This window comes from Nonomuraea sp. NPDC049684 (assembly GCF_044465345.1).
GTDB lineage: Bacteria > Actinomycetota > Actinomycetes > Streptosporangiales > Streptosporangiaceae > Nonomuraea.
In genome coordinates this window covers 1-57,058 of the sequence record NZ_JBITLO010000009.1, presented here as the reverse complement: position 1 = coordinate 57,058, position 57,058 = coordinate 1, and the positions used below count along the sequence as shown (strand labels likewise).

The 57,058-nt window shown below is 72.5% G+C and carries 48 protein-coding genes (1 of these 48 cut by a window edge); 22 read left to right on the top strand and 26 right to left on the bottom strand.

The window, feature by feature from the left end; genetic code table 11:
- The 5 genes from rpsT to ACIBST_RS26860 all read left to right on the top strand — a co-directional run.
- A protein-coding gene (gene rpsT / locus ACIBST_RS26880) for a 30S ribosomal protein S20 (RefSeq protein ID WP_106235424.1) crosses the window boundary here: on the top strand, window positions 1–215 show its 3' portion. 55 nt of this gene lie to the left of the window's left edge; 215 of the gene's 270 nt are visible here — the last part of the coding sequence; its start codon lies beyond the left edge, outside the window; its stop codon occupies window positions 213–215.
- A gap of 207 nt (window positions 216–422) precedes the next feature.
- Window positions 423–3,482: an ABC transporter permease gene (locus tag ACIBST_RS26875; RefSeq protein ID WP_397175546.1), complete on the top strand. Its 3,060-nt coding sequence runs from the start codon at window positions 423–425 to the stop codon at window positions 3,480–3,482.
- Entirely contained in the window at window positions 3,479–6,073 is a 2,595-nt protein-coding gene (locus ACIBST_RS26870; protein ID WP_397175544.1) for an FtsX-like permease family protein, read from the top strand. The genes ACIBST_RS26875 and ACIBST_RS26870 overlap by 4 nt, the downstream gene beginning before the upstream one ends.
- Window positions 6,070–6,999, top strand: a complete 930-nt coding sequence (locus ACIBST_RS26865) for an ABC transporter ATP-binding protein (protein WP_397175542.1) — start codon at window positions 6,070–6,072, stop codon at window positions 6,997–6,999. The genes ACIBST_RS26870 and ACIBST_RS26865 overlap by 4 nt, the downstream gene beginning before the upstream one ends.
- The gene (locus ACIBST_RS26860) at window positions 6,989–7,681 is read left to right on the top strand and encodes an ABC transporter ATP-binding protein (RefSeq protein WP_397175540.1); all 693 of its coding nucleotides are present in this window, start codon (window positions 6,989–6,991) and stop codon (window positions 7,679–7,681) included. Before ACIBST_RS26865 ends, ACIBST_RS26860 begins: the two co-directional genes overlap by 11 nt.
- Window positions 7,682–7,748: 67 nt before the next feature.
- Here the strand turns inward: ACIBST_RS26860 and ACIBST_RS26855 are convergent, their stop codons facing one another.
- Entirely contained in the window at window positions 7,749–9,125 is a 1,377-nt protein-coding gene (locus ACIBST_RS26855; protein WP_397175538.1) for an MFS transporter, read from the bottom strand.
- A 68-nt stretch (window positions 9,126–9,193) separates the two neighbouring features.
- On the opposite strand from ACIBST_RS26855, the gene ACIBST_RS26850 reads away from it, so the two are divergent.
- Entirely contained in the window at window positions 9,194–9,691 is a 498-nt protein-coding gene (locus ACIBST_RS26850) for a MarR family winged helix-turn-helix transcriptional regulator (RefSeq protein WP_397175536.1), read from the top strand.
- A 59-nt stretch (window positions 9,692–9,750) separates the two neighbouring features.
- Entirely contained in the window at window positions 9,751–10,890 is a 1,140-nt protein-coding gene (locus ACIBST_RS26845; RefSeq protein ID WP_397175535.1) for an epoxide hydrolase family protein, read from the top strand.
- Window positions 10,891–11,059: 169 nt separating this feature from the next.
- On the opposite strand, the gene holA is transcribed toward ACIBST_RS26845, so the two are convergent.
- Window positions 11,060–12,031 carry a DNA polymerase III subunit delta gene (holA, locus tag ACIBST_RS26840; protein ID WP_397175533.1) on the bottom strand — a complete coding sequence of 324 codons (972 nt, stop codon included), beginning with the start codon at window positions 12,029–12,031 and terminating at the stop codon, window positions 11,060–11,062.
- Between the two features lie 248 nt (window positions 12,032–12,279).
- Here holA and ACIBST_RS26835 point away from each other — a divergent pair, with 248 nt between their 5' ends.
- Both ACIBST_RS26835 and ACIBST_RS26830 read left to right on the top strand, forming a co-directional pair.
- The gene (locus tag ACIBST_RS26835) at window positions 12,280–13,236 is read left to right on the top strand and encodes an aldo/keto reductase (protein WP_397175531.1); all 957 of its coding nucleotides are present in this window, start codon (window positions 12,280–12,282) and stop codon (window positions 13,234–13,236) included.
- Window positions 13,237–13,278: 42 nt separating this feature from the next.
- A complete protein-coding gene (locus ACIBST_RS26830) occupies window positions 13,279–14,184 on the top strand; it encodes an LLM class flavin-dependent oxidoreductase (RefSeq protein WP_397175529.1) in 906 nt (301 codons plus the stop codon).
- Window positions 14,185–14,275: 91 nt separating this feature from the next.
- Here ACIBST_RS26830 and ACIBST_RS26825 read toward each other — a convergent pair whose 3' ends face one another.
- The 7 genes from ACIBST_RS26825 to ACIBST_RS26795 all read right to left on the bottom strand — a co-directional run bounded on the left by ACIBST_RS26825 (window position 14,276) and on the right by ACIBST_RS26795 (window position 24,995).
- Window positions 14,276–14,821 (bottom strand): isochorismatase family protein, encoded by a 546-nt coding sequence (locus ACIBST_RS26825; RefSeq protein WP_397175527.1) that lies wholly within the window; start codon window positions 14,819–14,821, stop codon window positions 14,276–14,278.
- 1,334 nt (window positions 14,822–16,155) lie between these two features.
- On the bottom strand, window positions 16,156–18,840 hold the full coding sequence (locus tag ACIBST_RS26820; protein ID WP_397175525.1) for a ComEC/Rec2 family competence protein: 2,685 nt from the start codon (window positions 18,838–18,840) through the stop codon (window positions 16,156–16,158).
- A gap of 241 nt (window positions 18,841–19,081) precedes the next feature.
- Window positions 19,082–19,723 (bottom strand): helix-hairpin-helix domain-containing protein, encoded by a 642-nt coding sequence (locus tag ACIBST_RS26815; protein WP_397175524.1) that lies wholly within the window; start codon window positions 19,721–19,723, stop codon window positions 19,082–19,084.
- A gap of 595 nt (window positions 19,724–20,318) precedes the next feature.
- Window positions 20,319–21,134, bottom strand: a complete 816-nt coding sequence (locus ACIBST_RS26810) for a DegV family protein (protein ID WP_397175522.1) — start codon at window positions 21,132–21,134, stop codon at window positions 20,319–20,321.
- A gap of 35 nt (window positions 21,135–21,169) precedes the next feature.
- Window positions 21,170–22,378 (bottom strand): imidazolonepropionase, encoded by a 1,209-nt coding sequence (gene hutI / locus ACIBST_RS26805; protein ID WP_125633626.1) that lies wholly within the window; start codon window positions 22,376–22,378, stop codon window positions 21,170–21,172.
- Window positions 22,379–22,805: 427 nt separating this feature from the next.
- Complete coding sequence (gene hflX / locus ACIBST_RS26800) at window positions 22,806–24,218, bottom strand: GTPase HflX (RefSeq protein ID WP_397176057.1); 1,413 nt, start codon at window positions 24,216–24,218, stop codon at window positions 22,806–22,808.
- A gap of 84 nt (window positions 24,219–24,302) precedes the next feature.
- The gene (locus tag ACIBST_RS26795; protein WP_397175521.1) at window positions 24,303–24,995 is read right to left on the bottom strand and encodes a DUF4097 family beta strand repeat-containing protein; all 693 of its coding nucleotides are present in this window, start codon (window positions 24,993–24,995) and stop codon (window positions 24,303–24,305) included.
- Between the two features lie 157 nt (window positions 24,996–25,152).
- Between ACIBST_RS26795 and aceB the strand changes: the two genes are divergently transcribed.
- The 7 genes from aceB (at window position 25,153) to ACIBST_RS26760 (ending at window position 32,453) form a co-directional block, all read left to right on the top strand.
- Window positions 25,153–26,730, top strand: a complete 1,578-nt coding sequence (gene aceB, locus ACIBST_RS26790) for a malate synthase A (protein WP_397175519.1) — start codon at window positions 25,153–25,155, stop codon at window positions 26,728–26,730.
- A gap of 143 nt (window positions 26,731–26,873) precedes the next feature.
- Window positions 26,874–28,313 carry an FAD-linked oxidase C-terminal domain-containing protein gene (locus ACIBST_RS26785; protein ID WP_397175517.1) on the top strand — a complete coding sequence of 480 codons (1,440 nt, stop codon included), beginning with the start codon at window positions 26,874–26,876 and terminating at the stop codon, window positions 28,311–28,313.
- Window positions 28,313–29,506 carry an FAD-binding oxidoreductase gene (locus ACIBST_RS26780; protein WP_397175516.1) on the top strand — a complete coding sequence of 398 codons (1,194 nt, stop codon included), beginning with the start codon at window positions 28,313–28,315 and terminating at the stop codon, window positions 29,504–29,506. The genes ACIBST_RS26785 and ACIBST_RS26780 overlap by 1 nt, the downstream gene beginning before the upstream one ends.
- A 2-nt stretch (window positions 29,507–29,508) precedes the next feature.
- Window positions 29,509–30,711, top strand: coding sequence for a (Fe-S)-binding protein (locus ACIBST_RS26775; RefSeq protein WP_397176055.1), 1,203 nt, complete (start codon window positions 29,509–29,511; stop codon window positions 30,709–30,711).
- A 2-nt stretch (window positions 30,712–30,713) separates the two neighbouring features.
- Window positions 30,714–31,457, top strand: a complete 744-nt coding sequence (locus tag ACIBST_RS26770) for an IclR family transcriptional regulator (protein ID WP_397176054.1) — start codon at window positions 30,714–30,716, stop codon at window positions 31,455–31,457.
- Window positions 31,458–31,495: 38 nt separating this feature from the next.
- Window positions 31,496–32,236 (top strand): IclR family transcriptional regulator, encoded by a 741-nt coding sequence (locus ACIBST_RS26765; RefSeq protein ID WP_397175515.1) that lies wholly within the window; start codon window positions 31,496–31,498, stop codon window positions 32,234–32,236.
- 4 nt (window positions 32,237–32,240) lie between these two features.
- Window positions 32,241–32,453, top strand: coding sequence for a DUF2277 domain-containing protein (locus ACIBST_RS26760; protein ID WP_352322770.1), 213 nt, complete (start codon window positions 32,241–32,243; stop codon window positions 32,451–32,453).
- A 22-nt stretch (window positions 32,454–32,475) separates the two neighbouring features.
- Here ACIBST_RS26760 and ACIBST_RS26755 read toward each other — a convergent pair whose 3' ends face one another.
- Entirely contained in the window at window positions 32,476–32,886 is a 411-nt protein-coding gene (locus ACIBST_RS26755; RefSeq protein ID WP_397175513.1) for a hypothetical protein, read from the bottom strand.
- A gap of 93 nt (window positions 32,887–32,979) precedes the next feature.
- Here ACIBST_RS26755 and ACIBST_RS26750 point away from each other — a divergent pair, with 93 nt between their 5' ends.
- Together ACIBST_RS26750 and ACIBST_RS26745 are read left to right on the top strand one after the other, a co-directional pair.
- The gene (locus ACIBST_RS26750) at window positions 32,980–33,657 is read left to right on the top strand and encodes a response regulator transcription factor (protein ID WP_352322768.1); all 678 of its coding nucleotides are present in this window, start codon (window positions 32,980–32,982) and stop codon (window positions 33,655–33,657) included.
- Complete coding sequence (locus tag ACIBST_RS26745; protein ID WP_397175511.1) at window positions 33,654–34,913, top strand: sensor histidine kinase; 1,260 nt, start codon at window positions 33,654–33,656, stop codon at window positions 34,911–34,913. Before ACIBST_RS26750 ends, ACIBST_RS26745 begins: the two co-directional genes overlap by 4 nt.
- Here ACIBST_RS26745 and ACIBST_RS26740 read toward each other — a convergent pair.
- The 12 genes from ACIBST_RS26740 to ACIBST_RS26685 form a co-directional block, all read right to left on the bottom strand.
- Window positions 34,900–35,568 (bottom strand): HNH endonuclease family protein, encoded by a 669-nt coding sequence (locus tag ACIBST_RS26740; protein ID WP_397175509.1) that lies wholly within the window; start codon window positions 35,566–35,568, stop codon window positions 34,900–34,902. The genes ACIBST_RS26745 and ACIBST_RS26740 overlap by 14 nt on opposite strands.
- Before the next feature lie 59 nt (window positions 35,569–35,627).
- Complete coding sequence (locus tag ACIBST_RS26735) at window positions 35,628–38,729, bottom strand: 2Fe-2S iron-sulfur cluster-binding protein (protein WP_397175508.1); 3,102 nt, start codon at window positions 38,727–38,729, stop codon at window positions 35,628–35,630.
- Entirely contained in the window at window positions 38,726–38,974 is a 249-nt protein-coding gene (locus ACIBST_RS26730) for a sarcosine oxidase subunit delta (protein ID WP_397175506.1), read from the bottom strand. The genes ACIBST_RS26735 and ACIBST_RS26730 overlap by 4 nt, the downstream gene beginning before the upstream one ends.
- Window positions 38,974–40,176, bottom strand: a complete 1,203-nt coding sequence (locus ACIBST_RS26725; protein WP_397175504.1) for a sarcosine oxidase subunit beta family protein — start codon at window positions 40,174–40,176, stop codon at window positions 38,974–38,976. Before ACIBST_RS26725 ends, ACIBST_RS26730 begins: the two co-directional genes overlap by 1 nt.
- Window positions 40,173–42,566: an FAD-dependent oxidoreductase gene (locus ACIBST_RS26720; RefSeq protein WP_397176052.1), complete on the bottom strand. Its 2,394-nt coding sequence runs from the start codon at window positions 42,564–42,566 to the stop codon at window positions 40,173–40,175. The genes ACIBST_RS26725 and ACIBST_RS26720 overlap by 4 nt, the downstream gene beginning before the upstream one ends.
- 82 nt (window positions 42,567–42,648) lie before the next feature.
- Window positions 42,649–43,272, bottom strand: coding sequence for a GNAT family N-acetyltransferase (locus tag ACIBST_RS26715; protein WP_397175502.1), 624 nt, complete (start codon window positions 43,270–43,272; stop codon window positions 42,649–42,651).
- A gap of 26 nt (window positions 43,273–43,298) precedes the next feature.
- Window positions 43,299–44,057 carry an SDR family NAD(P)-dependent oxidoreductase gene (locus ACIBST_RS26710; RefSeq protein WP_397175500.1) on the bottom strand — a complete coding sequence of 253 codons (759 nt, stop codon included), beginning with the start codon at window positions 44,055–44,057 and terminating at the stop codon, window positions 43,299–43,301.
- Window position 44,058: 1 nt separating this feature from the next.
- On the bottom strand, window positions 44,059–46,338 hold the full coding sequence (locus ACIBST_RS26705) for a tetratricopeptide repeat protein (protein WP_397175498.1): 2,280 nt from the start codon (window positions 46,336–46,338) through the stop codon (window positions 44,059–44,061).
- 19 nt (window positions 46,339–46,357) lie between these two features.
- Entirely contained in the window at window positions 46,358–47,113 is a 756-nt protein-coding gene (locus ACIBST_RS26700; RefSeq protein WP_397175497.1) for a hypothetical protein, read from the bottom strand.
- A 52-nt stretch (window positions 47,114–47,165) separates the two neighbouring features.
- Window positions 47,166–47,978, bottom strand: coding sequence for a diaminopimelate epimerase (gene dapF, locus ACIBST_RS26695; RefSeq protein ID WP_397175495.1), 813 nt, complete (start codon window positions 47,976–47,978; stop codon window positions 47,166–47,168).
- Between the two features lie 9 nt (window positions 47,979–47,987).
- Window positions 47,988–48,893, bottom strand: coding sequence for a tRNA (adenosine(37)-N6)-dimethylallyltransferase MiaA (gene miaA, locus ACIBST_RS26690; protein ID WP_397175494.1), 906 nt, complete (start codon window positions 48,891–48,893; stop codon window positions 47,988–47,990).
- A gap of 40 nt (window positions 48,894–48,933) precedes the next feature.
- Entirely contained in the window at window positions 48,934–49,464 is a 531-nt protein-coding gene (locus ACIBST_RS26685; protein WP_397175492.1) for a methylated-DNA--[protein]-cysteine S-methyltransferase, read from the bottom strand.
- On the opposite strand from ACIBST_RS26685, the gene ACIBST_RS26680 reads away from it, so the two are divergent.
- Entirely contained in the window at window positions 49,463–50,371 is a 909-nt protein-coding gene (locus tag ACIBST_RS26680) for a ribonuclease Z (protein ID WP_397175490.1), read from the top strand. The two genes, ACIBST_RS26685 and ACIBST_RS26680, sit on opposite strands and share 2 nt — an antisense overlap.
- Window positions 50,372–50,393: 22 nt before the next feature.
- On the opposite strand, the gene ACIBST_RS26675 is transcribed toward ACIBST_RS26680, so the two are convergent.
- The 3 genes from ACIBST_RS26675 to ACIBST_RS26665 all read right to left on the bottom strand — a co-directional run bounded on the left by ACIBST_RS26675 (window position 50,394) and on the right by ACIBST_RS26665 (window position 52,783).
- Window positions 50,394–51,071, bottom strand: a complete 678-nt coding sequence (locus ACIBST_RS26675; RefSeq protein ID WP_397175489.1) for a hypothetical protein — start codon at window positions 51,069–51,071, stop codon at window positions 50,394–50,396.
- 351 nt (window positions 51,072–51,422) lie between these two features.
- The gene (locus ACIBST_RS26670) at window positions 51,423–52,169 is read right to left on the bottom strand and encodes an isocitrate lyase/phosphoenolpyruvate mutase family protein (protein ID WP_397175487.1); all 747 of its coding nucleotides are present in this window, start codon (window positions 52,167–52,169) and stop codon (window positions 51,423–51,425) included.
- An 80-nt stretch (window positions 52,170–52,249) separates the two neighbouring features.
- Window positions 52,250–52,783: a hypothetical protein gene (locus ACIBST_RS26665; RefSeq protein ID WP_397175485.1), complete on the bottom strand. Its 534-nt coding sequence runs from the start codon at window positions 52,781–52,783 to the stop codon at window positions 52,250–52,252.
- 430 nt (window positions 52,784–53,213) lie between these two features.
- Between ACIBST_RS26665 and ACIBST_RS26660 the strand changes: the two genes are divergently transcribed.
- Window positions 53,214–53,606 carry a hypothetical protein gene (locus tag ACIBST_RS26660; RefSeq protein WP_397175483.1) on the top strand — a complete coding sequence of 131 codons (393 nt, stop codon included), beginning with the start codon at window positions 53,214–53,216 and terminating at the stop codon, window positions 53,604–53,606.
- Between the two features lie 67 nt (window positions 53,607–53,673).
- Here ACIBST_RS26660 and miaB read toward each other — a convergent pair whose 3' ends face one another.
- Window positions 53,674–55,167, bottom strand: a complete 1,494-nt coding sequence (gene miaB, locus ACIBST_RS26655) for a tRNA (N6-isopentenyl adenosine(37)-C2)-methylthiotransferase MiaB (RefSeq protein ID WP_397175481.1) — start codon at window positions 55,165–55,167, stop codon at window positions 53,674–53,676.
- A 137-nt stretch (window positions 55,168–55,304) separates the two neighbouring features.
- Between miaB and ACIBST_RS26650 the strand changes: the two genes are divergently transcribed.
- Together ACIBST_RS26650 and ACIBST_RS26645 are read left to right on the top strand one after the other, a co-directional pair.
- Entirely contained in the window at window positions 55,305–56,060 is a 756-nt protein-coding gene (locus ACIBST_RS26650; RefSeq protein ID WP_397175479.1) for an amino acid ABC transporter ATP-binding protein, read from the top strand.
- A 61-nt stretch (window positions 56,061–56,121) separates the two neighbouring features.
- On the top strand, window positions 56,122–56,937 hold the full coding sequence (locus ACIBST_RS26645; protein ID WP_397175477.1) for a glutamate ABC transporter substrate-binding protein: 816 nt from the start codon (window positions 56,122–56,124) through the stop codon (window positions 56,935–56,937).
- Window positions 56,938–57,058: the final 121 nt, after the last annotated feature.

Below are 57,058 nucleotides of genomic sequence, written 5' to 3'. Positions count from 1 at the left end.
TGCGCAACAAGGCGGTCAAGTCCTCTCTGAAGACGGCCGTCCGCAAGTTCCGCGAGGCCGCCGAGCAGGGCGACGTCGAGCAGGCCGCGGCGCTGCAGCGCGTCGCCGCCCGCCAGCTCGACAAGGCCGTCAGCAAGGGCGTCATCCACAAGAACCAGGCCGCCAACCGCAAGTCGGCGATCGCCAAGCAGGCTGCCGCTCTGGCCGCCAAGTAAGCTCCCGCCGTCCGGCGAAGTCCGGGCGCGCGCTGACGCCGCACTCCTTCATGGGGTGCGGCGTTCTTGGTTTTGTGCACTTTTTGTCACAGTTTTGATATCACATCGGCATCGCCGCCGGGTATCGGCTGAGCATCCCTTAACAAGATCACTTGCTTCCCGTCCGCCCTCTCCGTGAGGGTTCACTAAACGGACGAAGGGGGACACATGCGGGGGCCGTTGGTCGTCAAACGGGCGTTCAGCGAGCCGTTGCTCCTTCTGGCCGCGTTCGGCTCGATCCTGCTGGCCACCACCACGCTGGTGGCGCTGACCATGTACGCCTCCTCCATCGCCGACGCCGGCGTGCGCAGGACGATGGAGACCGCCTCCCTGCGCCAGACGTCCGCGACGATCAGCGCGCCGGTCACGGACAAGACGTTCCCCGTCTACGACCGGGCGGTCCGCGCCGAACTGACCAAGGCGTACACCAAGGCGCCGGCGCTCACCACGAGCTTCCGCTCCGACTCCTACGCCATGCCCGGCCAGGAGAAGCGCGAGCGGCCCGAACTGCTCAGGTTCGGCAGCTACGACGGCCTCGACCAGCACGCCAAGCTCGTCTCCGGCGCCTGGCCCAAGCCCGCCGACGGCCGGGTGGAGGCGGCGGTCTCGCTGTCGGCGGCCTCGGCGGCCGGGTTCAAGGTCGGCCAGGAGCTGACCACCGTGGGACGGCTGTCGCCGGAGCCCGTCCAGGTGCGCATCACCGGCGTGTTCCAGCTCGACGACCCCTTCGGCGAGCGCTGGACCGGGGAGCAACTGCTCAGCAGAGGCGTCGAACGCGGCGACTTCACCACGTACGGGCCGCTGATGGTCTCCCGCGAGACGTTCATCGGCCGCTTCGCCACCAATGTGAACGCCACCTGGACCGCCGAGCCCGACCTGCGCTCCCTGACGCCGGCCCAGCTGCGCCCGCTGGCCGCGGCGGTCGGCGAGGTGGGCGCGCACCTGAAGGCCGGCGAGTGCCCGAGCTGCGTGACCACCAGCCGCCTGCCCGAGATGCTCACCCAGCTCGACACCGCCTCGCTGGTGGCCCGCTCCACCATGCTGATCCCAGTGCTGCAGTTGCTGCTGCTGGCGGCGTACGCGCTGATGCTCACCGCGCGCCTGCTGGCCGACCACCGGCGCATGGAGGTGGCGCTGCTGCGCTCGCGCGGCGCGGGCACGCTGCGGCTGGCCGCGCTGGCCGGGGGCGAGGCGATGCTGGTCGCGGTGCCGTGCGCGATCGTCGCGCCGTTGCTCGGGCCGCCGCTGCTCGGGCTGGTGAGCCGGCTGCCCTGGATCAAGGCGTCGGGCGTGCGGCTCGACCCCTCGGCCGGCCTGGGCACGTTCCTGGTGTCGGTGGCCGTGGCCGTGGCCTCCGCGGTGCTGCTGGTGCTGCCCGCGCTGGCGGGCGCGCGGCGCACGTACGTGGAGGAGCAGTCGGCGCGCGGGCGCGGCGGCGGGCGCGGGCTGATCCAGCGCGCCGGCGCCGACGTCGCGCTGCTGGTCGTGGCCGGCCTCGCGATCTGGCAGCTCCAGCACTACGGCGCGCCGGTCACCACGACCGCGGGCGGCGGGCTCGGCATCGACCCGCTGATCATCTCCGGTCCCGCGCTGGCCCTGCTCACCGGCGGCATGCTCGGCCTGCGGCTGGTCCCGCGCATCTCCGCGGTGGCCGAGCGGATCACCTCCAGGCGTCCATCCCTCGCCCCGGCGCTCGGCGCCTGGCAGGTCAGCAGGCGCCCGCTCAAGTACGCCGGCCCCGCGCTGCTGCTCACCATGGCCATCGCCATCGGCATCGTGTCCATGGCCACCGCCGCCACCTGGCGCGCCTCCCAGCTCGACCAGGCCCGCCACCAGGCGGGGGCCGACCTGCGCCTGTCGGGCCCGCCGGACGCCCCCGAGCTCGGCCCGCTGGGCCGCGGCACGGCGTTCACCGCCCTGCCCGGCGTGACCGCCGCCTCGCCCGTCTTCCGCGGCCAGACCGAGGTCAGCAGCGAGAACGCCATCCTCATCGGGATCGACGCGGCCAAGCTCGGCACGCTGTTCCAGCTCCGCCCCGACCTGGCCGACCGGCCCGTCGCGGAGATCTCCCGGGCGCTGGCCGGGCCGCAGGCCGGCAAACTGGACCTGCCGGGACAGCCGGCCGCGCTCACCCTGCGCGCCACCGCGGACGCCGAACTGCCGGTGCGGCTGGTCCTGTCCGACGCCCTCGGAGTGTGGCGCGACGTGTCGCTGGGCGTGCTGAAGGCGGGCGAGAACACCCTCGACGTGGACCTCGCCGCGCTGGCGGGGCGGAGCGGGAAGATCACCTACCCGCTGTCGCTGCGCGGGCTGGTCGCGAGCGCGCCGCCCTCGGGCAGCGGCAGCCTGACGGTGACCGGGATCAGCGCCGACGGGCGGCCGGTGACCGCGCCCGCCGTGTCGGTGAAGGCGACCGGGCGGCAGCCCGCGACGGCCCTCTTCGGGTCGCCGCCCGTCCAGGGGCCGCTGCCCGTGGTGCTGACCGCAGGTCTGGCCGAGTCGCTCAAGCTGGGCGTCGGCCAGGTGGGACGGGCCAGCATCGACCGCAGGGTCATGGACGTCAAGGTCGTGGCCGTCGTGGAGACGATGCCGACGACGACCGCCGGGCAACACGCCGTACTGGCCGACTGGGGGACGATGCAGGCGCAGGATCTGGCGGCGGCGCAACTGCCGAGGCCCGCCACCGAGTGGTGGCTCGCCACCCCGGACGGCCGGGCGGCGGCGGCGCTCACCGGCCGCCCCGCATGGGACGTCACCGCGATCGACCAGCGCACCCTGGCCGCCAAGATGCAGGACGACCCGCTGGCCAGCGGCCTCCAGGGCGCGCTGATGCTGGGCTTCCTCGCGGCGCTGGTGTTCGCGGCGCTCGGCTTCCTGGTCAACGCGGCGGTCGCGGCCCGCGAGCGGATGAACGAGTTCGCGATCCTGCGGGCGCTCGGCGTGAGCTCCCGGCAGGTGTTCGGGATGCTGGCGATCGAGCAGACGTTCGTGATCGGGCTGTCGCTGGCGGCCGGGACCGGGCTCGCCGTGGTCGTGGGCATGCTCGTGGTGCCGCACATCGTGCTGACCGGGCAGGCGTCGGCGGTCACCCCCGGCGTGGTGCTCGACATCCCGTGGGGCGCCACGGGGGCCATGCTCGCCGGGGTGGCCGCCGTGCTGCTCGCCATCGTCGCCGGACTGGCGCGCAACCTGCGCAGGCAGGGTCTCGGCATTCGGGAGGAACAGTGAGGATCCCGCTGCTGGCCCGCACGCACCTGGGCGCGGTGGCCGTGCTCTTCGTGCTGACGCTGAGCGCCTGCCTGCTCGTCGCGGGGCTGCCCAGGGCGATGCAGTCGTCGTTCGACCAGGCGCTGCGCGACGCGCTGCGGACCGCCTCCGCCGAGCAGGCCGACCTGACCGTGACCGTCGGGTCGATGTCGAAGGAAGAGGACCTGCACGAGCGCGACCAGTTCGAGTCCAGGGACCGGCGCTGGCGCCAGCTCGTGCCCGCGGCGCTGCGGCCGCTGGTGGTGCCGGCCGGCACGGGCGACAGCCACATGAGCGCCAAGACCGTGGTCACCCCGATCCACGGCTCGGGCGGGACCATGTTCATGAACCTCGGCTGGCTGTCCGACGCCGACCGGCGGGTGGACTGGGTCCAGGGGCAGGCGCCAGGCAAGCCCTCGACCATGCGCTTCGAGGGCGAGACGATCCCGCTCATCGAGGTGGGCCTGGTCGAGTCCGCGCTGACCGCGATGGACCTGAAGATCGGCCAGGTCAAGGTGCTCGGTGAGAGCCACTACGTGGCGGTGAAGCTGGTCGGCGCCTTCAAGGCCAAGCAGGCCGGCGACCGTTACTGGAGCCACAACAGCGACATCCTGTCCGTCACCCGGATATTGCCGCCGGGCAAGCTGGAGTTCGAGAAGCACATCACGACGATCATGTCCGACGCCGGGCTGACCGCGCTCAGCGGCGACGGGCGCAACCTGTCCTACAACTGGGTGCTGCCCATCGCCCCGGACAAAGCGGACGCGCTGGCCACGACCGACCTCCAGGCGGCCGTCAGCGAGTTCGAGCGGGTGATCGGGTTGCAGGCGTCGGGCTCGTACAGCCCGTACCGGGTGGTGACCGCGCTGCCCAAGCTGCTGACGGACTTCCTGGCCGCCCAGTCCACCGCGCAGACCGTGATGTACCTGGTGCTCGGCGGCCTGCTGCTGGTCGCGGTCGGCGTGATCGTGCTGGCGGTGCAGTTGCTGTCCGGCCGGCTCGACCACACGCTGGCGCTGACGCGGGCGCGTGGCGGGTCGCTGGGGCAGGTGGCGGGCACCGGCGCGGCGCTGACCGCGCTCGCCGTCGTGCCCGCCGGGCTCGCCGGGTACGGGCTGTCCTGGTTCGTCCCCGGGCCCGTGCTGCCGATCGTGCACGTCGGACCGCTGCTGGTGATGGTGGCCGCCGTCGGGTTCACCGCCGCCGGGCTGGCCGTCACCCATCGGGTGCCGCTGCACGAGCAGCGCGCGGACGTCAGCACCGCCCGTCCGTCCGCCCGCCGGCTCACGCTGGAGGTGCTGGTCGTGGTGCTCGCGCTGGCCGGGGCGTACCTGCTGCGCACCCGCGGGCTGGCCGCCTCGGCCGGGTTCGACCCGTTCCTGCTGGTGGTGCCGATCGCGCTGACGCTCGCCGCGGCGGTGATCATCCTGCGCTGCTACCCGTACCCGCTGCGGCTGCTCGTCCGGCTGACCGCGCGGCGGCCCGGGGCCGTGCCGTTCCTGGGGTTGACCAGGGCGGCCAGGGCGCGCTCCGCGTCGGTGCTGCCGGTGCTGATCCTGCTGCCCGCGCTCGGCGTGTCGGTGTTCGCCGCGGTGATCTCCGACGGGCTGGTGAGCACGCAGCGGCTGGCGTCCTGGCAGCAGGTGGGCGCGCCGGTCAAGGTGACGTCCCGGGTGGAGATCCCGGCCGACGTGATCGAGCGGGTGCGCAAGGTCGCCGGCGTCGGGCAGGTCGTGCTCGCGCAGACCGGACGGGTCCAGATCGGGTACGGCGCCGAGCGCGCCGAGGCCATCGCCGTGAACCTGCCCGAGTGGCGGCGGCTGCTGGTGGACGCGCCGATCGAGGTGCCCACCGGGAGCGGCGGCGCCTTCGTCTCGCCCGACCTGAAGGGGCGGGGCACGTACGAGATCGGCTGGCAGTCGCGGCTCAAGGTGCGCGAGGGCGGTGTGATCACCTCCGTGCCCGGCTTCTACAACCAGGGCAAGTTCGTGATCCTGCCGATGGAGTCCCTCGTGCGGCCCGCCGTGAACACCCTGCTCATCAGCGGCAACCCCGCGCTCGACGAGCTGCACCGGCTGGTCCCGCTCAGCACCGTGGAATCCCAGGCCCAGGCGCTGGCCGCCATCCAGGACGACCCGCTGACCAGCACCGTGCGCACCACGCTGGTCGTGGTCACGGTGGCGCTGGCCGCGTACGCGCTGGTCGCCGTCATCCTCTCGCTGGTGATCGGCGCGGCCGACCGGGCCAGGGCGCTGTCGTTCCTGCGCACACTGGGCCTGTCGGACCGGCAGGCGCAGCGGCTCACCGTCCTGGAGATCATGCCGATGATCCTGCTGACCGCCCTGGCCGGCCTGCTGCTCGGCCTCGGGCTGCCCGCGGCGCTCGGGCCGGGCGTCGACCTGTCCTCCTACGCCGGCGACCTGCCCGTCGGCGACTACTCCCTAGACCTGATCACGCCGACCGCGCTGGCGGCCGGGCTGGCCGTCGTGGCCGTGCTCGGCGCGTACACGCACACCGCCATCAGCCGCCGTCGCAGCATCGGCGCCGTCCTTCGAGTGGGGGACCTCACATGAACCCGACCCTGTCAGAACTGGAAGCCAAGGCCACGCGGGAGAAGACCGCGTTCGGCGCCGACGCGCACATCGTCTGCGACAACCTGGTGCGCATCTACAAGACCGAGGGCGTCGAGGTCGTCGCCCTGCAGGGCCTCGACCTGGTGATCGACAAGGGCGAGCTGGTGGCCATCGTCGGCGCGTCCGGGTCGGGCAAGTCCACGCTGCTCAACGTGCTGTCGGGGCTCGACGTGCCGACCGCGGGGGTGGCCAGGGTCGCGGGAACCGACCTGCTGGCGATGACGGCCAAGGACCGGCTGCGCTACCGGCGTTCCGTGGTGGGCTTCATCTGGCAGCAGACCGCGCGCAACCTGCTGCCGTACCTGACCGCCAGGGAGAACGTCGAGCTGCCCATGAAGCTGGCCGGCGGCGGACGGGCGCGCCGCGCCCGCGCCGGCGAGCTGCTGGAGCTCCTCGGCGTCGGCTACTGCGCCGACCGCCGCACGCCCGAGATGTCGGGCGGCGAGCAGCAGCGGGTCGCCATCGCCGTCGCCCTGGCCAACGAGCCGCAGCTCATCCTGGCCGACGAGCCCACCGGCGAGCTGGACAGCGAGACGTCCGAGCAGGTCTTCGAATCCCTGCGCAAGGCGAACCGGGAGCTCGGCGTGACCGTGGTCATCGTGACCCACGACCCGCTGGTGTCGGAGCAGGTGGACCGCACCGTGGGCATCCGCGACGGACGTACCAGCAGCGAGACGCTGCGGCGCGAGGGCGCCGAGGGGCAGATCGTCGCCGAGGAGTACGCCGTGCTCGACCGGGTGGGCCGCCTGCAGCTCCCCCGCGACTTCATGAACGCCCTGGACATGGAACGCCGGGTGCGCCTCGAACTCGAATCCGACCACATCGGCGTCTGGCCCGCCCGAGAGGAGCCTTCCCATGAGCAATGAGCCCCTGGTCGTGGTGGAGGGGGTCCGCAAGGTCTACCGGAGCGGGCCCAAAGAGGTCGTCGCGCTGCGCGAGGTGTCCTTCGAGGTGTTCCCCGGCGAGCTGGTGGCGGTCCGCGGACGTTCGGGGTCGGGCAAGACCACGCTGCTCAACCAGATCGGCGGCCTGGACCGTCCGGACGCCGGACGGGTCGTCGTGGACGGGCACGAGGTCACGTCCATGTCCGAGGACGCCCTGCTGGCGCTGCGCCGGGACGTGGTGGGCTTCGTGTTCCAGTCGTTCGGGCTGATCCCCGTGCTGTCGGCGGCCGAGAACGTGGGGGTGCCGATGCGGCTGGCCCGCGTGCCGTCCGCCGAGCGGGAGGAGCGGGTCCGGCTGCTGCTGGCGCTGGTGGGGCTGGACAAGCACATGAACCAGCGGCCGTACGAGCTGTCGGGCGGGCAGCGGCAGCGGGTGGCGATCGCCCGCTCTCTGGGCAACCGGCCCAGGCTGCTGGTGGCCGACGAGCCGACGGGACAGCTCGACTCGCAGACCGGGCGGCAGATCATGGAGCTGTTGCGCGCGCTGGTGCGCAGCGAGGGGGTGACGGCGCTGGTCGCCACGCACGACCCCAGCCTGATCACGCTGGCCGACCGGGTGCTGGAGATCAGCGACGGCGTCGTCCGCGAGGCCGCCCTCACCTGACCCGCCCGCTCCTCCCCCGTCCTCACCTGACCCGCCCGCTCCTCCCCCGTCCTCACCTGACCCGCCCTCACCTGACCGGCCCGCTCCTCCCCTGCCCGCGCCGGGCCGTCGCCGGATCCGGGTCGGCGGCGGCCGGAGGGGGCGCGGGCCTGGGCGAGCGCGCCACGGCGGCGAGGTTGGCGACGGCGACCACCACCCCACCGGTGACCATCAGCACCCCCATCCCCGTCACGCCCGCCAGCGGCGCCGCGACGGCCAGCCCCACCGGCCGCGCCGCGAACGAGATGAGCTGGTCGAACGACCGCACCCGCCCCAACGCCCCCTCCGGGATCTCCTCGGCCACCACCGTCTCCCACAGCGGGCTGAGCACCCCGAGCCCCACCATGGCCACGAAGTACGCCACCGCGACCACCACGGCCGGCAGCCCGAACCCCACCGCCACCGGCAACGCCACCATCGGCAGCAGATAGAGCGCGGCCCCCGCCTGAACGGCGACCAGCGGCCTGCGCACCGGCAACCGCGGCGCGACCAGCACCCCAGCCAGCAGCCCGACCGTGCCGCTCTGCACGATGATCATCCAACCGGCCTCGCCTCCCAGCCGCTGCACGGCCGCCACCGGCCCGAGGGTGAGGAACAACCCGGCCATGAAGTGCCACACGCCGTGCGCCAGCACGCAGGCCAGGAACCACGGCCGCCGCCTGACCTCCCCGAACCCCTCGACCAGCTCCCGTCCGAACCCGATCCCCCATCGCCGCCGCCCGGCCTCCTCGCCGGAGACCGCCTTCCCCTCCCGCACGACCGCCTTCCGCTCCTGCACGACCCCCGTCCCGTCCGCGCGCCCGGGGCTCTCGTCCGCCGGGTCCTGGCCCGTGGCCGCCGTACGGACTCCGCCCAGGGTCAGCGCCGAGCACGCGAACAACGTCGCCGTGACCCCCGCGGCCCACCCTGGCCCGGCGGCCAGCGTGAGCATCCCCGCGAGCGCCGGACCCAGGACGGCCGACACGCTGGTCACCACCCCGATCCGGGCGTTCACCCGCAACCGGTCCGGCCCCGGCACCACCGCCACCACCAGCCGCGGCACGGCAGGACTGCCAAACGCGATCGCCGCCCCCGAGACCGCCGACAACACGGCGAGGTCCGGAACCCGGGACACCCCGGCCAGCAGCTCGACCGCCATGAGCCCCTGCGCCAGGCAGCGCGTGAGGTCGGCGAGCAGCACGACCCGTCCGGGCCGGACGCGGTCGGCCAGCACGCCGCCGACCGGCAGCAGCAACAGCAACGGCACCATCTCGCAGGCCAGCACCAACCCCAGCGCCTCCCCCGAGCCCGTGGCGCGCAGCACGGCCAGGGTCAGCGTGGTGGGGATCATGGCCGTGGCCAGCGCGGACATGCTGCGTCCTGCCAGCAGCCGGTTCCTGGGCCCGGCGAACAACGAAATCGACATGACCAGGAAGGTATTTCGTCAGCGAATGTTTCGTCAACAAATTACTTGGTGGCGTATGATCCTGTGCCGTGGAGGACTCCGTCGATCGTCATCTGGCCCGCTGGCGCGGCAAGGCCCCCTTCGACGAGCGGACGGAGGGCATCGTCACCCGCATGCAGTCGCTGGTGAAACACCTCGGCCACGCCAAGGCGGCCGCGCTGGCCCAGACCGGCGTCCAGGACTTCGAGTTCCAGACGCTCCACAGGCTCGCCGCCCACAACGGCACCGCCACCCCGACCGAACTGGCCGCCGAGCTGCTGCTCTCCCCCGCCGGCATGACCGGCCGTCTCGACACGCTGGAGAAGGCGGGTCTGGTACGCCGCGTCCGCAGCACCGAAGACCGCCGTCGCGTGGACGTCGAGCTCACGCCCAAGGGGCACGACCTCTGGATGGAGGCCATGGCCGTCCTGGCCGTGCTGGAGACGGCCATGGTGAACGCCCTCTCCCCCGACGACCAGGACACCCTGGACAAGCTGCTCAAACAGCTCCTGCTCTACGTGGAGACGAACCCCAATCAATTGCATTGAGACGGGCAGGCGTCCGGTGATACCCATGCTGGAATGACACTTCCGACCCCGGAGACCACATGGCCGTGACGGCGTTCCGCATAGAGGTTCCCGACGACGTGCTCGACGACCTGCGCTCCCGTCTCCGTAACGCCAGGTTCACCCGCTCGCTGGACCACCGTCCCTGGGAGGGCGGCACCGACCCCGCCTACCTGCGGGAACTGGTGACGTACTGGGCCGACGGGTTCGACTTCCGCGCCCAGGAGGCCCGCCTCAACGAGCTGGACCACCGCAAAGCCCCCGTCCAGGGACGAGACCTGCACTTCGTCCGGATCCCCGGCACCGGCCGCGCGCCGCTGCCCATCCTGCTCTGCCACGGCTGGCCCAGCAGCTTCCTGGAGATGCTTCCCCTGGCGGCACGCCTGGCCGACCCCGCCCGGCACGGCGGCGACCCCGGCGACTCCTTCGACGTCGTGATCCCGTCGATGCCCGGCTTCCTCTACTCCGACCTGCCGGACGAGCCCCTCACCCGGCCCGCGATGGCCCGCATGCTGCACCTGCTCATGACCGAGGTCCTGGGCCACGAGCGTTACGGGGCCTTCGGCGGCGACATCGGCGGCGCGGCCGTCGGCTGGCTCGGCGCCCTCCATCCGGAGCAGGTTACCGGGATCCACCTCATCCACCCGCCCGCTCCCGCATCCCTGGACGTCCCGCCACTGACCCCCGACGAGCAGGCCTTCCTGGACGCCGAGGCGGCCTACGACCAGCGCGACGGCGGCTACAGCGAGATCATGCTCACCCGTCCTGACACGATCGCCGCCGCCCTGCTGGACTCACCGGCCGGCCTGGCCGCGTGGATCGTGGACAAGCTGCGCGCCTGGAGCGACTGCCACGGCGACCTGGAATCCCGGTTCGACCGCGACACCCTGCTCACCATGCTGACCCTCTACTGGGCCACCGGCTCGATCGGCACCTCGTTCAAGTCGTACTACGACTGGCCGAGCAACCCGCCCCGGCCGCCGATCACCGTGCCGTCGGCCGTCACCCTCAGCCACGAACCGTCGATGGCCGGCCTCCCCCGCAGCTTCGCCGAACGCGCCCTGACCGACCTGCGCCACTGGAACACCCCGCCCCGAGGCGGCCACTTCATGGCCCTGGAGGAACCAGCCCGGCTCGCAACCGACATCACCACGTTCTTCCGCCCCCTACGCCTCCCCTGAGAACCACCACCGCCGCTCCGCGGGTGCACACTACCGGCCCACACACGACCGGCCACAACCACCGGCACGGCCCACTCCCCGCTACCGGCCCGCACCACCACCTGCACGGCACGCTTCTGGCTAGCAGCCCGTACGGCTGGCCACGACCACTTGCACGGCACGCTTCTCGCTACCGGCCCGTGCGGCTGGCGACGATCACCTGCACGGCATGCTCCAGGGCGTAGGCCGCGTCAGCTCCGCCGCCCTTGACCTGCTCGTCCGCAGTGGCCACCGCCTGGATCGCCCGGGACAGGCCCTCCGGCCCCCAGCCGTTCAGCTGGCGCTTGACCCGGTCGACCTTCCAGGGCGGCATCCCCACATGGGCGGCGAGCTGCCCCCCGCGCAGGTTGCGCGGGGCACTCCCCACCTTGGCCAGCGACCTCAGCCCACCGGCCAGCGCACTCACCAGCAGCACCGGGGCGACACCGGTGCCCAGAGCCCAGCGCAACTGCTCCAGTGCCTCGGCCAGACGCCCCTCGATCGCCGAGTCGGCCACGTTGAAGCCGGTGACCTCGGCCCGGCCCTTGTGATAGCGCGCCACAGCCGCCGCGCTGATCGTCTTGTCCTCGGTGTCGAACGCGAGCTGGCTGCACGCCGCCGCCAGCTCCCGCAGGTCGTTGCCCACCGCGTCGAGCAACGCCTGGGCCGCGTCCCCCGCGATGTTCCGCCCGGCCCGCTTGACCTCTCCCTTGACGAACTCCAGCCGCTCGCCGGCCTTGGTGACCTTGTTGATCGTCACCACCTTGGCCCCGGCCTTCTTCACCCCGTCGACCAGCGCCTTCCCCTTCACCCCACCTGGGTGCGCCAGCACGAGGACCGTGTCGTCGGACGGCTGCTTCGCGTACGTCACCACCTCGGTGATGACGTCCTTCGGCAGGTCCTGCGCCGAGCGGATGACGACCACCGAACGGTCGCCGAAGAGCGAGGGCGAGGTCAGCTGGGTCAGCTCGCCGGTGGCGACCTTTCCGCCGACGAGATCATGCACCTCGGCCCCCGGATCGCCGGCCCGCGCCGCCGCGACGACAGCACCCACCGCCCGCTCGGCAAGCAGCTCCTCGTCGCCGAGGACCAGGGTGACAAGTGCTGGATCGGTTCCCGCCATGTCAGGCAGCATGCCATGCGGCACCGACAACCTGGTACTCGACGCCGAGACCCACCGGACCGACTTGCAGTTCGTGTTACGAACGATTATGGTTCGGAGCACGAACTGAGTTTCGGTTGGAGTCACGATGACGAGTCGTACAGTTGTGATGATCATTGGAGGCCACAGCGGCTTGGCGGACCCTCGGGCGTCGGCCGCCGAGGTCGCGATGCGCGTGGGGCCGTTCGCGCGGCCTCAGGTGGTCTGAGATGGATCACGTCCAGCTCGGCCGGAGCGGCCTGGCGGTGTCCCGGCCGGCCCTGGGCACGATGAACTTCGGGTCAGAGACGTCCGAACCGGACAGCCACGCGATCATGGATCGCGCACACAAGCACGGCGTCACCTTCTTCGACACCGCCGACGTCTATGCCGACGGCCGCACCGAGCAGATCATCGGCCGCTGGTTCGCCCAAGGGGACGGCAGGCGCGACAGGACCGTCCTGGCCACCAAGCTCCACCTCCCGACCGGGCGGTGGCCCAACGAGAGCCGCCTGTCCGCGCTGCACATCAGACGCGCGTGCGACGCCTCGCTCAGACGGCTGGGCACCGACACATCGACAGGACTACGCCGTGGGAGGAGATCTGGGAGGGTTTCGGCGTCCTACGACAGCAGGGCAAGGTGCTCTATTTCGGCTCGTCCAACTTCGCCGGCTGGCACCTGGCGCAGGCCCCAGGAGGCGGCACGGGCGCGACACGCGCTCGGGCCTGTCGCCGAGCAGTCCATCTACAACCTGATGAACCGCTGGATGGAGCTGGAGGTGCTGCCCGCGGCGCGGCACTACGGGCTGGGCCTGATCCCGTGGTCGCCGCCGAACAGCGGCGTCCTCGGCAGCGTCCTGCGCAAGCGCGAGCAGGGCGGCGCCTCCCGCGGGGCCTCGGGCCGGTCGGCCGCCGTCCTCGCCCGTCACCAGGAGACGATCGAGGCGTACGAGCGGCTCTGCGCCGATCTCGGCGAGGACCCCGCGAACGTCGGGCCGGCCTGGCTGCTCGCCCAGGGCGGAGTGACCGCGCCGATCGTCGGCCCCCGTACGGCCGCCCAGCTCGACGGCTCGCTCCGCGCTGCCGCGATCACCCTCGACGCAGGCACCCTGGCCAGGCTGGACGAGTTGTTCCCGCCGCCCGGCCCCGACGGCCCCAAACCCGCACCAGAAGCGTACGCCTGGTGACCTCTCCTTCTTTTCCCTGTGTGAAGTATGAAAGGCAATACTGTGTCCACTTCTGACGTGGTGTTCGGTTTCGGCGCGCATTCCGGTGTCGAGGACCTGCCCGAGCTGTTGCGCATGGTCCAGCAGGCCGACCGGGACGGGCTCGACCTCTTCTCGCTGTCCGACCACCCCTATCTCGGCGAGCGCCTGGACGCCTACGCCACGATCGGCTTCCTGCTGGGCGGCACGCGGCACATCGCCGGTCTGGCCAACGTCACCAACCTGCCGACCAGGCCCGCCCCTATGCTGGCCAGGACGGTGACGTCGTTGTCGGCGCTGTCGAACGGCCGCGTCGTGCTCGGCATGGGCGCGGGCGGGCTGTGGGACCGCATCGCCGACATGGGCGTGCCCCGGCAGACCCCCGGTGACGCCGTGGACGCCTTCGAGGAGGCGATCGTCCTGATCCGGAAGCTGTCGGGCGGCGGCGCGCCGGTCACCCACGAAGGACGCCACTACCGCGTACGCGAAATCGAGCCAGCCCCCGTGGCCGCGCCCCCGGTGTGGACCGGGTCGAACGGACCCAAATCCCTGGCCGCCACGGGCAGGGTCGCCGACGGCTGGATCCCCGGCCACGCGGCCGACTGGCGCAGCGACCGGTATCGCACCTCACGTCCCATCATCGACGAGGCGGCCGCCGCGGTGGGCCGCGACCCACGCGAGATCCGTACGATCTACAACTTCCCGGGACGCATCACCGACCGTCCGCTGCCCGCCACCCGCGACCACGACGGGCGCTGGATCGGCGGCTCCGTCGGGCAGTGGGTCGAGGAGCTGACCGAAGCGGTGCTGGAGCACGACGCCTCGGGCTTCGTCCTCTTCTCCGCCGGCCACGGCGCCACCGACCTCACCACGCTGGCCCGATGGACCCAGGAGATCGTGCCGTCCGTCCGCGAGGCGGTCGCGAAGTAGCGCGACGGGTCGCCGTCCACATGGACACGCGGACGAGCTGAGAGCCGCATGACACGCCGACGAACTGAGGGCCGGGCCGCGGCCGTGATCGTTAGCCCGACAGGCCGTGCAGTGCGGTGATGACGCCGCGGCCCACCGGGGTGGTGAAGTCACGCACCATGCTCGTGACGAAGCCCGCCACGGACGTCACCGTGCCACCCGCCGTTTCGATCTGACGGAAGGCCGCGCTCTCCGTACGCTCCGACATGCCGCCGCTCGCGTCAACCAGCACGATCACCTCGTAGCCATCGGCCAGGGCGTCCAGCGCGGTGTGCAGAACGACGATCTCCGAGGTCACGCCACAGAGGGCCAGCGTTTTGCGACCCTCGGCGGCGATCGCCTCGCGCCATGCGTGGTCGTCCCAGCAGCACGGTCCGCCGCGCACGAAGGGGGACGCCTCAGGAAGTTCGGCGATGACGCCAGGCCCACCGGGTCGGGGGGCGACCGACACGGTGAAGGGGATGTCCAGAGCCTGCGCGACCGTGCCGAGCACACCGGCCGACCGTCTGATGACCTCGGGGCTGTTCGTGCTGCTCAGGGCCACGATGCTGTCCTGCAGGTCGGCGAAGACGATCTGCACGCCGCGATGATCGATCATTATTCTCACCTAAAATCGTTCATGATCTGAATGATATGAGGACAGTAGCATGCCCCCCATGAACGATGCCAACGGAACTGTCCCTAAGCTTCCGACTCGGCGAGCTGGCTGGCGGGCTCGTGACGCCCTTCCCTGTCACCACGAAACCCATCAGGCCGCCATCGAACGACTCCCCACCTGGTCAGCCGTAGCTTCCGGACGTCTCGACCGAACACCTCGAACCCGTCCGGGCAGCATCGAACGGCTCCCCGACCCAGCAGGCCGCCCCTTCCTGCTCGGACCTGCAGAAGCCACGCCCTCCCAGAGAGCGTCCGCCGCAGGAAGCGCACCACCTGCGGCGACGGACGGTCACCCGCGATCCTGACGCTCTACAAACAGCGCAACGCTGCTGAGGAGTTGTGGAGCGGCCCGCAGGCCGGTGACTTGTCACGCCCGGCGGCGAGCCGATCTCCCGGCGCGAACGCCACGTCAACCAGACGAAGGAGCCACGGCCCACCTTCCGGCTCGACAAGACGACCGACACCCGTCCGAACGGCCCGCGCCAGCGAGAAGCGCAATGGCCCCAGCCCCCTCCGACCGGCCCGCCCGGAGAGACCAGGACGCCGCACGGGCTCCCCTGAAGGATGCGTGGGGAGTGGAGGTAGCTACGGCGAGCCAGCACAGGCCGAGCTGTGGCACCGGCGCACAGCCTATGCGGAGGTGACCCCTCCGGCCAGCGCATAGCTGACCAACGGCGTCGTGGCGGAAGACCAACCCGGCAACTCGCCATCACCCCCAGGGAATCGAACCCGCCCAGCAGCACCGCGACATCCCGTCCCGAAGATCAGCTCGCCACCAGGCTCAGACAGCCACCACCCCGCAACCATCCCCGTCCCGAACGTCAGCTCGCCATCAGTCGTGAAAAACACCGCCTCGTACCCCGCCACGAAGTTCAGCTCGCCACCAGGCACGAGAAGTCACCGCCTCGCGCCCCGCCAATGTCCCGCAGGTCAGCCCGCCACCAGGCGCGAACAGCGACCACCCCACCACCCGCCAACGTCCCCGTCCCGAAGGTCACCTCGCCACCAGGCGTGAAGAGGCACCGCCTCGCGCCCCGCCAACGTCCCGAGAGTCAGCCCACCACCAGGCGCGAGAAGGTACCGCCCGTGCCCCGCCAACGTCCCGAAAGTCAGCTCGCCACCGGGCGCGAGAAGGCACTGCCTCGTGCCCCGCCCATAACCTGACGACGGTCCCCGCAGCCCCATCCTCATCCCTTTCGGGCGGCTCACCGGTAGCGGTCTCCGCTCTCTTGCGTCCCGACAAGCTCCGGCTCCGATCGTCCCGGACCGGATCACTCACGGGCCACGGGGGACTACGGCCAGGCTGCCTTCGTGTTCGACGACTGCCAGGTCACCCGATCGATCGGTGCGGTAGATGGCGGTGCCGAGGCGGTGGAGGAGGGCGAGGGTCGATGTGGCCGGGTGGCCGTAGTCGTTGCCGGTGCCCACGCTGATCAGGGCGGCCCGTGCGCCCAGCGAGCCGAGGAAGGCCGGGGACTGACGATTCGAGCCGTGGTGCGGGGTCTTGAGGATGTCGGCGCGCAGGACGAGGTGGCGTGCGAGGTCGTCCTGCGCCTCGGTTTCCAGGTCTCCGGCGAGCAGGGCGGAACCGGCGCGCCAGCGTACGTGGATGACGACGCTGGAGTTGTTGATCACGCTGCCTTCGCCCTGCCCGTTCCCTCCGCCTGACGCCGCGTCAGGGGCGACGACGGTGAGCTCGGACGGGCCGAACCGCCATCGCGTGCCGGGTTCCGCGTTCCCCTCGGGAACCCGGTGTCGAGCCAGTACGGCCGAGATCCGCGCGCTGGACTGCACCGCCGTCGGCCGAGGGCTGACGATCACGGCTCCCACGCGTCGGTTCCTGAGGACGCCTGGCAGGCCGTCCACGTGGTCGGCGTGCGGATGGGTCAGGACGAGCAGGGGAACGTCCTCGACGCCGAGCCTGCGCAGGCATCGATCCATGACGACCGGGTCCGGGCCGGTGTCCACGACCACGCCTCGTCCAGGCCCGGCCGCCACCACCAGCCCGTCGCCCTGCCCCACGTCGCACATCACCATCAACCAACCCTTGGGCGGCCAAGCCCCCGTCAGCGGACGGATCACCAGTACGGCGACCAGAGCCGCTCCGGCCGTCAGCAGCGCCATCGTCCGCCAACGACGGTGTCTCAGCACCGGAATCGCGACCGCCACAGCGAGGGCGAGGAGCCCCAGACCAGGGAGGCCGCCCGGCCAGGGCAGGGTGAAGAGAGGAACGTTCACCGCCCAGCGAGCCACGGTGACGATCCAGCCCACCGCGTATCCGGCCGGGATGACCAGCATGCCGGCGGCGTCCGGCCAGATCGGGGCCACCAGGGCGGCGGCGAAACCGAGCAGGGTCGCGGGAGCAACGGCGGGGGCCACGAGCAGGTTGGCGGGCACCGCCACCAACGTCAACTGACCCGACATCAGCACCAGAACGGGCGTCACGGCCGCTTGCGCGGCAGCCGACACGGCCAGCGCCTCCGCCAGCCATCGCGGCAACCGGCACATCCTTGCGACGGCACGCCCTCGACCAGCCGACGCGTCTTCGGGGGACGAGGCCGCGCGGCAGTCGCCGGCCGCTTCGGATGCACTCGCCGCACGCCCTTGTTCGCTGGCGCGCTCCCCTTCCTTCACCGGTTTCCGGTCTGTCGTCGTGGGCGCTTCGGTGGCGTCGCGGTCGCCGGTCGCCGTCGGTGGTGGAGGGGAGAGTTTGTCGCGCCAGCGTGGAGCGAGGAGGAGGATGCCGGCGGTGGCCGCGACCGAGAGGGCGAAGCCGTACGAACGCGCCAGTTCCGGCGCGAACAGGACCAGCAAGAGGACGGTTGCCGAGAGGGCCGCGAGACCGTCCTTCGCCCGGCCGGTACCCAGGGCGAGGGCGGCGGCCAGGCCCATCAGCAGGGCACGCAGAACGCTCGGGGACGGCCTGGCCACCACGGTGAACGCGAGCATCGCGACAGCCGCGAAAACAGCTCTCAGCGGCAGGGAGAGGCCGACCAGGCGGGAGAGCGCCAGGGCGGCGCCTGCGACGATGGCGAGGTTTGCGCCGCTTACGGCGTTCAGGTGGCTCAGGCCCGCTTCCTTGAGGTCGGCGGCCACCTGAGGGTCGATGCGGGAGACGTCTCCGACGACCAGGCCGGGCAGCAGGCCGCGCTGGTCGGGCGGGAGAGGGTCGGAGGCTGTCCTGAGGCCGGTTCTGAGGGTGCCCGCCATGGTCTGCATGGACGAGGGCTGTGTCAGGACGCGGGGCTCGCCTCGTACCAGGAGGATGGCTGCCACCAGGTCGCCGGGCGTTGGTTGCGCCAGGCGGCCGGTGACCTGCAGGCGTTGGCTCGGCAGCAGGGCGCTCCAGGCGTTGCCACCGGCGAACACCGTGATGGGGACATCGACGGCTTGGCGTTCCGGTGGTGCGGATGACTGCGTCGGACCTCCGTCACTGCTTCCAGGGACGTCGGGACGGTTTCCCTCGGGTTGACCGGTAGTGGAGCTGCCTTTCTGCCACGCAGGCGACTCGATGATCTTGAGCGTGGCCGGTATCACGTAGCTCTCCCGGTTGAAGTGGCCGCTTCTGCGTGGCCTGCGTTTCGGGTCGTCGGACAGGACGATCTGGGCGGTCACGTTCGCGTTCCTGGCGGCGAGCTCGGCCACCGGGCCGGTCGTCAGCGCCTGGACGCGGAAGGCGACAGACGCGGAGGCCGCCGCCGCGCAGATAAGTGTCGCGAGCACGACATTCCGCAAGGCACCCCAAAGGGGCGACGTCCGCCCGGAGGAAACCCGCCCTGAGGAAGAGGGCGACGAACGTAGCGAACGGTGGCGGCTGAACGGCAGGTGCAGTGGAAAGGCAGACAGGACCGGTCTGAACGACGCAGGCAGGAACCTGCTGATCAGTGGACAGATGAAGGGCGAGCGGGTACGCCAGGCCAGGACGCCTGCGGCAAGGGCGATGATCGCGGCGGTCGTCATGCCCACAGTGGGCGACTGGCCAAGCATGATCAGGGCGCTTGCCCAGGCGGACAGCGCCGGGAGGACCAGTGTCCAGGAGCGCTTGTGCTCGCCGCCATCTGCGACGGCGGGGCGCAGAGAGTCGGTGGGGGCGGCACACAGAGCACCGGCGGTGGTGACTGAGCGCAGAGGATCGGTCGTAGCTGGGCGCATGGAGATGGCCGAACGGCCGGGGGGCGAGGGGTCGTTGGAGGGCGGCATGTCAGACGCGGACCTTCGGCTTGATTTCTTCATACTTTCTCGGGCCGATGCCGCTCACCTCGCGGAGCTGGTCCACGCTGGTGAAGCCGCCGTGGGTGGTGCGGAACTCGGCGATCCTGGCGGCCAGCACCTCTCCCACTCCCGGGAGTTCTTCGAGTTGGTCGGGGGTGGCGGCGTTGAGGTCGAGGATGGCCGTGGCGGGGTCCGAGCCGGGATATCCGGGAGGTACGGCGGCGACGACCGGAGAGGGGGCACCGACGATGATCTGCTCTCCGTCGATCAGGCGTCGGGCCAGGTTGAGGGGGCCCGTGGAGGCGCCGTGTTTGAGCCCGCCCGCCGCCGTCACCGCGTCCGTCACACGAGAGCCCTGCGGGAGCAGGTAGACGCCCGGCTTACGGACTTTGCCCGCTACCTGAACGGTCACCTTGGCGGCGGTGGGTGACGGGGACAGAGGGGTCGTCGCGGGTGGCGGCGGGAGGGGCTCAGGGGTGGGCTGGGAGCGCCAGACGAAGAAGACGGCGACCGCGACGGCCAGGGCACCGACGGCCACGAGCACACGCAGGCCGGGCTTGCTGAGGTCGATGGTGGCGGAGGGTTGGGCCGAGGTGATGGCGTCGCGGAACGCTTGGAAGGTCGGGGGCATGGGAGCGGGGCTGCCTGTGAGCCGCCGAGGGCTGTGTGGGGGCGGCTCTGTGGCGGCCTGAGGCTCGATCCCCCGCCCGCTCCGACGCCCGGCCCGACGCCCGGCTCCGGGGACGCTCTCCTCCGGCTCATCCAGTTGCTCTGCTTGGTGCAACCCCGGAGCACCCAGCGCTGGGGGCCCGGACGCAGGGGCCCCCAGCCAAGGAGACCCGGACGCAGGAGACGCGGTCACGGAAGAAACGGCCGCGGAAGAGGAGGGCGTGGAAGAAGCGGATGCGGAAGAAGTAGGCGCAGGAGGGGGTGGGGGTGCGTTGAGTCGGGAGGCCGGGAGGTTTGGGGCCTCGTCGCCGTAAGGATGTCTGGTGCGTCGTCCCGGACGTGACCTCCGGGCAGGGCTCGTGATCGACCGGAGCCTGGATTCGGCTATGGTCCGCTCTGCCGTCGGGTCCTGAGATCGCACGCCGACGACCCTAGGGATGCCACCCCCACCCCCGACCCACCGAACCGAGTTCTGGGGACAACGACCTCAAGAGACGAAACGGCTGTGGAAAACACTGCCCCGACCAGAGAAAAGCCGTCAAAAAAGACAAGCCCGGTCACCCCTCGTACGCCGTGACCGTCACCCCCAGCATCCCCGGCCCCACATGAGCCCCGATCACCGTCCCCACCTCCACCACCCGCACCTCACGAACCCCCGCCACCCGCTTGGTCAACCGCTCCCCCAACGCCTCGGCCCGCCCCCGAGCCCCCATGTGCTGCACCGCCACCCCGGCCCCGCCCAGCTCCACGGCCGCCTCCACCGCCAGGTCCTCCAGCCGCGCGATCGCCCGCCCCGACGTCCGCACCTTCTCCAGCAGGGAGATGCGCCCGTCCACGATGTGCAGCAGCGGTTTGATCATCAGGGCCGACCCGAACAACGACGTGGCGGCGCCGATGCGGCCGCTGCGTCTCAGGTACTCCAGGGTGTCCACGTAGAAGAAGGTCCGGGTGACGGCGGCGGTGCGGCGGGCGGCCTCGGCCACGTCGTCCAAGGAGGCTCCGGCGGCGGCCGAGCGCGCCGCCGCCAGCACGGGATAGCCCAGGCCCATCGCGATGGACCGGCTGTCGATCACCTGCACCGGCACCGGCGCGTCCTTGGCCGCCGCGAGGGCGGACTCGACGGTACCGGACAGTTCGCCGGACAGGTGGATGGAGACCACGCCCGTCGCTCCGGCGGCGGCCAGCTCGTCGTAGCAGGCCGCGAAGCGGGCGGGCGACGGACGCGAGGTGGTGGCGGTGGCCAGGTCGCCGGTGAAGGCGTCCTCGTCGCGCGGGAGGCCGCGGGCGACCACTTGTACCGGCACCACCGTCACACCGGACACGGCGGGCAGGTAAGCGGTGGAATCGGTGACAACGGCGACAGAGGGCGGCATATCCCGAGATTAGCCACCCGATCCCGGGTCCGGGGTTACTGGACCGGCGTCCCGCCCCGCCACACCCGGCGCGGCTTGAGCCCGAAGGACCAGGCGAAGGCGCCTTCGTGGTCGGCGTCCCACTGGACGATGTCGGCCAGCCGCCCGGGAGCCAGCACCCCGCGGTCGGGCGCCCCGAGGACGGTCGCGCCGCCCAGCGTGGCCGCGCGCAGCGCGTCGTTGACGCTCATGCCGAACGCCGACACCGCCATGGCGATGACCAGCGACATCGAGGTGATGCCGCAGTAGCCGGGGTTGTGGTCGCTGCCGAGGGCGATCTGCACGCCATGCTTGATCATCTGGCGGACCGGCGGCACGTGGCCGCGCTGCAGCGCCGTGGCCGGGCAGACCACCGCGGGCACGCCGTAGCGGGACATGATCGCGATGTCCTCGTCGGACATGTGGTGCAGGCCGTCGGCGGAGGCGCAGCCCAGCTCGGCGGCCAGCTGCACGGCGCCGCGCCGGCTGAACAGGCCGGCGTGGATGCGCGGGAGCAGCCCCACGTTGCGGCCCGAGGCGAGGACCCAGCGGGACTCCTCGGTGGTGAAGTGGCCCTCGTCGCAGTAGACGTCGACGCTGTCGGCGCCCGCCGCGGCCGCGTCGGCGCACCAGGCGCCCACGGCCTCGACGTATTCGCGCTGGCGGCCGAAGTACTCGGGAGGCACGACGTGCGCCGCGAGGAAGGTGACGTGCACCCGCGGCATCATCGGCTCCTTCTCCAGCTCGCGCAGGAGCCGCACGTCGGCCAGCTCGCCGTCGCGGGTGAGGTGGTAGCCGGTCTTGGCCTCGACGGTGGTGGTGCCGCTGAGCAGCCAGCTGCGCAGCCGCTCGCGCACGCCGTTGCACAACGTCCAGGGGTCGGTGCCGCGCGTCACGGTGACGGTGGAGCCGACGCCGCCGCCCGCCGCGGTGATCGAGGCCGCGCTGGAGCCGCCGGTGCGGATGGCCAGCTCGGCGTAGCGGTTGCCGGCGTAGACCGGATGCGTGTGGGCGTCGATGAGACCGGGCGTGACGAGCGCGCCGCCGAGGTTCTCCACGTGGTCGACGTCGACGATGTCGTCGACGACGCCGGGCACGCTCTGCGGGAGGTCGGGCGCCCGCCCGACCCAGGCGATGCGGTCGTTGTGCACGAGGATGGCCGCGTTGCTGAGGACCTCGTTACCCGTCCACAGGCGGCCGATGTTGGTCAAGAGCCGAACGGTCATCGCACCACCGCCCCCTGCAGGCGCAGCACCCAGCGCACGGCTTGTGCCGCGCCCACTGAGTCCGCTCCGGGTCCGGACGACATGGGGGGTCTCCTGCTCTCATCCGCGTGATGTTGTGCGGTGACCGTATCGCCGGAGACATGACCCGGCGATTTCAGTTCAGTTACGTTATTTCACAGCCGGGCTTGGTGTACAGGGTTATTCGGAAGAAAGACCACTCATCCCATCCGTCACCCAGCCACGCCTTGCCCCCCTGGCCCCCGCTGACGACTGCCGCGCTCAACGTCATCATCCGAAACCCAGAACCGAAACCAAAAAACCAGACCAACGTTAGGTCTGGCCATCCTAGCAACCCCAGGGTTCCGGGACCACTGCCCTATTTGGGCAGCTCTGCGCTACTTTGAGCGAGAGCTGCCCAGCCGTCCCGCTAAGAGACGCGTTCGACCGGCTTACCCACCCGCTCCAGCTCCTGGAACAGGCTCGGCAGCACGCGGGCGTGCAGGACGGTGCCGTCCTGGACGTGCTCGACGGAGAGCACCTCGCCCTCCTTGTGGGCCCGCGAGATCAGGTCGCCCCGGTCGTAGGGCACCAGCAGGTTGACCTCGTGGTCGAGGCGCGGCAGCCGCTCCTCGATGAGCCGCATGAGCTCGGGGACGCCCTTGCCGGTGCGCGCGGAGACCACGATGCTGTCGCGCTCGCGCCTGGCGATGCGGTCGAGCACCTCCTGGTCAGCCGCGTCGGCCTTGTTGATCACCACGACCTCGGGCACCTCGGAGGCGCCCTCGATGTCGGCGAACACCTCGCGGACGGCCGCGAGCTGACCCTCGGGGTCGGGGTGCGAGCCGTCGACGACGTGCAGGATCAGGTCGGCGTCGGCGACCTCCTCCAGCGTGGAACGGAACGCCTCGACGAGCTGGTGGGGCAGGTGGCGCACGAAGCCGACGGTGTCGGCGATCGTGAACAGCCGGCCCTCCGGCGTGCGGGCGCGGCGCACGGTCGGGTCGAGCGTGGCGAACAGCGCGTCCTCGACCAGCACGCCCGCACCGGTGATGCGGTTGAGCAGCGAGGACTTGCCCGCGTTGGTGTAGCCCGCGATGGCCACGGCCGGGACCTCGCGCCGCTGGCGCCGGTGGCGCATGGTCTCGCGCGAGGTGGACATGCCGCTGATCTGGCGGCGCAGCTTGGACATGCGCTCGCGGATGCGGCGCCGGTCGAGCTCGATCTTGGTCTCACCGGGGCCGCGGCCGCCGATGCCCACGCCGCCCGCGGCGCGACCGCCGACCTGGCGGGACAGGTTGCCGCCCCAGCCTCGCAGGCGCGGCAGCAGGTACTGCAACTGCGCCAGCTCGACCTGGGCCTTGCCCTCACGGCTCTTGGCGTGCTGGGCGAAGATGTCGAGGATCAGCGCCGTACGGTCGATGACCTTGACCTTGACCGTCTCCTCGAGCTGGCGGAGCTGGCCGGGGGTCAGCTCGCCGTCGCAGATCACGGTGTCGGCGCCGGTCGACTCGACCACGTCGCGCAGCTCCAGGGCCTTGCCCGAGCCGATGTAGGTGGCCGGGTCGGGCTTCTGGCGCCGCTGGATGAGGCCTTCGAGCACCTCGGACCCGGCGGTCTCGGCCAGGAGCTTGAGCTCCAGCAGGGAGTTCTCGGCGTCTTCGGCGGTTCCGGAGGTCCAGACGCCGACGAGGACGACCCGCTCGAGCCGCAGCTGCCGGTACTCGACCTCGGAGACATCCTGGAGTTCGGTGGAGAGGCCCGCCACGCGGCGCAGCGCCTGGCGCTCCTCGAGGTCCATGTCGCCGGTCTCGAACTCGTCGAGCGCGGTGTATTCGTGCATTCGTGTCATCTCTATGAGGGAACGTCTGGACACCTCGGTGTCTTCCCACGATGGTGGCACGACATCCCCGGCGTCATCACCTGGTTATCCCGCCGAGAGCGTCACGTCACCGGAACCGGCGGTCAGCGAGATCTTGCGGGGGGAGCTCGGGTCGGACTTGATCGAGACGGCGGCGTCGCCGGAGCCCACGTCGGTCTTGATGTCGTAGGCCCCCGTGGGCACCTTCAGGACGACGTCGCCCGAGCCGGCCTCCAGCTCCGCGCTGTCCGGCGCGGTGGCGTACTTGAGCTCGACGTTGCCCGACCCGGCCTGGACGTACACCTTCTTGCCGGTCATGCCGGAGCCTTCGAGGTCGCCTGAGTCGAGTTTCGCGTCGAGCTGACCGCTCAGCGCCCGCAAGGTGATGTCACCCGAGTCGCTGTCGAGGTCGACGGCCAGCCCCTTGGGGATCTCGATCTTGTAGTCGACGCTGCAGCTCCCCCAGTTGGACGGGCAGTCGTACGTCACGAAGAGCGCCTGGCCCTCGACCTTGTGCTGCGGCTTGGGCTTGTCGTCGCCCCGCCAGCGCAACGTCTCGACCACCCGGACGGCGGTGCCGTCGGTCTCGGTGATCACCGTGTCGCCCGCGTCGCTCTTGACCTGCAGCTTGGAAACCTTGTCCGTCACCTGGTAGGACACGGTGTCCTGGTTCGTGGAACCGCCGAAGCTCTCGACCCGGCAACCCGTCAGCACCAGCGCGGCGGCCAGCAGCCCGCCCGCCACAGCAATCGTCTTCATGCCCCCGATCCTTTCGCGGGCATGACCCCCTCCGCATCGGGGATGCCCCCGAAGACGTCCCAGGGGTACCCCAGCCTTTGACCCGGGAACCCTGGGCGGAGTAGCTTCACTTCCACAATCCAGAATCAGTTTTCCACTCTACGGAAAAGAGGGGGACATGGAGATCACCGGCCCGATGCTCGAACGGTTCGACGAGATCCTCACGCCGGAGGCGCTCGGCTTCGTGGCGGCTCTCCAGCGGGAGTTCGGCGCCAGGCGGCTGGAGCTGCTCGAAGCCCGTCAGGCCCGTCAGGCGGAGCTGTCGGCCGGCGGGACGCTCGACTTCCTGCCGGAGACCAAGGAGGTCAGGGAGGGCGACTGGCAGGTCGCGCCGCCGGCCCCGGGCCTGGAGGACCGCCGCGTCGAGATCACCGGGCCGGTCGACAGGAAGATGACCATCAACGCGCTCAACTCCGGCGCCAAGGTGTGGCTGGCCGACTTCGAGGACGCCAACTCGCCCCTGTGGGAGAACTGCGTGTCCGGGCAGCTCAACCTGCGCGAGGCGCTCGACCGGGCGATCGACTTCGAGACCGGCGGCAAGACGTACGCGCTGCGGCCCGACGACGAGCTGGCCACGATCGTGGTGCGCCCGCGCGGCTGGCACCTGGACGAGAAGCACGCCCAGGTGGACGGGCGGCCGGTCTCGGCGTCGCTGTTCGACTTCGGGCTCTACTTCTTCCACTGCGCGCAGCGCCAGCTCGACAAGGGCAAGGGCCCCTACTTCTACCTGCCGAAGATGGAGTCGCACCTGGAGGCGCGGCTCTGGAACGACGTGTTCACCCGGGCCCAGGAGCTCCTGGGCATCCCGTACGGCACCATCAGGGCGACCGTGCTGATCGAGACCTATCCGGCGGCGTTCGAGATGGAGGAGATCCTCCACGAGCTGCGCGACCACTCGGCCGGGCTCAACGCGGGCCGGTGGGACTACCTGTTCAGCGTGATCAAGAAGTTCCGCACGCGGGGCCGGGAGTTCCTGCTGCCCGAGCGGAACGCGGTGACGATGACCGCGCCGTTCATGCGGGCCTACACCGAGCTGCTGGTGCGCACGTGTCACAAGCGAGGCGCGCACGCCATCGGCGGGATGGCGGCGTTCATCCCCTCCCGGCGCGACCCCGAGGTCAACGCGGTGGCGCTGGAGAAGGTGCGGGCGGACAAGACGCGCGAGTCGGGCGACGGGTTCGACGGCTCCTGGGTGGCCCACCCCGACCTCGTGCCGGTGTGCCGCGAGGTGTTCGACGGCGTCCTGGGGGCGCGGCCCAACCAGCTCGACCGGCTGCGCGAGGACGTCCGCGTCTCGGCCGCCGACCTGCTGTCGGTCTCCGAGACGCCCGGCGAGATCACCGAGACGGGCCTGCGCAACAACGTCGACGTGGCCCTGCGCTACCTGGCCGCCTGGATGGGCGGGCTCGGCGCGGTCGCGATCCACAACCTCATGGAGGACGCCGCGACGGCCGAGATCTCCCGTTCGCAGATCTGGCAGTGGATCCACAACGACATCACGCTGGCCGACACCGGTGAGCAGGTGACCAAGGAGCTGGTCGAGCGGATCATCGCCGAGGAGCTGGCCCGCATCTCGGCCGAGCCGGGCTACGACGAGCGGCTGTTCGGGCAGGCGACGGCGCTGTTCAAGCAGGTGGCGCTGGACGACGACTTCGCCGAGTTCCTGACGCTGCCGGCGTACGCCCAAATGCCGTAGATGTTGAAATTTCTGCTTATGTCCGGCGCGCCAGCGCCGGACATAAGCGGACCCCCCGAAACCCACCCCAACCTGCCTCCGAAAACTGGCCAGACCGGTGCGAACAGTCGCACACTAGAGGTGACGGATCTGGAGAGTGACTGGTGCTCGACACGCTGACGGCGGCGCTGCGCTCGCTGCTGCCTCCCGACTCGGTGATCACCGATCCGGTACGCCTGCGCACCTACGAGTGCGACGGGCTGACCAGCCACCGGGCGACGCCGGGCGTGGTCGTGCTGCCCGCGACGGCCGAGCAGGTCGCCCGGATCGTCCGGATGTGCAATGACTTCGGGGTGCCGTTCGTGGCCAGGGGGTCGGGCACGGGCCTGTCCGGCGGCGCGCTCCCCCGCGAGGACGGCGTGCTCATCGTCACCTCGAAGATGCGCCGGATCCTGGAGATCGACCTGCCCGACCGCAGGGCCGTCGTCGAGCCGGGCGTGACGAACCTGGCGATCACCGAGGCCGTGCGCGACGCGGGCTACTACTACGCCCCCGACCCCTCCAGCCAGCAGGTCTGCTCGATCGGCGGCAACATGGCGGAGAACTCCGGCGGCGCCCACTGCCTCAAGTACGGCTTCACCGTCAACCACGTCGAGGCGTGCGAGATCGTCACCCCCGACGGCGACCTGGTCGTCCTCGACCGCATGGACCCGGGCTACGACCTGCTCGGCGCGTTCGTCGGCTCGGAGGGCACGCTGGGCATCGCCACCAGGATCACCGTACGGCTGAGCCGGGCGCCGGAGGCGGTGACCACGGTGCTGGCCGCGTTCGGGGACATCGAGCAGGGCGGCCGGGCGGTGTCGGCGATCATCGGGGCGGGCATCGTGCCGGCCGCGATCGAGATGATGGACGCGCTGGCCATCGAGGCCGCCGAGGCGGCGGTCGCCTGCTCCTACCCGCAGGGGGCGGGCGCGGTGCTGATCGTGGAGCTGGACGGGCCGCGGGAGTCGGTCGAGCGGGAGTTCGCGCGGCTGACGGAGATCTGCTCGGACGCCTTCGAGCTGCGCGTGGCGGCCGGTCCGGAGGAGCGCGCGGCCATCTGGAAGGGCCGCAAGTCGGCCTTCGCGGCGGTCGGCCGGATCAGCCCGGCCTACATCGTCCAGGACGGCGTCGTGCCGCGCACGTCGCTGCCCGGCGTGCTCGCGGCCATCGACCGGCTCTCGCGCGAGCACGGCATCAGGGTGGCCAACGTCTTCCACGCCGGCGACGGCAACCTGCACCCGCTGGTGCTGTTCGACGACGCCGAGCCGGGCGCGGGCGAGCGGGCCGAGGCGGTCTCCGGCGCGATCCTCGACCTGTGCGTCGAGCACGGCGGCTCGATCACCGGCGAGCACGGCGTCGGGGTGGACAAGGCCCGCTACATGCCGAAGATGTTCACCGGCGCCGATCTGGACACCATGCAGCTCCTCCGGTGCGCGTTCGACCCGGGCGGCCTGTCCAACCCTGGCAAGGTGTTCCCCACGCCGCGCTTGTGCGGCGAGGTTCCGGGCGTGCGCAAGGGCGCGCACCCGCTGGTCGAGTCGGGCAGGGCGGAGCAGTTCTGATGGCGGATCCGTTCGCGGGCACCGGCGTGCCGGTCAGGGCGGCCGGGCCCGGAGACCCGGCGCACCGGTGGGGCGCCCGGTGGGTGGCGGTGCCGGAGAGCGTCGAGGAGGTCGCCGCCGTGCTGCGCGCGTGCGCCGCGGCCGACCTGGCGGTGGTGCCTTCGGGAGGCGGCACGAAGCTGCACTGGGGTCCGCCGCCGGAGCGGTGCGACGTGCTGCTCGGCCTGTCCCGCCTGGACGCGGTCCTGGAGCACGCGGCGGGCGACCTGGTGGTGCGCGCGCAGGCCGGCGTGCGCACGGCGGCGCTGGCGGCGGCGCTCGCGGCGCGCGGGCAGGAGCTGGCGCTCGACGTGCCGTTCGCCGGGGAGGCGACCGTCGGGGGCGCCCTGGCCACCGCCCTGCCCGGCCCCCGCGCCTTCCGCTACGGCACCGCCCGCGACCTGCTCATCGGCGTCACGGTGGTGCTGGCCGACGGCACGGTCGCCCGGTCGGGCGGCAAGGTGGTCAAGAACGTCGCGGGCTACGACCTCGGCAAGCTGTTCACCGGCTCGTACGGCACCCTCGGGGTGATCGTCGAGGCCACGTTCCGGCTGCATCCGCTGCCCGGCGAGCGGCGCTGGGTGGTCGCCGGGACGACCGCGGACGACGTGCCGGGCGTCGCGGCGGCGCTGGCGGCCGCGCAGGCCGAGCCGAGCGCGGTCGAGGTGGACCGCCCGGAGCCGGGCGGGCCGGTGACGCTGGCGGTGCTGGTGGAGGGCACGGCCGCGCGGGCCCGCGCCGAGGCGCTGCGCGACCTGGTCGGCGGCGGGGCGGTGACCGGCGAGCCGCCGTCCTGGTGGGGGGTCGTCCCGCGGGGTGAGGTGCTGGTCGAGGTGCGTTTCCCGCCTTCGGCGGCCGGCGCTGTGCTGCGGGCGGCAGAAGGGTGCGGCCTGTCGCTGCGCGGGTCGGTGGTCGCCGGCCGGGTGCTGCTGGAGCCCGTCGTCCCCGTCGCCGGGGACGCGCTGCCGGGCCTGGTGAGCGGGCTGCGGGAGCGGGTCGAGGCCGCCGGCGGCCGGGTGAACGTGCTGGCCGCGCCGGACGCCGGGGTCGACAGGTGGGGGCGGGTGAGCGCGCTGCCGTTGATGCGGCGGGTCAAGGAACGGTTCGACCCCGGGCGCAGGATGTCGCCCGGACGGCTGGCGGGAGGGCTGTGACCATGGACCCGGAGCTGATCGGCGACTGCGTGCACTGCGGGTTCTGCCTGCCGACGTGCCCGACGTACGCGTTGTGGGGCGAGGAGATGGACTCGCCGCGCGGGCGGATCCACCTGATGAAGCAGCACGTCGAGGGCGTACCGGTCACCCCGGAGATGGCCGGGCACTTCGACGCCTGCCTGGGCTGCATGGCGTGCGTCACGGCGTGCCCGTCGGGCGTGCGCTACGACCGGCTGATCGAGCAGACCCGCGCCGAGGTCGAGCGCACGCACGTGCGCGAGCCGCGGGAGCGGGCGGTGCGCGAGATCGTGTTCAGCCTGTTCCCCTACCCGCGCAGGCTGCGGCTGCTGCGGCCGACGATGGGGCTGGCCGGGCGGATGGCGCCGTTCCTGACCCGCGCCCATCCGAGCCTGGGCGCCATGGCCGCGCTCGCGCCGCGCGTGGAGCACCGGCAGCGCCTGCCCCGCCTGGTCAGGGCCAGGGGCGGGCGCAGGGCCGTGGTCGGGATGCTCACCGGGTGCGTGCAGGGCGAGTTCTTCCCGCAGGTGAACGCGGCCACCGCGCGGGTGCTGGCGCTGGAGGGCTGCGACGTGCTGATCCCGGCCGGGCAGGGGTGTTGCGGGGCGCTCAGCGTGCACGCCGGGCGCGCCGATCAGGCCCGGCGGCTGGCGCGCCGGACGGTCAGGGCGTTCCGGAGGGCGGGGGTCGAGACGGTCGTGGTGAACGCGGCCGGCTGCGGCTCGGTCATGAAGGAGTACGGCGAGCTGTTCGGCGCCGATCCCGGGTTCCGGGTGCGGGACCTGTCGGAGTTCCTGGCCGAGCTGGGCCCGGCGGCCAGGCGGCATCCGCTGCCGCTCACCGTCGCCTACCACGACGCCTGTCACCTGGCCCACGCCCAGGGCGTCCGGGCGCAGCCGCGCGAGCTGCTGCGCGGCATTCCCGGCCTTGAGCTGCGGGAGGTCCCCGAGTCGGCGATCTGCTGCGGTTCGGCGGGGACGTACAACATCCTGCAACCGGAGGCGGCCCGCGATCTCGGCGACCGCAAGGCCGGGGCGGTCGCCTCGACCGGGGCCGAGCTGCTGGTCTCGGCCAATCCTGGATGCACGATGCAGATCGCCGCGGCCATGCGCCGGGCCGGGAAGGAGATCAGGGTGGCCCACACCGCCGAAGTGCTGGACGCCTCCCTGCGCGGGGTGTCGCTGTGAGCGTGCAGTCGGTCGAGCGGGCGCTCGACGTGCTGGAGGCGCTGGCCGAGCACGGCGGCGAGGCCGGGCTGTCGGAGATCGCGGCGCGGACGGGCCTGCCGTACGGGACCATCCACCGGCTGCTGCAGACGCTGCTCGCCCGCGGCTACGTGCGCCAGGAGTCCGACCGCCGGTACGCGCTGGGCGGCGGGCTGGTCCGCCTGGGCGGCATCGCGGAGAGCATGGTGGGGGTGTGGGCGCAGCCGTACCTGACGCGGATGGTGGAGCTGTCCGGCGAGACGGCGAACCTGGCGGTGCTGGAAGGCGACTTCGTCGTCTACGTGGCGCAGGTGCCCTCGCCGCGCAGGCTGCGCATGTTCGCCGAGGTCGGACGGCGGGTGCTGCCGCACAGCACGGCCGTGGGCAAGGCGCTGCTGGCCGGGCGGGCGGCCGCCGAGGCGATGGCGGTGTTCGAGCGTACGGGCATGCCGCGGCGCACCCCGAACACGATCACCGACGCGGCCGGCATGCTGGCCGAGCTCGGCCGGGTCAAGGAGCGCGGCTACGCGATGGACCTGGGCGAGGAGGAGCTGGGCGTCCACTGCCTGGCGGTGCCCGTCCGGGACGGCGAGCGCGTGGTGGCCGCGATGTCGGTGTCGGGGCCGGCCGAGCGCATCGACGCCCTCGACCGCGACGAGCTGGCCGAGGGCATGCGGAGGATCGCCTCCGACTTCGGCCGCGAGCTGGCCCCGGCCTCGTCGAAGTAGCGCCTGCCGTCCGGCTCCGGCGGCTATTCTGTTGCGCTGTGAGCAACAGTACGACGGTTCAGTCCGTCGACCGGGCCATCGCGATCCTGGAGATCCTGGCCCGCGAGGGCGCCACCCGGGTGACTGACCTCGCGGTCGAGCTCGACGTGCACAAGTCCACCGCGTTCCGGCTGCTGGCCGCCCTGGAGCAGGGCGGGCTGGTGGAGCAGAGCGGCGACCGGGGGCGCTACCGGCTGGGGTTCGGCGTCGTACGGCTGGCCGGCGCCGCCACGGCCCAGCTCGACCTGTCCAGGGAGGGCCGCGAGGTGTGCCTGCGGCTGGCCGAGGCGGTCGGCGAGACCGTCAACATCGCGGTCCCCCAGGACGGCGACACGGTCAACATCAGCCAGGTGCGCGGCCCGGCGGCGATCAGCGGCCACAACTGGGTCGGCCAGCGCACCCCGTCGCACGCCACCTCCAGCGGCAAGGTGCTGCTCGCCTTCGGCGCCCTGCGCCTGGCCGGCGAGCTGGAGCGCTACACCCCCCGCACCGTCACCTCCGCCGCCGGCCTGGGCCTGGAGGAGATCAGGCGGCGCGGGTGGGCGGCCACGGTGGAGGAGCTGGAGATCGGGCTGAACGCGGTGGCGGCGCCGATCAGGGGGGCCGACGGCTCGGTGGTGGCCGCGGTCAGCGCGTCGGGGCCGTCCTACCGGCTCACGCCCGAGCGGCTGCCCGAGGTCGGCGAGCTGCTGGCCGCGGGCGCGAGGGAGATAAGCCAGCGCATCGGCTATTACCGTTGAGACCATGTGCAGAAGCATCAAGACCTTGCGGCCGCCGTACGCCGAGAGCGTGACCGAGGACGACGTGCGGGCCGCCGCCCTCCAGTACGTCAGGAAGATCTCCGGGTTCCGCGCCCCCGCGGCCCACAACGCCGAGGCGTTCGACCGGGCCGTGGAGGCGATCACCAGGGCCTCCGAGGAGTTGCTGGGGGCGCTGGAGGTTCGCGGAGGCCGCTGACCCGTCCGCGCCGCCGGGCCGGTCAGCGGGTGGCGGGGCCGTCGGGGGTGCAGAAGATCTTGAGTTCGACCTCCTCGCCGTCCTCCGGCTCGAACTCGACCTTCGCCTCGCGGGCCGGGCCGGGCTGGACGCCGTCCACCGAGTAGCCCTGGGCGGGGCTCCAGGAGCGCAGGGTGACCAGGCCGCCGGAGCAGGAGGCGATCACCGTGCCGGCCTCGGTGCGCATGAGCCGGTCCTGGGCGCGGGCGGACGTCCGCGGCATGGGCGTGGCGGCGCGCGCGGTGGCGGTGGAGAGCGCGGCGCGCACCTCCGCGCCGCTGAGCACGCGGCTGGACGGGCCGGTCACCCCGGTTCCGAGCAGCCCGAGCACGGCCACGGCCGCCCCGGTCGCGGCGGCCGCGGTGACGGCCCAGGCCAGCACGAGACGCTTCACGCCTTCACCCTCCCCCACGTACGGCTAAGCGCAGGTTAAGGCGACGCTAACGATGCTCGGTGCATCACCACGGACCGTCTACGGTTTGGGTATATGGCTGACATCCTGCTCATCGAGGACGACGTGACCATCCGGACGTCGTTGAGCCGGGGCCTGCGCGATCTCGGCCACGCGGTCTCCTCCTCCCCGACCGCGCTGGAGGGGTTGCGGCTGGCCGTGCAGGACCGTCCCGACCTGATCGTGCTCGACCTGGGCCTGCCCGACCTCGACGGCGTCGAGCTGCTGCGCATGTTGCGGGCGGTGAGCCGGGTGCCGGTGATCGTGGCGACCGCCCGCGACGGCGACGCCGAGATGGTGCCCGTCCTGGACGCGGGGGCCGACGACTACGTGGTCAAGCCGTACAGCGCCCGGCAGCTCGACGCCCGGGTGCGGGCGGTGCTGCGGCGCGCGGGCGAGGCCGCGCCGGAGCCGCTGGCCGTGGGCGGGCTGCGGGTCGATCCCCGGGCGCGCACGGCCACGCTCGACGGCGTGTCGCTCGACCTCACGCCGCGCGAGTTCGACGTGCTGCACTTCCTCGCGGCCCGGCCCGGCGAGGTGGTCACCAAGCGCGAGCTGCTGACGGAGGTGTGGCGGCTGCCGTACGGCGGCGCCGACAAGACCGTGGACGTGCACCTGTCGTGGCTGCGCAGGAAGCTCGGCGAGACCGCGGCCGAACCCCGTTACCTGCACACCGTCAGAGGCGTCGGGGTCAAGCTGGTCGGCCCGTCGTGAGGCGCTGGCTGGCGCTGCTGGTGGCCGCGACGACGTCGCTCGTGCTGATCGCGCTGCTGGTGCCGATGGCGCTGCTGATCGGCACGGTGGCCGAGAACGGCGCGATGAGCCGGGCCACCGCCGCCGCCGAGTCCGTCGCGGTCGCGGTCGGCACGCCCGACCTGCCGCTGGCGGTCGAGCAGGTGCCACGGCGGGTGACGGTGTTCCTGCCCGGCGGGGGCACGATGGGCGCGCCCGCCGCCCGCTCCGACGCCGTGCGGCTGGCCGCGACGGGCCGCAGCGTGACCGCCGTCGCCCCCGGCGGCCGGGAGGTGCTGGTCTCGGCGCAGTCCCCCGACGGCACGGCCGTGATCAGGGTGTTCGTGCCGGACGACGAGCTGACGCACGGCGTGCGGCCGGCCTGGCTGGCGCTGCTCGTGCTCGGGCTGGGGCTCATGGTGCTCGGCATCGTGCTGGCCGACCGGCTGGCGCTGGCCGTGACCAGGCCCGTGGTCGGGCTGGCCCGGGTGTCCCACCGGCTGGCCGGCGGAGACCTGAGCGCGCGGGCCGAGCCGGGCGGGCCGCCGGAGGTGCGGTCGGTGGCGCTGGCGCTCAACCATCTGGCCGGGCGCATCGGCGACCTGCTGGCCGCCGAGCGCGAGTCGGTCGCCGACCTGTCCCACCGGCTGCGCACGCCGCTGACCGGCCTGCGGCTGGAGGCCGAGTCGCTGCGCGACCCGGAGGAGGCCGCCCGGGTCCAGGCCAGGGCGGACGCGCTGGAGCGGGCGGTCAGCGCGGTCATCACCGAGGCGCGGCGGCGCTCGGCCGGGCGCGGGTCGTGCGACGCGGCCGAGGTCGTGCGCGAGCGGGTGCGGTTCTGGTCGGTGCTGGCCGAGGACCAGGGGCGGCCGGTGTCGGTGTCGCTGCCCGACGCGCCCGCGCCGGTCGCCGTCGGCGGCGAGGAGCTGGCCGCGTGCGTGGACGCGCTGCTCGGCAACGTGTTCGCGCACACCCCGGAGGGGACCGCCATGGCCGTACGGCTGTCGTCCCGGCCGGCCGGGAGCCTGCTGGTCGTCGAGGACTCGGGGCCGGGGTTCGACCCCGGGTCGCTGGAGCGGGGGATCAGCGGCGGCGGCTCGACCGGCCTGGGGCTGGACATCGCGCGGCGCACCGCCGAGTCGTGCGGCGGCACGCTCGCCGTCTCCGCGCCCGAGGGCGGCGGGGCCCGCGTGGAGCTGACGCTGACCGCCCCCGGCGCGGCTGTCAGCAGTCCTTGAGTATGCCTTCCATCGCGCTCTTCTCGCCGTCGGTGATCCAGACGTCGTACTTGCTCTTCACGTCGATCTGGCGGGCGATGTAGGCGCACCGGTACGCCTTGCGCGGCGGCAGCCAGGTGGCCGCGTCGGAGTCGCTCTTCTGGTTGTTCAGCGGGCCGTCCACCGCCAGCAGGTTGAGCGGGTCGTTGGCGAACTCCTTGCGCTTGGCGGGCGACCACTGCTGCGCGCCCTTCTGCCAGGCGTCCGACAGCGGCACCAGGTGGTCGATCTGGACGGCCGTGCTGGTGTCCTGGCCGCGCTTGAACTTGATGGTCTTGCCGCTGTAGGGGTCGTCCAGCGTGCCGGTGAGCACGATGCAGTCGTGGGTGCCCGACTTGAACGTCTCGTCCTTCAGGTCGCGCTTGAGGATGTCGTTGCGGGTGTCGCAGCCGTTGTGGTCGACGTCGGCCCAGGCGGGGCCGAACTCGTCACGGTCGAAGCCGGTGCGCGGGGCTCGTCCCTTGACCTTGAGCTTGTCCAGCTTCTTGCGGGCGTCCGAGACCGACGCGGAGTCGGGTTTGGCCGGGTCCGGGCCGCCCGACTGCGCCTCAAGGCCGCCGCAGCCGGCCAGCATCGTCACCATGGCCAGACCGGCCGTGAACGCCCGTACGCGCACGAGATCCCCAGACTTCGGTTTTCGTAAAGTCTAGGTATAGCAAGTACCCCTAAATAATCTTATAACGCTAAAAGCGCGTCCAAGAGCCACTCTGCCAGGTACGCCGTGAACGACGACCTGACGTGGATCCGGTACTCCCCGGCCGCCCGCCGTTCCAGGATCACCGGGGCCCGGCCCAGCAGCGTCTGCGCGTGCCCCGGGAACACGTCGGGATGCAGGTCCACGGGACAGCCGGTGATCAGGACGTCCTCCGCCGCCGGCCCGGACAGCTCCAGGATCGTCCGCTGCCCCGAGACGTCCACCCAGCCGGGTTCCGGCGCGGCGTCCCCGGTCACCAGCCACCACGACGGGCCGAGCCGCAGGCCCACGCCGGGATCGGCGCCCCTGACCTCCCACATCGGCTCGAACGGCAGCTCGCGCAGCCGCGCCGACGGCCCGCTCGCCGCCGCGAACCGGTCGGCGAACGCCGCCGCCGGGCTCTCCCGCGCCGGGACGCCCCCGGACGCCGCGGGCGCGTCCTCCTCCAGGGGGTCGCCGTCGCGGCGGGTGTTGCCCGGGTCGTACAGGACCGGCTCGACGACCGTCACGCCGGTGGCCGCCGCCCCCGACACCGCCGTCAGCCGGTCGCCGGGCACGACGTCCCTGACCATGGCCAGCCCGAACGTCCGGCCGAGCGCCGCGCTGGCGTAGCCGGAGGTGACGTGCCCCAGCATGGGCGCGCCCGGCCCGCCCCTGACGAGCTGGGCGCCCTCCTCGATCGGCGCCGCGGGGTCGTCGGCGAGCAGGCCGACCAGGCGTTTGCGGCCCTCGCGGGCGGTGTCGGGGCGGGCGTGCGAGCGTTTGCCCACGAAGTCGGGCTTGCGCGGGGAGACGATCCACGACATGCCGAGGTCGTGCGGCGTGACCGTGCCGTCGGTCTCCTGGCCCACGATGGCGAACCCCTTCTCGGCCCGCAGCACGTGCATCGCCTCGGTCCCGTACGGCACCGCGCCCAGCTCAAGCACCGCCTCCCACAACGCCCTGCCGTACGGCCAGGGCACGTTGACCTCGTAGGCCAGCTCGCCGGAGAAGCTGATCCGGAACACGCGGCCGGGCACGCCGAGCACGTCCGTCCCGGCGTAGCGCATGAAGGGCAGGCCGAGCGCGCCGGGCGCGACGGCGGCGATCACCCGCCGCGCCTTGGGGCCGGCCACGGCGACCGTCGCCCAGTGGTCGGTCACCGAGGTGAAGGAGACGTCGAGCTCCGGCCACTCGGTCTGCCGCCACTCCTCCAGCCAGTCGAGCACCGCGGCGGCGTTGCCGGTGGTCGTGGTCATCAGGTAGTGGTCGGCGGCGAGCCTGGTCGTGGTGCCGTCGTCGAACACCATGCCGTCGGCCCGGCACATGAGGCCGTAGCGGCAGGCGCCGACGGCGAGCGTGGAGTACATGTTGGTGTAGATCCGGTCCAGGAACGCGCCCGCGTCCGCGCCCCGGATGTCGATCTTGCCCAGGGTGGAGGCGTCCATGGCGGCGACGGAGGTGCGGGCGGCCCGGCACTCGCGCGCGACGGCCGCTTGCATGGTCTCGCCGTCCAGCGGGAAGTAGCGGGGGCGTTTCCACTGGCCGACGTCCTCGAACACCGCGCCCGCGGCGACGTGGGCGGCGTGCATGGCGGTGGTCCTGACCGGGTCGGAGAGCGCGCCCCGGTCACGCCCGGCCAGCGTCGCGAACGACACCGGCGTGTACGGCGGCCGGAACGTGGTCGTGCCCACCTGCCCCGGCGCGGTCCCGAGCAGCGCCGCCATCACGCCCACGACGACCGTGCCCGACGTCTTGCCCTGGTCGGCGCCGGTGCCCGCGGTGGTGTAGCGCTTGACGTGCTCGACCGAGCGCATCCCGGTGCCGGTCGCCCTGGCCAGGTCGGCCACGGTGACGTCCCGGTGCAGGTCGGCGAAGGCGGGCTCGTCGCCGTCCCCCTCGACCAGCCACAACGCGGCGGGCGGCCGCGGGGGCCGCTCGTCGCACTCCGGCACGCGCAGCTCGCGGGCGGCGGACCCGGCGGCCTCCCGGCCGGCCGCGTGGCCGTCGGCGATGGCCTCGCGGGTGCCGTACCGGCCGCGGCAGGCGCCGGCGGAGCACTCGGCCTGCGCCGAGACGTCCGGGACGAACGCCTGCAACCCCTCGTCGAAGCGCACCCGCCCCTGCGACTGGCTGAACAGGTGCACGGCGGGGTTCCAGCCGCCCGCCACGGCCAGCAGGTCGGCCTCGATGTGCCGCTCCCCCACCCGCACGCCGGTCAGCACGCCGTCCGCGCCGGCCGTGGTGCCGGTGATCACCTGCCCGGCCAGGGCGTCGGGGGTGAGCCCCCGGGGGCGCGGATCGACGATCGCGGCGATCTCCACGCCGGCCGCGCGCAGGTCCGCGGCGGCCTCGTACCCGGAGTCCGCGCAGGCGAGGACGACCGCGCGGCGGCCGGGGAGCACGCCGTACCGGTTGGCGTAGGCGCGGGCGGCCGAGGCCAGCATGACGCCGGGCCGGTCGTTGCCGGGGAAGGCGAGCGAGCGCTCGTGGGCGCCGGTCGCCAGGACGACCCGGCGGGCCCTGATGTGCCACAGCCGCTCGCCGCGCGCCCGCCGCTCGACGGCCACCACGTAGTTGTGGTCGTGGTAGCCGACGGCCGTGGTCCTGGTGAGCACCCGCACGCCGGACAGGTCGAGGGAGTCCACCCAGTCGAGCGCGGGCGCGCCGTCGAGCAGCACCCGGCTGTTCAGCAGGTCGCCGCCCAGCCGGGGCTGGTCGTCCAGCAGGATCACCCGGGCCGCGCGCGCCGCGGCGGCCGCGGCGAGCCCGGCCGGGCCGCCGCCGACCACCAGCACGTCGCAGTGCAGGTACCCCTTGTCGCAGCGCCGGTCGTCGGCCGCGTCGAGGTCCAGCCGGCCCTTGCCGCGCAGGCTCCACGCCTCCAGCCCGTCGTACAGCTCCACGGTCGTGGCCGCCAGCATCGGGTCGGCGCCCACCCGGACCAGGGCGTTCGGCTCCTCGGGTCCGGCCGAGAAGACGCCGCGCGGGCGGCCGGACGCGATGCCCCGGCCCACCACCCGCACCCCGTTGCGCAGCAGCGCGGCGGCCAGCGTGTCGCCCGGCTCCCCCCGGAGGGGACGGCCGTCGAAGGTGAACCTCATGGCGCCTTCCTGATCTCGTGCGTGACCGTGTGCCGTTCGACGGTGAACCAGGTCCGGCAGCCGTGCGTGTGGAACCAGCGTTCGCGGAACCAGCCCCTGGGGTTGTCGCGCAGGAAGACGTAGGCGGCCCACTCCTGGTCGGACAGCTCGCCGGGGGCCTGCGGGTAGGCGATCCCGGCCTGGCCGCCGTAGTGGAACTCGGTCTCGTCGCGGGGGCCGCAGTGGGGGCAGTCGAGGAGCAGCATCAGTGGGCCACCGCCGCCGCGCCGTGCTCGTCCACGAGCGCGCCCGTGGTGAACCGCTCCAGCGCGAACGGCTCGGCGAGCGGGTGCGGGCGGCCGTTGGCGATCGTGTCGGCGTACACCCAGCCGGAGCCGGGGGTCGCCTTGAAGCCGCCGGTGCCCCACCCCGCGTTGACGTAGAGGCCGTCCACGGGGGTGGCGCCGATGATCGGGGAGGCGTCCGGCGAGACGTCCACTATCCCGGCCCACGTCCGCAGCACGCGGACCCGGCTGAACAGCGGGAACAGCTCCAGGGCCGCCGCCATCTGCGCCTCGATCACGTGGCTCCCGCCGCGCTGCCCGTAGGAGTTGTACGCGTCGATGCCCGCCCCCATGACCAGCTCGCCCTTGTGCGCCTGGCTGACGTACACGTGGACGGCGTTGGACATGACGACGCAGTCGAGCACCGGCTCCAGAAGCTCCGACACCAGCGCCTGGAGCGGGTGCGACTGGAGCGGCAGCCGGATCCCGGCCCGCTCGGCCAGGACCGAGGTGTGCCCGGCCGCGGCGAGCGCGACCGTGCCCGCGGCGATGGGCCCGCGCGAGGTGCGCACGCCGGTCACCCGGTTGCCGGTGATCTCGAACCCGGTCACCTCGCAGCCCTGGATCAGGTCCACGCCGTACGCGTCGGCCTGGCGGGCCAGCGCCCAGGCGACGTGGTCGTGCTTGGCGATGCCGCCGCGCCGCTGCAAGGTGGCCCCCAGGACGGGGTGGCGGGCCCGGCCGGAGACGTTGACGATCGGGCAGAACTTCCTGACCTCGTCGGCGTCCAGCCATTCGGCGTCCACGCCGTTGAGCCGGTTGGCGTTGACCCGCCGCCTGCCCTCGCGCACGTCGTGCAGGTTGTGCGCCAGGTTGAGCACGCCGCGCTGGCTGAACTGCAGGTCGTAGTCCAGCTCGGCGCTCAGGCCCTCCCACAGCTTCAGCGAGTGCTCGTAGAGGGCGGCGCTCTCGTCCCACAGGTAGTTGGAGCGGATGATGGTGGTGTTGCGGGCCATGTTGCCGCCGGCCAGCCAGCCCTTCTCCAGGACGGCGACGTTCGTCAGGCCGTGGTTCCTGGCCAGGTAGTAGGCGGTGGCCAGGCCGTGCCCGCCGCCGCCCACGACGACCACGTCGTAGGAGGGCCGCGGATCGGGGTTGCGCCAGAGGAAGCCGGGGTGGGTCAACGTCTGATCTTCTCCATCCGGGGGTCGAACAGCGGCTCGGCGGCGACCTCCGCGGGCACGCGGCGGCCGAAGTACGAGATGTCCACCCGCGTCCCCGGTCCGGCCAGCTCGGCCGGCAGCCAGGCGTAGGCGATCGGACGGCCGATGGTGTGCCCGTACGCGGCGCTGGTGACGTACCCGGCGACGCGGCCGTCGTGCCGGACCGGTTCCTTGCCCATGACCACCTCGTCGCTGAGCAGCGGCACGAGCCTGCGGGACGGCTCGGGTCGGAGCGCGTCGCGGCCGTGGAAGTCCTTGTCCTCCTTGACCGCGAACCCCAGCCCGGCCTCGTACGGGTCGTGCTCGGTGGTCATGTCCACGCCCCACAGCCGGTACCCCTTCTCCAGCCGGAGGCTGTTGAACGCGGCCCGCCCGCCCGCGACCGGCGTACCGGCGGCCCGCAGCGTGTCCCACAGCTTGAGCCCCATGTCGGCGCCGGTGTAGAGCTCCCAGCCCAGCTCGCCCACGTACGAGACGCGCATCGCGAGCACCGGGACCTGCCCGACGTACCCGGACCGGCAGGTGAAGTAGCGGAAGCCGTCGTTGGACAGGTCCATGTCCGTGAGCCCCTGCAGCAGGTCCCTGGCCTGCGGCCCCCACACGCCGACGCAGCAGGTGCCGGGCGTGATGTCCCTGATGTGCACCCCGCGGGGGGCGTGCCGGGTCAGCCAGTCGAGGTCGAGGTTGCCGTTCGCGCCGATCTGGAACCTGTCCTCGGCCAGCCGCGCCGCCGTGAGGTCGGAGCGGATGCCGCCGCCGGCGTCCAGCAGCAGGGTGTAGGTGACCGTGCCGGGCCTCTTGTCCACGTTGTTGGTGGTCATGTGCTGGAGGAAGGCCGCCGCGCCCGGCCCGCTGACCTCGATGCGCTTGAGCGAGGTCATGTCGTAGAGCGCGACCCGTTCGCGGGTGGCCCACGCCTCGGCGGCGGCGACGGGCGACCAGTGGCGGCCGGCCCACGCGTCCCGCCGGTCGGCGCCGATCCGCGGCTCCTCCAGGCCGGCGAGCAGCGGCTCGTTCGCCTCGAACCAGTGCGGCCGCTCCCATCCTGCCGACTCCAGGAAGTACGCGCCCAGCTCCACCTGGCGCGGGTAGAAGGGACTGGTCCGCATCGGGCGCGGCGACTCCATGGGCTGCAACGGGTGGATGACGTCGTAGACCTCGACGAAGTTCTGCCGGCCGCGCTCCTCGACGTAGGCGGGCGACAGCTGCGCCTGCTCGAACCTCGCCGGCTCGCACTCGTGCAGGTCCACCTGCGACCGGCCGGTCACCAGCAGCTCGGCGACCGCCCTGGCCACCCCGGCCGAGTGCGTCACCCAGACGGCCTCGGCCAGCCAGAACCCGTCCAGGTGCGGCGCCTCGCCGATCAGCGGGAAGCCGTCGGCGGTGAAGGAGAAGACGCCGTTGATGCCGTCCTCGTACTTGGACCCGGCCAGGGCGGGCAGCAGCTCGGCGGCGTCGCGCCAGGCGGGTTCGAAGTCCTCCTCGGTGAACGCCTGGACCGAGGGCATGGTGGTGCCCTTGGGGCCGATCTCGTGCTGGGCGACCGGCATGGGGCGGTGGGCGTAGGAGCCGATGCCGATGCGGTCGCCGTGCTGCCGGGCGTACAGGTCGCGGTCCTGGTGGCGCAGGATGGGGCCCTCGGGCTGCGGGGGCAGGGGGGCGGACTTCGCGTACTGGTGGGCCAGCGGCAGCAGCGGCACGGTCAGCCCGGCCATCTCCCCGATCGACGGGCCCCAGAATCCGGCGGCGCACACGACCACGTCGGCCGGGATGGTCCGGTACTCCCCCGCGACCAGGCAGGAGACGCCGGTGACCCGGCCGCCGTGCTGCTCGACGCCGGTCACGGTGTGCCCGCCGAGGAAGCGCGCCCCGCGTTCGGCGGCCCGCGCCGCCTGCGTCTCGCCGCAGGCCACGGCGGCGGCCAGGCCGTCGCTCGGCACGTGGAAGCCGCCCAGCACCCGGCGGCGGTCCAGCATCGGCCACAGCTCGGCGCACTGCGCGGCGTCCAGCAGGCGGCCCTCGACGCCCCACGACTGCGCCCAGCCGAGCTTGCGGTGCAGGTCGGTCCAGCGTTCGGGGGTGGTGGCCACCTCCAGGCCGCCGACCTGCCGGAAGCAGTGCGCGCCGAGCGCGGTGTACTTGCGCACGGTGTAGGCGGCGAACTCGGTCATGGTCTTGGACGGGTTCGTCTGGAAGACCAGGCCGGGGGCGTGCGAGCTGGAGCCGCCCGCGGCGAAGAGCGGGCCCTGCTCCACGACGGTGACGTCGCTCCAGCCGCGTTCGGTGAGCTCGTCGGCCACCGCGCAACCCACGATCCCGGCTCCGATGATCACCACGCGCGGCCGACCCATCACGCCTCCGGTTGTTCCTTAATACGCAACACGTACCGGACTACGCAACGAACATAAGGCCCTGGATCCCCGCGGACAAGAGCTAGCCCAGCGGCGAGGTGTCCCGTCCCAGGTACGTCACCGGCCCCGCGTCGGCCACCGCCAGCTCCACGAACCCGAGCCGGTCGTAGAAGGCCCGCGCGGGCGCGTTCGTGCTGACCATCCCCAGATGCAGCCGCGGCACCCCGGCGGCGCGCAGGCCGTCGACGAAGGCGCTCATGAGCCGGCGTCCCCAGCCCTGGCCCTGCCAGCCGGGCAGCAGGTCGATGTGCAGGTGGGCGGGGTGGCCGGCCAGCTCGGGCACCAGCATGCGCTCGGGCCGGTGGTGCAGGGCGAGCATCACGTCGTCCGCCGTGACCGGCGGGTCGGCGGGAAGGGGGCAGCGGGCCGCGGCCGCCGGGATCCACTCCTCGCGGTAGCGGCGGACGAACGCCGCCGTGTCCGCGGTGCCCACGACGTAGCCGACGGCCTGGCCCGTGCCGTCGTCCACGACGTGGGCGTGCTCGGGCTCCAGGGTGACGTAGGGGGCGGCGAAGATGTCGCCCATGAGCAGGTCGGAGGCGTACTGGCCGCGGGCGTCGCCACCGGCGTCGGCCGTGCGCACGCAGACGTCGTAGACGGCGGCCAGATCGGCCGGACGGTAGGAACGTACGAAGGGGGCGGTCATTCCCGACAACGTACTAGAAGGACCCTCTAGGTGATCAGGATGCCGCCGTCCACGGGCAGCGTGACCCCGGTGACGTAGGAGGAGGCGTCGGAGGCCAGGAAGACCGCCGCCGCCACCAGCTCGGCCGGGTCGCCCGGCCGCTTCATCGGCACCCGCAGCTCCAGCATGCGTTCCAGGTAGCCGGGCGGATACTGCTCGGTCATCTCCGAGGCGAAGAACCCCGGCTCCAGGCAGTTGACCCGGATGCCGCGCCGGGCCGTCCACTGCTGGGCCAGGTCGCGGGTGAGCCCGGCCACGGCCGCCTTCGACGCGCTGTAGGCGGCCTGCGGCAGCCCGGCGGTGGTCGCGCCGAGGATGCTGCCGATGTTCACGATCGACGAGCCCGGCCGCATCACCCGCGCGCACGCCTGCGCCATCCAGTACGTGCCGTGCAGGTTGATCTCCACCACCCGGCGGAACTCCTCGGGCGGCTCGCGCAGCGCGGGCACGGCCGTGCCGACCCCCGCGTTGTTGATCAGCACGTCGACCGCCCCGAACTCGGCCACGGCCGCGGCCACCAGCGCGTCGCACTCCTCCGGCACCGCCACATCGGTCGGGACCGGGAGGCAGCGGCGCCCGGCCTCCTCGACCAGGCACCCGGTCTCCGCCAGCCGGCTCGCGCGCCGGGCGCCGATCACGACGTCGGCGCCGGCCTCGGCCAGCCCGCGGGCGAAGGCCACGCCCAGCCCCGACGACGCGCCCGTGACGATGGCGACCTTGCCGTCGAGGCTGAAGCGCTCCAGCACGTCAGAGCCCGTATTCCTTGACGATGCGCTCGTGCCGCTCGACCTCGACGTCGATCTCGCGGGCCAGGTCGAGCCAGGCCAGCGGGTGCACCCAGCGCTCGGTGGCGTCGTCGAGCAGGGCGTCGACCTCGGCGGCCGACACGTCCGGCGGCACCGCGACCCAGCCGAACACGCCCGGCAGCGACTCGCCGCTGGTCGGGTGGGTGACGGTGTAGTTCTCGTCGCTGTAGACCCACATCGGCCAGCCGCGCTCGGCCATGACCTCGGTGAACTCCGCCCAGTCCTCCTCGCTCGGCGCGGCGCCGTCGAAGAAGTAGCTGGTGTAACCGCCGGGACGCAGGATGCGCACGGCCGCGAACGGCGGCACGAAGTTCTGCTGCTCCTGCGGGTCTTCCGGGACGGGCTCCAGCAGCTGCGGGTCGAACACGACCAGGTCGCCGGCGTTGTAGTCCATGCCGCGCGGCTGCGGCAGCGCCAGCCGGGCGGTGGCCGGGCCGGTGCGGATGGACAACACCTGGCGCTGGCCGCCGTCGGGGGCGGGGAGGATGAGCCGGATCAGGCCCATCTCCTCCTCGATCGGGCCCTGCTTGGACTTGATCGGCATGCCGATCTTGGCCGCGCCCTTGCGCACGGTGTCCCAGTCCTCCGCCGAGGTGGCCATGACGACCATGCGCCAGACGTCCTCGTCGGTCAGCTCGTCGAGCACCTCGGCCAGGACGCCGGCGGCCCTGTCGTTGTGGTCGAGCTGCTGGGCGGCGCCGGACAGCAGGCGCCTGGCCTCGATGCCGGCCCCGGCCGCGACCGCGTGCTCGGCGGCGTCGAGCGTCTCGGGCCAGCGCTCGCGGGCGCTGTGGAGCCTGGCCAGCGCGAGGTACTGGGCGGCGTGCGGCAGCAGCGCGGCCATCTGCTCCAGCCGCTCGTCCTGGCGGGCCTCGATGAGCAGGGTGGTCAGGTAGGCCACGTCGTCGGGGTCGGCGGAGGCGATGTCGCCGGAGTCGACCAGCAGCTTCCAGTAGATGTCGGCGCCCGCCGCGGGGAAGCCGAGGAAGCCGAGCGTGGTGGTGTGGCGGCGGGTGGCCTCCAGGTCCTCGCCGGACAGCGGCGCGAGCCAGCCCACCCACTTCTCGGGGTCGGCGTTGAAGCCGTCGGCGGCGTCGAACAGGCCGACCCGCTCGGCCAGGGGGCCGGGGGCCGCGGGCTCGGAGGTGGCCTCGGCGGCGGCCCGCAGCGCGGCGACGCGCTCGGTCAGGTCGCCGGTCTCGCCGCGCAGCTCCGCCGCGCCGGACTCGGCCAGGTCGGCCAGCAGGCGGGCCTGCCACACGCCGTTCCTGGCGAGGGCCAGGTCGCCGGCGACCAGCGCGAGCTCGACGCGGGAGCGGTAGCCGCCCATCATGCCGAAGTAGTCGATCCACTGGCGCAGCACCCGGCCGAGCTGCCACGTGTTGGTGATCTGGGAGGACCCGGCCAGCTTGGCGACCGCGCGCGACCACTCGACGAAGACGCGCGGGTGCTCGCCGACCACGTCGAGGTCGGGCAGCGCGTCGACGGCCTCGGCCGTGCGGCCGAGCTCGGCCAGGATGAGCGCGCGGCGCACGCCCTCGCGGTGGGCCTTGGCGGGCGGGTCGTCGGGAGAGAGGTCGGCGGCGGCCTGGAGGGCGGCCAGCGCGTCGTCGGCCCGGCCGGCGGCCAGCAGGGCGCGGGCGCCCTCGGCGCCGAGCTCCCAGCTCGCCTCGCGACCGGCCGTGCGCAGCCGCTCGACCGCGGACTCGGCGTAGGCGACGGCCTCGCCGGCCTTGCCCGCGTCGACGAGCGCCGCGACGTACTGGGTGGCCAGGCCGCTGAAGGCGGGCCGCTCCGGGCTCATGTCCTCCAGGAAGGCGCCCACCGTCTCCAGGCGGTCGCCGGCGTAGCCGGGGCCGTCGGTGTTGGCCCACACGATGGCCATCGCCTCGACGGCGGCCGGGGTGGCCGGGCAGTCGCGCACGTCTTCGCGCTGGGCGAACGTGAGAAGCTGCCGCGCGTCGTCGATGGCCACCGCGCCCTGGGCCCGGTCGCCGATGCGGCCCATGAGGTGCCAGTAGCGGGCGTAGAACTCCAGCCAGGGCAGCTCCAGCGACTCGGCCTGCTGGGCGATGGCCGGGGCCATCACGTCGAGCTGCGGATACCGGCCCTCGTAGGCCTGTGCGGGAAGGTCTCCCAGCGCCATGGCGAGGCCAACGTTGCCCGCCTCGGAAAGCTGCTGCTGGGTTTCGCCGACCCAGGCCCAGATGTCCACGTCCATGGGCAGTCAGTCTGCCAGGTCAACGAGCGTGCCCAAAACGCAGAAGCTCGATCAGCTCGTCCGATTCGTTGTCGCGCAGGACCGAGAAGACCGGGGCCATCAGGTCGTCGGTGGTCTCCTCGACCTGGGCCCGCCGCGCCACGACGTCGGGTCCGGGGGTGGCGTAGGGCTCGGGCCAGGTGAAGAACCTGGCGATCGTCACGCCGTCGGCGTAGCCGAACGGGGTGGTGTCGTGGACGGCGGCGAGCGTGGCCTCCAGGGGGTGCAGCCCGGCCGCGAGCACGGCGTTGGCGTGCAGGCCCCCGCGCAGCTCGCGCAGGACGTGCATGAGCTGGACGGCGCGCGCGGGCGGGTCGTCCGGCAGCGGCACCGCCCGCCAGCCGGCGAACAGCGGCGCGCCCACCGGCGAGGCCTGCATGACGACCGGTTCGAGCAGCTCGGCGATGCGGGCGCAGCCGTCGTGGCCGCCGAGCTTGCGCCGCCCCCACTGCCTGCACGCCTCGGTGTAGAGCTCGACGGCCTGCTCGACGGGCATCTTCCGGCCGCCGTTCCAGCTCTCCTCGACGTGGGCGGCCGGGAAGAAGACCGCCACCGAGGTGACCACGTCGGCGTGGCACTCGCCGAGCACCCCGCAGCGCCCGCGGAAGTACAGCTCGCGCGGGCCGAGCCCGTGCTGCTCGCAGACGGCCTTGGCCTCGCGGGAGACCATGAAGCCGCCGCCGTACTGGCCGATCGGCGCCTTGACCTGCACCGCCGTGGTACGTGGGTCCGCCATCCTCAACCCCTCCTCGGTTCGGAAAGTGGACCCAGCATCCCTCAGAAGAACATCATTCTGCAAGCATCAGCTCGCCGCTCGCCAGGATCACCGCCGGGCCGGACAGGTAGCTCGTGTCCTCGTCGAGGATGACGGTCAGCGAGCCGCCGGTGACCTCGACGGTCCAGGTGCCGGTGGTGTCGCCGGACATGTGCGCGGCGGCCACGGCGGTCGCCACGGCGCCGGTGCCGCAGGAGCGCGTCTCGCCCGAGCCGCGCTCGTAGACCCGCATCACCACGCGGCTGACGCCGACCGGGTTGAACAGCTCGATGTTGACGCCCGCCGGGAACACCCCGGTGTCGAAGCCGGGCTGGTGGCTGAGGTCGAGCTGGACGACCGGGTCGCCGATCGCGCAGGCCAGGTGGGGGTTGCCCATGTCGACGTGGAGACCGGGGTACTCGTGGCCGCCGACGCCCGCCACGCTCTCCCCCAGCACCGCCGGCTTGCCCATGTCGACCGTGATGTCGCCGTTGGGCTCCACGCGGACCCGGCGCGGGCCGCCCCTGGTGGCCAGGCTGAACTCCGTGCCCTCCACCAGCCCCGCGTCCACCAGGTAGCGGGCGAAGACGCGGACGCCGTTGCCGCACATCTCCGCGACGCTGCCGTCGGCGTTGCGATAGTCCATGAACCAGTCGGCCGCCGCGGCCTGCTCGGCCACCTCGGCGTGCTCCTTGGTCCTGGCGACCCGGAGCACGCCGTCGGCGCCGATCCCGGCCCGCCGGTCACAGATCTTGGCCACGAGCGCGGCCGTCACTTCCACGCCGTCGTCGGGATCGGGCAGGATGACGAAATCGTTCTCGGTGCCGTGCCCCTTGAGAAACCGCATTGCCTGAGTTTATGCCGCACCGGGGTCGGCGATGTGCGCCAGGGATCGTTCAAGCAGGTCGGGGGCGTCGTACGGGAGCCAGCGCACCCGCGGGTCGCGGCGGAACCACGACTCCTGGCGGCGGGCGAAGCGCCTGGTGGCCCTGACCGTCTCGGCGAACGCCTGCTCCTCGCTCCACTCGCCCTCCAGGAACCGGATGACCTGGGCGTAGCCGAGCGCGCGGCCCGCCGTGCGCCCCTCGGCCAGGCCCTGCCCGAGCAGCGCGCGGACCTCCTCGACCAGACCCGCCGCCCACATGCGCTCGACCCGCAGCTCGATGCGCTCGTCGAGCTCGGGCCGCGGCACCTCCAGACCGAGCTGCACGCTGGGGTAGACGGCGTCGTAGGACGGCATGGTGGCCGAGAACGGCCGGCCGGAGTGCTCGATCACCTCCAGCGCGCGCACGATGCGGCGGCCGTTGCTCGGCAGGATCGCCTCGGCGGCGGCCGGGTCGAGCTCGCGCAGCCGCTCGTACAGGGGAGCCGGGCCGCGTTCGGCCAGCTCCTCCTCCAGCCGGGCCCGGATCACCGGGTCGGTGCCGGGGAACTCCAGGTCGTCGAGGGCCGCCCGGACGTAGAGGCCGCTGCCGCCCACCAGCACCGGGACGTCGATCTTCGCGAACAGCTCCCTGGCCAGCCGCTGGTACTCGGCGACGCTGGCCGTGACCGTGACGTCCCAGATGTCCAGCAGATGATGGGGGACGCCGCGCTGCTCGGCGGGGGTGAGCTTGGCAGTGCCGATGTCCATGCCGCGGTAGAGCTGCATGGAGTCGGCGTTGACGCACTCGCCCCCGAGCCGGAGCGCGAGATCGACGGCGAGATCGGACTTCCCGGCCGCCGTGGGGCCCACGACGGCGATGACTGGCTGCTGGCGCACACCGACCAGTGTGTCAACTGTCCGGGTGTGGACGGACCACCTACAGGTCGAGGAGCGTCGGCTGGAGGTATCCCTCGTGGGTGAGCAGCCAGCGCTTGGTCTCCACCCCCACGCCGCCGCTGAACCCGCCCAGCCCGTTGCCCGCGACCACCCGGTGGCACGGCACGAAGATGGGGATCGGATTGGAGCCCATGATCGAGCCGATGCCGCGGGCCGGCACGCTCGACCCGGCGCGCCGGGCCAGCTCGCCGTAGGTGACGGCGGTGCCGTACGGGACGCGGTGCAGGGCCTGGAGCACCTGGAGCCTTGAGCCGGTCATCAGCCGCCAGTCCACGGGGGTGCTGAACGTGCGCAGCTCGCCGGCGAAATAAGCGTTCAGCTCGGCGACCGCGCAGGCCGTACGATCCGCATCATGAACCTCAGCCAGGCCGAGCCGGCCGGCCAGTCCGGCGGGCGACCCCCATCCCGAGGCGACCAGCCCCCGCTCGGTGACGGCCAGGACGAACGGGCCGACCGGCGTCGGCACCTCGGCGAACGCGACCGTGGACAGCGTGGACTGCGTGGTCATCATGTCCTCACGTGAACTCGTGGTGCTGGGCACCTCCAGCGCGGTGCCCACCCGACACCGTAACCACAACGGGTACCTTCTGCGCTGGGACGGGCAAGGCTACCTTTTCGACCCCGGCGAGGGCACGCAGCGGCAGATGCTGCACGCCGGGCTGAGCGCGAACGACGTCCACTGGCTGTGCGTGACCCACTTCCACGGCGACCACTGCCTGGGCGTGCCAGGGGTCGTGCAGCGCATCGCCCGCGACCGGGTGCGCCATCCGGTGCGCGCGGTCTTCCCCGCCTCCGGCGAGACCTACTGGCGCAGGCTGCGGCACGCGGCCGCGTTCGCCGACACGAAGGTGATCGAGGAGCATCCGGTCTCCGGCGCGCTGGCCGGGGTGGGGCCGCTGATCGCCCGCCGCCTGTCCCACCCCGTCGAGTCGTACGGCTACCGCGTCCAGGAGCCGCACGGCCGCCGCATGCTGCCCGACCGGCTGGCCCGCCACGGCATCCGCGGCCCGGAGGTCGGCGAGCTCCAGCGCACCGGCTCGGTCCGGGGCGTCACGCTCGCCGAGTGCAGCGAGCCGAGGCCGGGGCAGAGCGCCGCGTTCGTCATGGACACCCGCCTGTGCGACGCGGTGTTCGAGCTGGCCTCCGGGGCCGACCTGCTGGTGATCGAGTCGACGTTCCTGTCCGCCGAGAGCGCGCTGGCCAAGGAGTACGGGCACCTGACGGCGTTCGAGGCGGGCGTGGTGGCGGCCGACGCGGGCGTGCGCAGGCTGGTGCTCACGCACTTCTCCGAGCGGTACGGGTTCGCCGAGGAGCCGGCGTTCGTGGAGGAGGTGCGGCGCAGCTTCGACGGCGAAGTGATCACCGCCCGCGACCTGATGCGCATCCCGGTCCCCCGCCGCCGCACGGCTTCGACCTGACGGGCCTTACGGTGGCGTCTCGTCAGCTCCACACGCCCGTGAAGTAGCCCACGCCGTAGGGCGAGGACTGCATGAGCGGCGTGCCGGTCAGCGGCGCCCCCTCGGCGGCGCCGGCCAGCACCTGGAGGGCCGCGCGGCCGGTCACCCAGAGCCGGTCGGCCTCGACGGGGTCGAGCGCCGCCAGCGCCGCCGCGTCCGCCGTCCCGACCGCCGCGGCGATCAGGTCGTTGTACGGCCCGGCCGCCTCGTCGTACCGGCCCGGGGCCCGCGGGGTCAGGCAGGCCGAACCGTCGGCCATGACCAGCAGCGCGACCCGGCGACCGAGGGCGGCCAGCCCGGCCCCGATCGCCCGGCACTCGGCCGGAGCGGCGTCGAAGGCCACCGCCTGCGCGGAGACCTCGGCGTCGGCGTCGGCGTCGGCGTCGGCGTCGGCGTCGTTCAGGAGCAGGCGGCCGACGGTCAGGGACAGCGGCAGCACGGGCCGGCCCTCGCCCACCGTGACCTCGAAGCCCCAGGGCCGCAGGGTGCCCGCCGCGGCGCCGTCGTAGGAGCGGGTCGTCTCCGCGCCGCCCACCGCGACCAGCACGTCGGGACGGGCGGCCCGGAGCGCGGCGACCGCGGTACGACAGGCCGCGCGCAGCTCGGGCAGCCCGGTCACGATCAGCGGGGTTTGCGGGCAGACGGCCGCGGCGACAAGCACGAGCGCAAGCGTACGCGCCACCCGCCCCACCTCACCCCCCAGCCCGCCCAGCGCCGCCAACCACCCCACCCCCGGGCACCCGCACCCCTGAACGCCCCAGAACCCGCACCTGCAGAACCCAGCACGGCCCGCCTCTGAACCTCACAACTCCGGGACCTCAAAACCCCGGCATGACACGAACCCGGACCTCAGAATCCCAGCACGGCCCACCACCCAGGCCCCTGAGAACCCCCACCTCAGAACCCGGGCATGGCGCGAACCAGGACCTGACCCGCACGCCAAAACCCCGGCCTGGCCCTCCAGAGCCCCGAGCCCGGCAGGGCGTTCCCGGGGCGTGCTGGAGGGTGGCGGTCAGGTGGTGTAGGGATCGTGGCCTTCGGCGATGGCGGCGAGCAGGCCCTGGGTGTAGGCGTGGGCCGCCTGGTGGAGGCCGCCGCCGAAGCTGATCCTGGCCACCCCCAGCTCCGCCAGCCGCGCGTACGACGGCGCCTTCGGCCGGAACAGGATGTTCACCGGCCCGCCCACCTCGGCGACGAGGGCCGCGATCTCGCCCTCGTCCGCCAGCGTGATCGGGTACACGCAGTCGGCCCCGGCCTCCAGGTAGCGCCGCCCGCGCGACACGGCAGCCGCCCGGTCGCGCAGGCCGCGCACGTAGGTGTCGATCCGGGCGTTGATCACCAGGGCGTCGCCCGCGGCCGCCCGCATGCCGGCCAGGAAGTCCGCCTGTGCCCCGGCGTCGACCAGCTCATCGGTACGCGGGTCGGAGTCCTCCACGTTGCAGCCGACCGCCCCGGCCTCGGCCAGCCGCTCGGCCAGCTCGCCGGGCGCGAGCCCGTAACCGCGTTCGACGTCGGCGGTCACGGGCACGTCCACGGCCCTGGCGATGCGGGCGATGGCGGCCATCATCTCGCCGACCGGCGTGCTCTCGCCGTCGGCGTACCCCAGGACGCGGGAGACGGCCGCACTGCCGGTGGCCACCACCGGGAACCCGGCCTCCTGGACCGCGCGCGCCGAGGCGGCGTCCCAGACGTTGGGCAGGATCAGCGGGCTGCCGGGCACGTGCAGCCGTCGCAACGTGGCCGCTCTGTCAGTCGTCATGCCCGGCACCCTACGAGGACGGCCGGCTCTCCAGCAGATCCATTACGGGCTGGAAAGGGCAAGCCACTTGGGGCGGTGTCTCAGCAGCCGCTCTTGGCGCACTGGCCGCTCAGCTGCCCCGCGGGGCCGTCGGCGGGATCGTCGCCCGCCGGCTGCGGGGCCTTGGTGGACGGCGTGCCGGGCTTGCCCCCGGTGCCCTTCTGCGCCGTGCCGTCGGAACCGGTCGATCCCTTGTCGGCGGGGTCGGAGCCGCCGCCCGGGTCCGTGACGGCGTCGCCCATGGCGGAGTCGTCGGAACCGTCGGCAGGCAGGCCGTCGTCGGGGGCGTCGGTGGGGGCGTCGGTGGTGGCGTCGCCCATGGTGGCGTCCTCGTCGGCCTCGAACACCTCGTCGCCGGCGCTCGTGCCGGGGGACGGACGGCCGGAGCCCTGCTCCTGCTGGACGCTCTGGCCCGGTTTGGCCGCCAGCAGGTAGCCGGCGCCGCCCGCGGCGAGCACGCCGACGAGGGCCAACGCGGCGATGACGGCGGTCTTCCTGCTCTTGCCGGGGGGCCTCGGGGACGAGCCCGGCCCGGACAGGATCTCCTGACGATCCGTCTCGGTCGGATCATGCATGGTGGTGCAGCTCCCTGCGGTCGTATCGGGGAAAGCTCGCCGGCTTCCGCGGGTGATGGACCACACTAGCCGCATCAGCGGAATGCTCGCACACCAATCACAAAGGAATCACGACTTGTCCCCCCAAAGATCTGTTTGCCCAGGTGGCCGTCCCCGGCTGGGCGCCGCGGCCGGAGCGGCCGGGGTACTCGTCACGGCCGGTCTCGGGATTTTCCTCGCATTCACCAGTTCGCCGGAATCGCGCCCGCAAAACCGCCGTGAATTCGATCAGGAAACACCGCTTATCCCAAGATCGTATTTTCCTTCGCAGATCGCGGGCTCGCCGGCGGCCGAGCCGTCCCCGGCGCCGCCCACCCCGTCCCCGGGGCCCTGGTCACCGGGCCCCTGGTCACCGGGCTCCTGGTCACCGGGGCCCTGGTCACCGGGCTGGATGCAGGCCGTGCCGGCGCCCGGCCGTCCCACGGCGTCGGGGCCGGGCGAGCCCTCGCAGCCGCCGGCCAAGAGCGAACCGGTGAAGGGCGAGCCGGCGAAGAGCCGGCCGGCGAGGGGCGAGCTGTCGTCGCCGCTCTCGCCCCGGGCGCTGCCCACGCGTCCGCCGCTGGTCGCGCCGCCGCGTCCGTCCCGGCGGGCCGCCGTACGCCGTCCGGCTCCGCAAGCGTCCCCGCAGGCGCCGCCCAGGGAGCGGGTCGTCCCCGAGCCGGACCGTCAGGCGCCTCCCCCGCCGCCGCCCTCCGTACGAGCCGGCGGGCCCGACCCGTGCGCCACGTTCGACGACTTCCGCCGCCAGCCGTGCTACAGCTTCCTCGACCGCCTCCGCCGCTGACCAACGTGGAACACCCCGCCGTCCAGAAGGAGCGGCGGGGTGCGGGAACGCGCTGAAAAGCGGTGGCTCAGTGGGCCGAGCAGGCTCCGGCGGCCGGGGCGGGAGCCGCCGGGCGGCCGACGGACGGCATGCCGAGCAGCACGCCGGGCCCCTTGGCCGGGGCGCCCTGACGGGCCTCCCAGGCGTCGCCGGCCCGCGTGCGCCGCACCTCACGGACCGCGCCGTCGGCGACCAGGTGGTGGGGGGCGGCGTAGGTGACCTCGACGGTGACCATGTCACCGGGCCTCGGCGTCTCCTCGCCCACCGCGAAGTGCACGAGCCGGTTGTCGGCGGCGCGGCCGGACAGGCGGCGCGTGGCGTCGTCCTTGCGGCCCTCGCCCTCGGCGACCAGCACCTCCAGCGTGCGGCCGACCTGCTTCTTGTTCTCCTCCCAGGAGATCTCCTCCTGCAGGGCCACCAGGCGCTCGTAACGCTCCTGGACGACCTCCTTCGGAATCTGGTCCTCCATCGTGGCCGCCGGGGTGCCCGGACGGATGGAGTACTGGAAGGTGAAGGCGTTGGCGAAGCGGCTCTGCCGGACGACGTCGAGGGTGGCCTGGAAGTCCTCCTCGGTCTCGCCGGGGAAGCCGACGATGATGTCGGTCGAGATGGCCGCGTCGGGCATGGCGGCGCGCACCCGCTCGATGATGCCGAGGTAGCGCTCGGCGCGGTAGGAGCGGCGCATGGCCTTCAGCACGCGGTCGGAGCCCGACTGCAGCGGCATGTGGAGCTGGTGCATGACGTTGGGCGTCTCGGCCATGGCGGCGATGACGTCGTCGGTGAAGGCGGCCGGGTGGGGCGAGGTGAAGCGCACCCGCTCCAGCCCCTCGACGTCGCCGCAGGCGCGCAGCAGCTTGCCGAAGGCCAGCCGGTCGCCGAACTCGACGCCGTAGGTGTTGACGTTCTGGCCGAGCAGGGTCACCTCCAGGACGCCCTGGCCGACGAGCGTGCGCACCTCCGACAGGACGTCGCCGGGACGGCGGTCCTTCTCCTTGCCGCGCAGCGACGGCACGATGCAGAACGTGCAGGTGTTGTTGCAGCCGACCGAGATCGCGACCCACGCCGCGTAGGCCGACTCGCGCTTGGTGGGCAGCGTGGAGGGGAAGACCTCCAGCGACTCCTTCAGCTCGACCTGCGCCTCGCCGGCCACCCGGGCCCGCTCCAGCAGCACCGGCAGTGATCCGATGTTGTGGGTGCCGAAGACGACGTCGACCCAGGGGGCCTTGCGGACGATGTCGCCCTGGTCCTTCTGGGCCAGGCAGCCGCCCACCGCGATCTGCATGCGCGGGTTGTCCATCTTGGCCGGCCGCAGGTGGCCGAGGTTTCCGTAAAGGCGGTTGTCGGCGTTCTCCCGCACGGCGCACGTGTTGAACACGACGACGTCGGCCGTCTCGCCGTCGGGGGCCGGCACGTAGCCGGCGTCTTCCAGCAGGCCGGAAAGGCGCTCGGAGTCGTGCACGTTCATCTGGCACCCGTATGTGCGCACTTCGTACGTGCGGGCGCTCTCCTGGGTCACAGTCATGGCAGGTTCAAGGGTAGTCGTTGTCCGGCTCGCGGCAGCCGCCCCCGTCTAAAACACCAGCTTGACGGCACGATGTGACCGGATCGGTACCACCTGGTTAGTGACCAGCGTCTTAATGACCTCTACCGTTTTGGTCCATGACGGAGAACGGCGACGCCACTCCACTCGTTCAGTTGGAGGGCGTCAACAAGCGCTTCGGGGCGTTGCACGTCCTGAAGGACATCAACTTGACCGTCTCTCGTGGCGAGGTTCTGGTGGTCATCGGGCCTTCGGGCGGTGGAAAGTCCACGCTGTGCCGGACGATCAACCGCCTGGAGACGATCGACGAGGGCAGGATCGTGTTCGACGGCCAGGTGCTGCCCGAGGAGGGCAGGGGGCTGGCCAGGCTGCGGTCCGAGGTCGGCATGGTGTTCCAGTCCTTCAACCTGTTCGCGCACAAGACCATCCGCGAGAACGTCACGCTCGGCCCGATCAAGGTGCGCCGCAAGGACCGCCAGGCGGCCGACGCGCGGGCCATGGAGCTGCTGGAACGGGTGGGCATCGCCGCGCAGGCGGACAAGTACCCTGCCCAGCTCTCCGGCGGCCAGCAGCAGCGGGTCGCGATCGCGCGTGCGCTGGCCATGGACCCGAAGATGATCCTCTTCGACGAGCCCACCTCGGCCCTGGACCCGGAGATGGTCCAGGAGGTGCTCGACGTGATGATCGGGCTGGCACGCGACGGCATGACGATGATGGTCGTCACGCACGAGATGGGATTCGCCCGCCGGGCCGCCAACCGGGTGGTCTTCATGGCGGACGGGCAGATCGTGGAGGAGAACACCCCCGACGAGTTCTTCACCAACGCGCAGACCGACCGCGCGCGTGATTTCCTTTCGAAGATCCTCACGCACTGAGATTTTGAGGCAGGTATACATGCACATGCGTCGTTTGGGAGCGGTGGTCACGGGAGTGGGCATGCTCGCCGCTCTGGCCGCCTGCGGCGGGGACAAGACCTACGCCAGCGTCCTGGAGAAGGTCCAGGACGGCGGCAAGGTCGTGGTCGGCACGAAGTGGGACCAGCCGAGCCTGGGCTTGAAGAAGGGGTCGGAGCCGGAGGGCTTCGACGTCGACGTCGCCAAGGCCGTGCTGAAGGAGATGAACGGCGGCAAGGACGCCCAGATCGAGTGGAAGGAGTCGGCCTCCTCCAACCGCGAGCCCTTCCTCCAGAACGGCACCGTCGACATCATCTTCGCCACGTACTCCATCACGGAGGAGCGCAAGGCCAAGGTGTCCTTCGGCGGCCCGTACGTGATCGCGCACCAGGACATCATGGTCCGCAAGGACGACGCCGCGATCAACGCCCCGCAGGACCTCAAGGGCAAGAAGATCTGCAAGGCGGCCGGCTCCAACTCCTACAAGCGCGTCACCGACCCGCCCCCGGACGGCAAGCTCGACATCGACGCCACGACCGTCGACGCGGCCAACTACTCCGAGTGCGTGCAGAAGCTGTCGGGCAGCAACCTCGACGCCGTCACCACCGACGACCTGATCCTGGCGGGCTTCGCCAAGCAGGCCGGCGGCAACTTCAAGGTGCTCGGCCAGGGCTTCACCGACGAGAAGTACGGCATCGGCCTGAAGAAGGGCGACACCAAGACGTGTGAGGCCGTCAACACCGCGGTGAAGAAGATCTGGGACAACGGCACCATGAAGCAGCTGCTGGAGAAGTGGTTCGGCGGCATCGAGGGCCTGAAGCTGTCGGAGACCGCGCCCCCGGCCGAGGGCTGCAGCTAGTCACGCCAGAGGCGGGGGGGGGGGGGGGGGGGGGGGGGGCCGGGGGGGGGGGGGGGGGGGGGGGGGGTGTATTAATAAAAAAAAAAACAGAACGCAGGGGGGGGGGGGGGGGGTTAGGCGG

Excerpts from the sequence above, each read along its gene's own strand:
- ACIBST_RS26875 (WP_397175546.1), top strand. The coding sequence starts at position 423 with ATGCGGGGGCCGTTGGTCGTCAAACGGGCGTTCAGCGAGCCGTTGCTC.
- ACIBST_RS26865 (WP_397175542.1), top strand. The coding sequence starts at position 6,070 with ATGAACCCGACCCTGTCAGAACTGGAAGCCAAGGCCACGCGGGAGAAG.
- ACIBST_RS26860 (WP_397175540.1), top strand. The coding sequence starts at position 6,989 with ATGAGCAATGAGCCCCTGGTCGTGGTGGAGGGGGTCCGCAAGGTCTAC.
- ACIBST_RS26855 (WP_397175538.1), bottom strand. The coding sequence starts at position 9,125 with ATGTCGATTTCGTTGTTCGCCGGGCCCAGGAACCGGCTGCTGGCAGGA.
- ACIBST_RS26845 (WP_397175535.1), top strand. The coding sequence starts at position 9,751 with ATGGCCGTGACGGCGTTCCGCATAGAGGTTCCCGACGACGTGCTCGAC.
- holA (WP_397175533.1), bottom strand. The coding sequence starts at position 12,031 with ATGGCGGGAACCGATCCAGCACTTGTCACCCTGGTCCTCGGCGACGAG.
- ACIBST_RS26835 (WP_397175531.1), top strand. The coding sequence starts at position 12,280 with ATGGATCACGTCCAGCTCGGCCGGAGCGGCCTGGCGGTGTCCCGGCCG.
- ACIBST_RS26825 (WP_397175527.1), bottom strand. The coding sequence starts at position 14,821 with ATGATCGATCATCGCGGCGTGCAGATCGTCTTCGCCGACCTGCAGGAC.
- ACIBST_RS26820 (WP_397175525.1), bottom strand. The coding sequence starts at position 18,840 with ATGACGACCGCCGCGATCATCGCCCTTGCCGCAGGCGTCCTGGCCTGG.
- ACIBST_RS26815 (WP_397175524.1), bottom strand. The coding sequence starts at position 19,723 with ATGCCCCCGACCTTCCAAGCGTTCCGCGACGCCATCACCTCGGCCCAA.
- ACIBST_RS26810 (WP_397175522.1), bottom strand. The coding sequence starts at position 21,134 with ATGCCGCCCTCTGTCGCCGTTGTCACCGATTCCACCGCTTACCTGCCC.
- hutI (WP_125633626.1), bottom strand. The coding sequence starts at position 22,378 with ATGACCGTTCGGCTCTTGACCAACATCGGCCGCCTGTGGACGGGTAAC.
- hflX (WP_397176057.1), bottom strand. The coding sequence starts at position 24,218 with ATGCACGAATACACCGCGCTCGACGAGTTCGAGACCGGCGACATGGAC.
- ACIBST_RS26795 (WP_397175521.1), bottom strand. The coding sequence starts at position 24,995 with ATGAAGACGATTGCTGTGGCGGGCGGGCTGCTGGCCGCCGCGCTGGTG.
- aceB (WP_397175519.1), top strand. The coding sequence starts at position 25,153 with ATGGAGATCACCGGCCCGATGCTCGAACGGTTCGACGAGATCCTCACG.
- ACIBST_RS26780 (WP_397175516.1), top strand. The coding sequence starts at position 28,313 with ATGGCGGATCCGTTCGCGGGCACCGGCGTGCCGGTCAGGGCGGCCGGG.
- ACIBST_RS26775 (WP_397176055.1), top strand. The coding sequence starts at position 29,509 with ATGGACCCGGAGCTGATCGGCGACTGCGTGCACTGCGGGTTCTGCCTG.
- ACIBST_RS26760 (WP_352322770.1), top strand. The coding sequence starts at position 32,241 with ATGTGCAGAAGCATCAAGACCTTGCGGCCGCCGTACGCCGAGAGCGTG.
- ACIBST_RS26750 (WP_352322768.1), top strand. The coding sequence starts at position 32,980 with ATGGCTGACATCCTGCTCATCGAGGACGACGTGACCATCCGGACGTCG.
- ACIBST_RS26735 (WP_397175508.1), bottom strand. The coding sequence starts at position 38,729 with ATGAGGTTCACCTTCGACGGCCGTCCCCTCCGGGGGGAGCCGGGCGAC.
- ACIBST_RS26730 (WP_397175506.1), bottom strand. The coding sequence starts at position 38,974 with ATGCTGCTCCTCGACTGCCCCCACTGCGGCCCCCGCGACGAGACCGAG.
- ACIBST_RS26720 (WP_397176052.1), bottom strand. The coding sequence starts at position 42,566 with ATGGGTCGGCCGCGCGTGGTGATCATCGGAGCCGGGATCGTGGGTTGC.
- ACIBST_RS26715 (WP_397175502.1), bottom strand. The coding sequence starts at position 43,272 with ATGACCGCCCCCTTCGTACGTTCCTACCGTCCGGCCGATCTGGCCGCC.
- ACIBST_RS26705 (WP_397175498.1), bottom strand. The coding sequence starts at position 46,338 with ATGGACGTGGACATCTGGGCCTGGGTCGGCGAAACCCAGCAGCAGCTT.
- ACIBST_RS26700 (WP_397175497.1), bottom strand. The coding sequence starts at position 47,113 with ATGGCGGACCCACGTACCACGGCGGTGCAGGTCAAGGCGCCGATCGGC.
- dapF (WP_397175495.1), bottom strand. The coding sequence starts at position 47,978 with ATGCGGTTTCTCAAGGGGCACGGCACCGAGAACGATTTCGTCATCCTG.
- ACIBST_RS26680 (WP_397175490.1), top strand. The coding sequence starts at position 49,463 with ATGTCCTCACGTGAACTCGTGGTGCTGGGCACCTCCAGCGCGGTGCCC.
- ACIBST_RS26685 (WP_397175492.1), bottom strand. The coding sequence starts at position 49,464 with ATGATGACCACGCAGTCCACGCTGTCCACGGTCGCGTTCGCCGAGGTG.
- ACIBST_RS26670 (WP_397175487.1), bottom strand. The coding sequence starts at position 52,169 with ATGACGACTGACAGAGCGGCCACGTTGCGACGGCTGCACGTGCCCGGC.
- ACIBST_RS26665 (WP_397175485.1), bottom strand. The coding sequence starts at position 52,783 with ATGCATGATCCGACCGAGACGGATCGTCAGGAGATCCTGTCCGGGCCG.
- ACIBST_RS26660 (WP_397175483.1), top strand. The coding sequence starts at position 53,214 with ATGCAGGCCGTGCCGGCGCCCGGCCGTCCCACGGCGTCGGGGCCGGGC.
- miaB (WP_397175481.1), bottom strand. The coding sequence starts at position 55,167 with ATGACTGTGACCCAGGAGAGCGCCCGCACGTACGAAGTGCGCACATAC.
- ACIBST_RS26650 (WP_397175479.1), top strand. The coding sequence starts at position 55,305 with ATGACGGAGAACGGCGACGCCACTCCACTCGTTCAGTTGGAGGGCGTC.
- ACIBST_RS26645 (WP_397175477.1), top strand. The coding sequence starts at position 56,122 with ATGCTCGCCGCTCTGGCCGCCTGCGGCGGGGACAAGACCTACGCCAGC.